Raw genomic sequence first — 57671 nt, forward strand, 5'->3', positions numbered from 1 at the left:
TCCTGCCGCTGCGAATTGGGGCCCGGCCGCGAACTGGGGTCCTGCCGCTGCGAATTGGGGCCCGGCCGCGAACTGGGGTCCTGCCGCTGCGAATTGGGGCCCGGCTGCGAACTGGGGTCCTGCCGCTGCGAACTCGGCGCCGGCCGCCCACTCGGCCCACGCTGCGAATTGGGATCCGGCGGCGAATTGGGCTCCTGCCGCTGCGAATTGGGGTCCTGCCGCCGCTTCGAACTGGGCTCAGGCTGCCAATTGGGGCCCCGCTGCGAGCTAAGGGTTCGGACAACTGCTACGAACGGGGCCCGCTTTTAACTGGCAATTGGGGCTCCGATGCAAATCGGAGCCCACCCCCGTCCCGTGATTGATAGGCAATCGCTGCTAGGAGCCGGCCAGTCCAAACGTGCTTGCTTGCGAACGAACGACGAGGATGCGTGATGACAACGCGGCTCTTCCATTACATCAGGATATCTGACGATGCTGATGAACTATGATGTTGTGGTTATCGGTGGAGGCCCGGCCGGGAGCACGGTCGCCGCGCTCGTCAAAAAATATTCTCCGCAGCTGAGTGTGCTGGTGCTCGAAAAAGCTCACTTTCCCCGGCACCACGTCGGCGAATCTCTGCTGGCCGCGGCGAGCCCTGTTTTGCATGAGATGGGTGCGTACGACAGGATTAATCAATACGGCTTCATCGAGAAGCTCGGTGCCAGCTACGTCTGGGGACAAAATCGCCAGCCATGGGGGTTTGAATTCTCAAAGCTGATTGCCGACTTGGTCAAACAGGGACAACGGCTTCCCGAGATGTACACAAAAGGCTGGCACGTCCGAAGAGCCGAATACGATCATCTTTTGCTAATGACAGCCGCCGATGCCGGAGCCGAAGTACGCTTTGGTGCGCGGGTCAGCGACGTGGTGATCGACGAAGCTAGTCAGCGTGTTGTTGGCGCCAAGTTCTCGCAAGATGGACGCGACTATGTCGTGAAGAGCTCCTGGGTCATCGACGCGTCGGGCCAGGACGGGCTGCTCAGCCGAAAGTTTCAGTTACGTCAATACGATGAACGCATGAACAATTTCGCGCTTTGGGGCTATTGGCAAGGCGCGAAGTGGGAAATGAAATATCTCGGCCATCCCAACCTAGCCCGCATCTTCGTCGCGACGACTCCCCGAGGATGGATTTGGTACATTCCTGTACGTCATGATGTGATAAGCGTTGGCTTGGTCACGCACCGGGATATTTTGAAGGACAGCGCGGTCGATCCGGAAGCGCTATACCGGGAAGAGGTCGCAGTCTGTCCGGAAATTCACGGCCTGCTTGGCGGCGCAAAGCTCATCCGCCTCTCGGACGATCAGAAACGCGATATCTGTGTCATTCGGGATTGGTCGTATGACAGCCGGAAGATGGCGGGATTAGGCTGGGCATTGGTTGGCGACGCTGCGGGATTTGTTGATCCGATCCTCTCTTCCGGCGTGATGCTTGCCCATGAACTTGGACAGAAAGCGGCATGTGCCATCAACAGTTCGTTTCGCGCGGCCAATGACGAAGAAGTGCAAAGATACTGGACCTTCTACGAAGACACCTACAGGACCTATCTGGACGCCTATCGCAGCATGGCGTCGTTCTGGTACAACAATAACTTTTCTATGGAATCGTGGTGGTGGCAGGCGCGGCGCGGCCTCGCGAAAGCGCAAAGCAAAGTAGACCTGTCCAGTGCCGAGTCTTTTATGCGCGTCGCGTCCGGATACGCGAATCGTGCCGAGTCATTAAGTCTCTTTGGAAGCTATCCGCTCCACGAAGCTCAGAGTCTGGTAAATGGGCTGTTCGGAAAGGCGGCCGTTCAGGAGCGCACGGTCGAGAAATATGCCAGCGGACCCGTGCGTTTGCAGGCCCGTGCTGTCTTGACCAATGGGCAATATTTTTATCGCGGGTTCGTCCGCGAGGCCCCTCGCATTGTAAACCAGGAGAACGACCAGTATTTGGACTTGCATCCGGGAGAAGACGTCCTCGTTGATTTGCTGGACGGATCGCACTCGCTCTCGGATCTCAACCGCATGGCCACAGGAATCCGGCACGCAAATCCGCGGCTGCCTATCCGCACGGGGACTGAGTTGCTCGTTCAATTGGACAGCATCGGCGCCATTAGTTTTGGCTGAGTACCGCCGTTTCGTTCGAGGATCAGGGGCTCCGTCCGTAACGGAACGCCGCGCATCATTGATCGTGAAGGCTAGATCAGCTTCAGCCCCTTCAGGCTCGCATGCCGCTTCGGCTGACGATGATGTGGTCGTCCACGGCAATGTCGAGTGGCGCGGCGGTCGCGATGATCGCTTTCGTTGAAATGCCTCGGCTCGTCGGCCCCGCCGGGCGTATCACCCCGGCCACCGTTCCATGCGTGTACACGCTCTCGGATATTTCGCAAATCCATCGCTGTTAATGGCGGTGCCATAGGTTATCCGTCTGTCCTCGTGTGCGTCTACGACATTCAGCGGCTGGCTAAGAAGCCAAGATGTTTCGCCCGGAACTGAGATACGCGTGAAATGCAATCAGAAAGATAGGTGCGATAATCAACAAGCAGCCCTTCAAGATCCCGTCGTCCGTCCGTGGGCACGGGCCGTTTTTCGCTCATGTTGCTCCGCGTTGCCGTGTCGAACTTAAGGTCTGCCTGCCCTCGCCAGCCGCCGGAATGTGATGCGCTGCATCGCGACCCGGATGGCTCTCGTTTCGTTGCTAAATGCCTCGCCAGTTTGCTATGATTGATTTTAACCGTTGTGGGTTGAGGAAACCGTGATGCGCATGGCGAACGGATTGGTCGCGCTCGTACTCGGATTTTCCGTTACATGCGCAGGCTCCGCGGGCGCACAGACCTTGCGGATTGGGCTGCAGGAAGATCCTGATCGGCTTGACCCCGCGCAGAGCGCAACCTTTGTCGGCCGCATCGTTTTTGCAGCCGTTTGCGATAAGCTTATCGATATTGATGCCAAGCTTAACTACATTCCGCAGCTTGCGACGGAGTGGTCCTGGGGTGCTGACGGCAAGTCGCTGACCTTGAAGCTGCGCCCTGATGTCGTCTTTCACGATGGCACGCCGATGGATGGGGAGGCGGTGAAGGTCAACCTGGATCGCTACAGGACGGCGGACTATTCGAGCCGCAAGGGCGAGATGAAATCAGTCGCCAACGTCGTCGTGGTCGATCCGCTGACGGTTCGGCTCGAACTGTCGCGGGTGGATGCGCCGCTCTTGAGTGTGCTCGCCGACCGTGCGGGTATGATGCTGTCGCCGAAGGCGCTCGCGGAAGCAGGTCCGAATATCGCCAACCGGCCGGTGTGTGCGGGGCCGTTCAAGTTTGTCGAGCGCGTCGCCCAGCAGAAGATCGTGTTCGAGCGCTTTGAGCAGTACTGGAACAAGAGCCAGATTCATCTCCAGCAGGTCGTGTTCGAGCCGATGCCGGACACGACGACGCGGACGGCTAACCTGCTGTCGGGCGGTCTTGAGATAGTCGAGCGGCTGCAGCCGAGCGACTTGAAACAGCTGAAGGCGGACAAGCGTGTTAAGGTCGCTTCGACGACGGCGCTCGCCTACAATACCATCTCGATAAACCTCGCCAACGGCCCGAAGGCCGCCGCGTCCGTGCTCGCCAAGGACCCGCGGGTGCGCGAGGCGCTTGAGCTGTCACTCGACCGGGATGCAATAGTCCAGGTGGTGTTCGATGGCGAGTTCGTTGCGACCAACCAGCCGCAGTCGGTCGCGAGCCCTTGGTACGTCAAAGAGCTGCCGGTACCGCGACGGGATGTGGCGCGCGCGAAGGCGCTGCTTGCGGAAGCGGGGATATCGAAGCCCGCTTTCACATTGTCGGTCACTACCAATCCGATTGAAAGCCAACTCGCGCAAGTGATTCAGGCTATGGCGGCAGAGGCGGGCTTCGAGGTGAAGATCGAGGTGATTGAGCAGAATGCGTTAATCGCCAAGACAACAAAGGGCGACTACGAGGCGGCGATCGTCATCTGGTCCGGGCGCGCCGATCCCGACGGCAATATCAGCATTTGGCTCACCTGCGATGGCTTCCTCAACTGGGGCAAGTACTGCAGCAAGGATCTGGATCGGATACTTGCCGACGCACGCGCGAAGACCGATCCCGTCGCGCGGCTCGCGGACTATACGGCTGCCGCCAAGATATACCTTAGGGATCGCGGTCACATCTTCCTCTATAATCATAAATGGCTGTGGGGGCTCAGTGAGAAGGTCGACGGATTCAACACGCATCCCGACGGCATCATTCGCCTGCAGGGCGTGACGCTACGGCAGTAGGAACGCCCGGGCGGCAGGGTCGGTTGACCTCTCCGCCTTCGGCCGCGGTCCTGTCGGCGATCACCCGATCTTACTTCCGCGCCTCGAGTTGTCCCCTGGCCCAGGTGGCGATCTCGCCGGTAGTGGCCTGCCATAGGCCATCGATCGCGCGCAGGCGTGTCAATGCCTCGTCGAGAAAGCGAATGCGGTGGGCCATGCCGAACAGCCAGGGGTGGATCGACACGCCGAAGTTGCGTCCGGAAATCATGCCCTCCTCAACAAGCGTTCGCGCCGCCTCCTCGATGAGATCCGGATAGCGCCACGTCTCTACGCGGCGCAGCCAGAACAGGAAGATATCGTCCCACTCGATCTGGTGCGGGATCGACACAAGTCCCGGTTCCATCAAATAGGCCTGGTCATCGTTTGACCAGTCGACGAGGTAGTGGATACCGGCGTCGGCCAACAGTGCCGGCGTATTTGGTGCCTCGCCCTGGTCCTGACTTAGCCAACCCCTGGGCGCAGAACCGGTTGCGCTCGCGACGGCCGCAATCGATGCGGCGATGTAGGCGCGCTGCTCGGCGTCGGTCATGTTGCTTGAGATGATTCGCGTTGCGTGCGTTCCGTGCGCCAGCACTTCCCAGCCGCGGCGTGTCACCTCCGCGACCAGCGCGGGATAGCGCTCGCAGGCCGATGCGCCTATGGCTACGCTCGCCTTGATGGCGTGCCGGTCGAGCACGTCGAGGACACGGAAGATGCCAACACGATTGCCGTATTCGCGTTGCGTCCAGGTGCGATAATCCGGCGCTTGTGGACCGAACTCGCTGATGAAACGCTGGTCCTTGACGGATCCCGGCGGGGGCGCGAGTTCCCAGTGCTCGATGAAGAGTGTGACGTGGAACGCGACGTACGCGCCGTTTGGCCATTGGAAGCGCGGCCGTAACGGCAGCGCTGAATATTGGTACAGTTTGTGATCCACAGGCGTTTGCTCTCCTGACTAAGCAATCTGGCCCAGATGCGCCTGAAAGGTCGGCAACGCGTTGGCGATGTACCAGTCGGCGATCTCGGCTCCGGTCGCCTGCCAGACGCCCTCGCGGGCCATGATCTGGCCGAGCGCACGGTCGAGATGGCGGATGCGATGGGGCTGACCCATCATGTAGGGATGCAAGGCGATGCACATGACACGCGGAATCTCGGCGCCTTCCCGCCACACCGTCTCGAAATGATCGAGGATCATGCGGGCGAGCTCCTCGCCTTCGGTATCATAGCGGTAGAGCACGGCGTCGTTGAGATCCATCGTGTAGGGCACGGTGACGAGTGAGCCAGAACGCACCTTCAAGGGGGTCGGTTGATCGTCGTGATAGAGATCGGCCGAATAGGTGAAACCGGATTCGGCGACGAGGTCGAGCGTGCGTGGCGTATAGGAGACGCCTGGCGAGAACCACCCCCTGAGCTGCCGCCCAGTCAACTTGCGAAAGCGCGCCACGCATTCGGCGATGTAAGCCCGCTCCTCATCCTCGGGCATCTCCCAGAGATACGACGTGTTAAAGATGCCGTGGCAAAGCGTGTCATATCCGCGCGCTTCGCAGGCATGCATGATTTCGGGATGCATCTCGAAGTTCGCGAGATTGAGTGAGACGGTGCAGCGGATCTTGTGTTTGTCCATCACGTCGAGCATGCGCCAGACGCCAACGCGGTTGCCGTACTCGCGCAGCGAGTAGCCGAGAACGTCGGGATGCGGCATACGCGGCCACGGATTGCGCACGCGGACGGGTCCGGGGAGATACTCATAGTGTTCGATGTTCGGCACCACCCAAAGTGCGATCCGCGCGCCGCCGGGCCATTTGAACAATGGGCGCGCCTTGATCGGCGAAAAAGTGAAGAACTCGCGATCCATCGGGATGGCTCCGCCGTCGGCCGGCTAACGTCCAATTGGAAGTTCAATGCGGCGGCTTGGCGCGATCAGAAAATTTCTCGCCCGCGGCCACAATACCACATCCTTAACCGTTCCGGCCACGGCCAGTTCATCATAGCTGTCGTCGGCGTCCGAAAGAGCCCGCCAAACTCCGCCATCAGGCCAAGCGCGGCAGCGGGCCGGTGTCCACGTGGCTCGATCATCGGAGCTTGAAGCATAGTCCACCCGACAAGCGCGAACGTGATGCGCCCCCTCGTTTGCATGGCAATGTCCTCGATGGATGGCTCGCCAGCCAGACCCGGTATGTTGTACATATCAAATTGCGTTGCGTTGAAACGCGATTTTGATCCTGCTGCCCGTCAGTATATCGGCGGCGAATGCAACGACCGTCCTGCGCGATCAGGGAACCCGGAGATCAAATGGGTGCCAACAATCTGTCCAAGGCTTTCGGCCGGATCTTCGCGCCGCGTGAAGATTGGCTGGCTCAGGCACAACCGGAGGAAATTCTGGAGCCGGAACTCGCCATCATCGATAGCCATCATCACCTCTGGGAAGCAGCAGGGCGCTATCTCCTCGAGGACTATCTCGCCGACCTCGGAAGCGGCCACAACGTTGTGGCAACCGTGGTGATCGAAAGCGGCTCTCATCAGCGAACCAAAGGACCGGTCGAATTCCGTCCCGTCGGCGAGGTCGAATTCGCTGCAAGGGTTGCGGCGCAATGTGAGACCGATTTGGGGATCAAGACCCGCGTCGCAGCCGGCATCGTGGGATTCGCGGACCTCACGCTTGGCGATCGGGTGGAACAAGTACTCGCCGCCCTGATCGAGGCGGGCGCCGGGCGATTGCGCGGCATTCGCCACTCGGCCGGCTGGCACGATGATCCTGTCATCGGAAACAATCACCATGGCGCCGGTCCCGGACTCTATTTGCGCGGGGATTTTCGAGTCGGCCTCGCGCGACTGACCGCCGTGGGACTGCCGTTGGATGCGCTGGTCTACCATCCACAACACGGCGACCTGATCGATCTGGCGCGTTCGTGTCCCGATGCGACGATCATCGTGAACCACACCGGCATGCCGCTGGGCTATGGTCCGTTCGCCGGCCGGCAGCAGGAGGTTCAAGCGCAATGGCAGGCTACCATGCCTGAGATAGCCGCCTGTCCGAACGTCGTCATGAAGCTCGGTGGAATGATGATGCGGCTTGCGGCGTTCGACTACCACATGGCACCAGGCCCGGTGTCTTCTGAGCAATTGGCGGCCTGTTGGCGCCCCTACATCGAGCCGTGCATCGAATGGTTTGGCGCGAGGCGCTGCATGTTCGAGAGCAATTTCCCGGTAGACAAGATGGGGATCGGCTACGGGGCGCTTTGGAACGCGTTCAAGCGCATCGCTGCGACAGCGTCGTTCGATGAAAAGGCCGCGTTGTTCGGCGGCACCGCGCGAAGAGTTTATAGTCTTGACTGAGGCAGGCTTGCCGACTCAAAGCCGGTGGCTTGGTCCAGGAACGAGGCGCGCCGCTCGCCAAGGAGTTTGACAAAAATAATCAGGAGAAGCTTTTACGGGGCCACGTTTGGCGAAGAAGCCGCGCCTCAACAGTATCCTGCGGTCCGACCTGGGGGAGCCTCATCGGGGCCGAGAGTTTGGTCTCGACCATCAAAACATATACTCACCGCCGTTGAGGTGTAGCGCCTGACCGTTCATGAAGCTGCCCGTGGTACAGAGATAGAGACAGGCATAGGCCAGGTCGTCAACATGTCCCCATCGGCGTACCGGGATGATCTCCTCCACGGCCTTGCGGGTGGTCTTCGGGTACTGGCTCCAGTCCCGTTCGGTGTCGATTGCGCCGGGCACCACCGTGTTGGCAGTGATGCCGAAGGGACCAAATTCGCGGCCCAAGGCCTTCGAGAAGCCGTGCATGCCCGCTTTGGCGGCGATGTTGTAAGCGCGATTGACCATGTGGCCAGTGAAGCCATCATAGCCGGACACGTGTATCACGCGCCCCCAGCCCCGTTTCTTCATCCCCGGGATCACGTGGTGGGCCAGATAGAAGCACGAAGAAAGGTTCGTGCGAATCGCCCCGTCCCAATCCTCGATCGTGATCGTCTCGAAAGGCTTGTGGAGGCGGCGGCCTACGTTGGAGATAGCAATATCGATCGGACCGAAGGCGGAGGTCGCCGTTTCGACCATGCGGGCCACCTCCTTGGGGTCGCCCACGTCAGCCATGACACCGATGGCGCGGCCGCCCGCCGCCTGAATCTCCGCAACGGTTCGATCGACGTTGGCTTGGGACGTGTGTCCGTTGACCACCACCGCCGCGCCGGCTTCCGCGAGCCGTCGCGCGATGGCAGCACCGATGTTTTGGCCCGATCCCGTGACGATCGCCACGCGATCTTCAAGGCTGGCGTTGTGAAATCCCGACATCCGCAATTCCGCTCCCTCTTAAAGTTAAACTCCGCTTGAGGAGTGCGCCAGCATCTTATCACAATGCCTTCGTCATCAGCGCGATACTGTCAGTGACGCACGAAGATATCCAACGTGATCTTCGTAATTATTTTGGCAGCCTTAGGTGCGGCCTCGTTCGGGTCAAGCAAGCCTGCAATGTCGCTTTGCTTTTCTGCAATCTGGATGCGCGGCAACGAGTTTCACTATCCCGAGCGGCCTCCCAATTGTTCCGCCCTTGAAACCGCTCGAGAACTGGCCGAAGTTCAATCCGCGCGACACGCGGTGACAGATCGCATCGCTTGTAACTTAGCGTTTCATTACGGAGGCCTAAGGCACAGATGACGAAAATGATTGCTGAATTGATCGAACAACGGTTTGGGCTTCCGAGCAGAGCTGGACACGACACTCCGGCGGAGGGGGAGCTAGCGGCGATCCTTAGTCATCGAACCCACCGGCGCTATACGGACACGCCGATCTCCGAAGATTTAATGCAGCAAGTGCTCGCCGCTGGCCTATCGGCGCCGGCTAAATCGGATCTGCAGCAAGTGGCGATCCTTCGCGTAGAGAACGCCGGCCTCCGCCAGGCGATCGCCGAGTTACTTCCATCCATGCCGTGGGTCGCCCAGGCGGCGCGGTTCCTGGTGGTGTGCGGCGATTCTCGCCGCATCCGTCGTATCTGCGAGCTGCGTGACATTCCCTTCGCGAACGATCACCTGGATGCATTCTTGAATGCCACGACCGATGCCGCCCTGGTACTGCAAAATCTAATCCGCGCGGCAAGCGCGGAAGGGCTTGGCGCTTGCCCTATTAGCGTGATCCGTAACCATGCGACACGTATTGCCGAACTGCTAGCGCTCCCCGATTATGTATTTCCGTTGGCGGGCCTCTGCCTCGGCTGGCCATCACGCGAGGGATTTGTCAACCTGCGCTTGCCCATGGCACTGACGGTGCATGTCGATCGCTACAACGACACAAACCTTGCCGTCGAGATCGACGGCTACGACCGTCGCCGCGACGCGCGTCACAACATCCCAGAGAGTGATTGGCGTCAGGTCGAGCGTTTCGGAAAACCATCGCTCTATGGTTGGTCGGAGGACAAAGCCCGTCAGGTCTCCGTACCCGAGCGGCAGGATTTTGGAGCGTTCGTTCGCCGTCAGGGTTTCAAACTGGACTAGGAATGAAGGAGTGACCCTTCGCAAATGCGTCTTTCTGGCCAAAGCAACTCGCAAAGCGACCGCCGGCAGTAGCGAGAAGAGTGAGTTGCTCTGTCACGATGCGCGCATGTAATATCGTTGCGATTGATCACCGCGAATGCGCCAATAGCCGGCGTCCTGAAGTCCGGATCAAAGGATTGCTCTCCGTTCGCCAATCATTGCATAATGCAAGCCGCGAACAGAACGTCGAGGAGGAACGAGTGGCTTATACCCTAGAGCAATTGAGCACTGACATCCGTGAGATCCTTAAGGCGGATTCCGGGGCCGCCGGCAAGCAATCGGTTTGCAAACTCGTGTCCAAGGTGCTGCTGGACCAGGAGTTTGTCGCCAGGCACCTGACCGCCGAGCAGTGCCGGCCACGCAAGGTCTTGTACGAGGATCCGGATCTGGGATTCTGCGTTTGCGGCCATGTTTACGAGAATGCCGCCCAGGGCGCGCCGCATGATCACGGCTCCAGTTGGGCGATTTACGGCTTGGCGATTGGTGATACGGAGATGACCGACTGGCGCGTTGTCAAGAAAGGTGAGGGTGATGCGCCGACTCTGGTCGCGCCGATCAAAACCTATGTCCTCAAGCCGGGCGATAGCCACTTCTATGATGTCGGTGTGGTTCACTCGCCGAAGCGGAACGGACTGACCAAGCTGGTGCGTATTGAGGGCAGGAATCTGGATCACGTGCAGCGTTCGAATATCAAGGCGGCCTGATACCGTGAAGCTCGACTGTGTGACGATCAATGGTATCTCCAGTGCGAGGGGTCGAGGACATGTCGGGCAATAGGACCAAACGCATCGATGCACGAGAATTGAAGGCCCAACTTCACGATGGCGGCGAGTTGGCTCTGCTCGACGCGCGCGAGGAGTTGCCGTTTGGCAGGCGCCACCTTCTGATGGCGTCTTGCGTTCCGCTCAGCCGACTGGAATTGTTGGTCGACGATCTGGTGCCGAGACGCGGTGCACGCGTTGTCTGGTGCGATGATGGCGAGGGGCTGGCGGCGCGCGCCGCGGAACGGATGTCCGCGCTCGGCTATCAGGACGTCGCTTCGCTGGATGGCGGAATCGCTGCGTGGGAGGCGGCGGGCTTCCGCGTCTACAGTGGCGTGCATGTGCCCAGCAAGGCATTTGCCGAGGTCGTCGAGCACGAGGCGGGCACGCCGTGGATATCCGCCCAGGATCTTCGGGCGTTGATTGATTGCAAGGCCAACATCGCGATCTACGACAGCCGCTCTTACGAGGAATACCACAACAACAGCATTCCGACGGCTATTAGCGTGCCCGGCGCGGAGCTGGTGTATCGCTTCGCGGATCTCATGCCGTCGCCCGAAACTACGATTGTCGTCAATTGCGGCGGCCGCACGCGCAGTATCATCGGCGCGCAATCGCTGATCAGCGCCGGCGTGCCCAACAAGGTTGTGTCTCTGAAGGACGGAACGATGGCCTGGCACCTCGCGGGCCTCGAGGTGGTGCACGGGGCGGCGCGAAAGCCACCCGAAGTCAGCAGGCATGGAATACAGTCCGCGGGCGAGGCCGCTTCAAGGGTTGCGGCGCGCTGCGGCATTCAGCGGATCGACATGCGCATGCTCCAGTCATGGCGTGCCGAGGCGGCGCGACGCAGCCTGTATGTTCTGGATGTGCGCTCGCCTGAGGAATACGAAGCCGGCCATTTGCGCGGTGCGCGCTCTGCGCCTGGCGGCCAACTCGTGCAGGAAACCGACTCGCATGTTGCCACTTGGGGCGCCCGCGTCTTACTGGTCGACGATAACGGCGTCCGCGCAACCATGACAGCGTCGTGGCTGAAACAAATGGGCTGGCTGGATATTGCGGTTCTGACCGCTGGCCCGGCTGATGGCGATTGGGAAACCGGACCGCATGTGCCGCGCACTCTCGGCCTCGAAGCGGCCTCAGCGCCGTATATCGATGCGGAGAATTTGCACGATCGATTGGCCGCGGGCAACGTGGCAGTGATTGATCTCGACCTGAGCAAGCGCTATGCGCAGGGGCATATACCGGGTGCCTGGTTTGCGATCCGATCGCGCCTTGGCGCTGCGCTGGCGAAACTTCCATCCCATCAGGCGATTGTGCTGACGTCGCCGGATGGCATGCTGGCGGCACTGGCGGCGGCTGAGTTGCAGGCCGTCTCGTCCGCACCGGTGATGCCCCTTGTCGGCGGCACGCAGGCCTGGGTTCAGGCCGGATTGCCTCTTGAGACGGGGGCAACCCGCATGGCCGACCAGGCGGACGATGTGTTCCTGTCGCCACGAGAGCGTGGCCAGAACCGCGAAGATGCGATGCGCGAGTACCTGACCTGGGAGATCAATCTGGTCAACGACATGGCGAAAGACGACGATCATCGCTTCCGCATCATTGCATGAACTGAAACTGCTGTTGGCTTCCGACAGAGATCGGTTGGCGATTTAAAGAATACGGGCCTCAAGGAGGGCAGCGCTGACGGCTAGCGACGGGTTACGCATCAATATTTCATAACCTTCGACCGGCGGTTGAGCACTGTTGGCGCAGAGCGGAGCCACTAGGCTTGCCGCGACGTGTCAGTGTCCGTAGGACGAGCGGACGCCGAAGAGGTGGGCTACCCCACCTGATCGCCGGCCGCGAGTGCATCTCATGGATGCTTTCGCAAGAATCTCATCAGATCCTCGATGCAACGGGAGGCGTAGCCGTCGCAGATATTGTGGGCCGCCGTGTCGTAGTAAACGAGTTCGGAACTCGCGATTCTCCGGTTCATCTCCTCGTAGGCGCTGGCGTGTCCGATTTTTTCCTTACCCGCCGCAACGATGAGCGTGGGAGCCTTGATCGTCGAGACCTCGTTCATGAAATCGTGCGTGCACATGTGGAGGACAAAGCGGGCGATGAAGGCAGGATTATTCGAACCCGCCTGTTCAATGAACCATTTGACCAGATCGGGATCGGCTGAGGAATCAAACCGCTCGTCAATGGTATCGGCGAGGAATTGCTTCAAGCCGATTTCCTTGATCTTCGGTATCCATGTCGGAGCATGGCTATTCTTGAGGCCCGGCGTCGACCCGAAGAGAGCGAGTGACTTGACCCTGTTCGGATGGTTGATCGCCAATTGCTGCGATACATATCCGCCGGCCGAATTGCCGACGACGTGCGCGCGATCGGCTCCGACCAGGTCGAGCAGGGTCAAGGCATCGGACACCAGCAATGAGAGTGAAAAATCATCCGCAGGCTTCGGGATCTGGGAATTGCCGTGACCTCGCAGGTCAAGTCTCACGACCCGATAGCGACGCGACAGCGGCGGCACCCACTGGAACCAGCGTTGGGAATTGCCCATCGCAGCGTGGAGGAGAAGGACCGTGTCGGGCTTGCGCCACGGATCGGTAAAGTCGTCGACGTAATAGGCAAGCCGGAGTCCGTCCGCCGTGCTGAAAGTGCCATTCATTTGTTTCTGGTCCCTGGCATGATTGTCATGCGTCATTCGACCTTGATGTTGGCCTTGTCGATCACCGTCGTCCATTGTTGAACGAGCGCGTGCCATTGCGCATCGGCCTCTTGCGGCGAGTTCGCGATCGGGGAGAATCCCAGGTTGGCAAGTTTCTTTTCGTTTTCCGGATCATGAAGCGACTGCGTGAAGGCGCGGTTCAGCTGATCGATAATTGAATCGGGAACGCCCACGGGTGCGTAGATTCCCCAGTAGGAATTGCCGTCCAGGTCCAGATGGCTCTCCGCGAAGGTTGGAACGTCGGGAAGACTCGGCTGGCGCTTCGCTCCCGTCAGGGCGATCGCGCGAAGCTGACCCGTCGCGATGTACGACGCGGCGCTGCTGATGCCCACGAACGCCATATCGATTTCGCCTGACAATACGGCGGTCAACGCCGGTGCAGTACCTTTATAGGGAATGTGCGTCAGATCGATCCCGGCAGCGAGCTTCAGCAGTTCTCCCGCCAGATGGGGGCCGGTCCCGACTCCGCCCGACCCGTAGTTGAGTTTTCCGGGCTTTGATTTTGCCAACGCGATGAGTTCGTCCAGCGTTTTGACCGGAAGATTCGGATTTACAACTAACAACGCGGGCGAGGTTGCCATCATCGTTACGCCCTTGAATTCCTTCAAAGTGTCATAAGGCAACTTGTCCTTGAAAAGGCCGGGATTGATCACGAACGCCGAATCCGATGCAAGCAATGTATAACCGTCGGGCGTCGCGCGGCTGACGGTGCCGGTGCCGATCATTGTCGAAGCGCCAGGTCGATTGTCGACGATGATAGTCTCGTTCAGGATATTGCCGGCCTGGGGCGCTATTATTCGAAAGGCGATATCGGTACCGCCGCCGGGGGCGTAGGGTATGATGACGCGGACCGGATGATCGGGATAGTTCTGTGCCGATGCGGCATTCGTCGTCATCATGATCACGGCGATACAGACGAACTCCGACAGAAGCGACTTGAAATTCATGAAAGCTTTCCTGCTCTCGATGGATGTGACGAACTCCCTGACTGTTGTTCCTGCAATCAGCTCGCCTTCGCATCTTGGGCTTCGGAACGTCGTCGGCTCACGGCATCGTCGCGAGCCGTATGGCGAGCGAACACGCTCGGTCGTACTCGTCGAGATTGATCCACTCGTCGATGGTGTGCGCTTCGTTCTGGCCTGCGCCGAAGGTTACGGTCGGAACACCGTGGCGGACCATCCAGTTCGCGTCGAGCCCGCCATTCGCGGCGCGGATGGTCGGTGTTCCACCGATGCTGGACACCGCAGCAACGGCGCGCTTGACCACGGGCAGGCTATCTTTCATGCGGAACGGATAGTAGTCGGTCTCGGCCTTGAACTTGACGCGGCCTGACTTGCCGTCGCTGTTCTTGACGCGCTTTGCAGCCTTCTCGAACGCCGCCTTGTAGGCCTTGGTGATCTCCTTGAAGAATTTGGGGTCGTGGCTGCGGCTTTCGCCGCGCACGTGCACATAGTCGGTGACGACGTTGGTGGCGTCTCCAGCTGGCCGGCCGTCGCCGCCGGTGACGGGGCCGACATTGCTCGTGCCCTGCCGCTTGCCTTTCACAACCTTGCCAAACCAGCCACCGGCCCTCACGTCGGCGAGCGCAAGCGCAAGGATCATGGTCGAACTGATCCCGCGCTCCGGTGCGACGCCGGCATGCGAGGCGCGGCCGAAAATTTCGACCTGCCAGCGATCCGCGCCGACGGCGCCGATGGTGACATTGGAGGCAGAGCTGCCGTCGTAGTTGAAGGCCATGACCGGCGAGCCGAGGTCAGCGGTGTTGACGTGGCGCGCGCCCCATAGCCCGCTCTCCTCCCGCACGCAGAACAACAGCGTGATCGGCGGATGATCATGCTTCTGCTTCGCAAGCTCGGCGGCCAGCGTGACGAGAACGCCGCAGCCGGCGCGGTTGTCGCCGCCAAGCGCGGTCTTCGCTGAATTGACGATCTTCCGGCCGGCGAGCTGCGGTTTCGCTCCGGCGCACAGCGGCACGGTGTCCATGTGGGTCATGAACATGATCCGCGGCTGGTTGTGCATCCCGCCGCGGCCAGGCAGATCGACAATGAGGTTGCCGGTTTCGGTCGGCACAGGAATGCGTGTGTTCGCGTCGTCGAGGCGGATGGCGTCCGCCGGCACACCGCCTTCTTTCAGCGCCGCGGCGAGCTCGCGCCCTATCGCTGCCTCCTTTCCGGTCACGCCCTCGACGGCGAGGAAGCGCATGAGGCGGTCAGTGGCGGCTTGAGTGTCGACAGGCATGACAAATCCCTTGATCAGCAAGTTTGTCAGCATCCTTCGCGGCGCCTAGCTTCGCAAGGCTCCTCAACGCGGTCTGCCGAGATAATTTCATGGTAAGCTTTGCGAGGCGTCCTGGCCTATCGGTGCAGCGAAACCTCTTTAAGGATGGTCAGCTTCCTGTCCGCGATGCCTTCGATCAGCACCAGCTTGCCGGCCTGATTGTGGTCGTCGAACTTGACCGGCGCGCCCATCACGTTGGTGAACTGGATTTTCTTGATCGCGTCGCGGATGGCGGTCGGATCGGTGGAACCGGCCTCGGCGATGGCCTTGAGCAGTAGCCTCATGGCGTCGTAGCCGGCCCAGGTCTGCAGCACCGGCGTGGTATTGTGGCGCTTCTCGACTTCGGCGACGAAGGCCTTGTTGGCGGGAGCATCGACCAGATAGCTGTAGGTCCAGGCGGTGATCGAGCCGTCCATGCCGCCGGCCTGGGCGATCTGAAGATTGTTTCCGCCGGGGTCGAAGCGGCCGATATAGGGAATCCGAACTCCGAGCTGCATCGCGTTGCGCAGGAAATTAAGCTGGTCGCCGGCGAGCTGGAACAGCGCGATCGCATCCGGGCGGCTTTGCTGGATCCTGGTCAGCAGCGAAGTGAAATCAGGATAGCCTTGGGGGTGAAAGTCGGTGGAGATCACCTCGAGGCCGTCCTTCTTGGCGACAGCCGCGAAAGCGGCGGCGCCGCCGCGGCCAAAATCGGTGTCCTCGCCGAGCACGGCAACGCGCCGGATCTTCGAGCTTTGGCTGAGATAGAGGCCAAGCGCCTCCATCATGTCGTCATCGGAAGGGTTGATGCGGAACGTCCATTCGTTGCCGCCGACCCCCGACAGTTCGGTGATCTTGGGACTGGAAGCGATGCCTTCGACCATCGGGACCTTTGCTGCGGCGATCAGCGGCATGGTAGCCAGCGTCGCCGAGCTGCAGTGAGCGCCGAGGATGGCCACCACCTTGGCCTCGATCAGCTTGTTGGCGGCGTTGACGGCTTCCGACGGATTGCATCGGTTGTCGTAGGCCAACAACTCGACTTTCTTGCCGAGCACCCCGCCGGCCGCGTTGACCTCGTCGAGCGCGATCTGGAAACCCCAACGCTGCCAGAGGGCAGGGGCCGCCGCGGGACCGGTATCGGGCACGCTGGCGCCGATCACGATGGTCTGAGCGTTGGCCGCGACCGGCAACGCCAGCACGAACCAGACCGCCGCTGCAAATATTCCTCTCGACATACCGATATCCCTTCTCACATGTCTGATGCCGGCAAAGACGCGAAATGCCTGCCGCTGATGCGGCTTATTGGCCCGAACCCGAAGAATTCCAGACAGCTGAATGTTTTCGACGTGATGTTCCGATTATCGAAACGACGTTCCGAAAATGATTAGAAGAAAATCCCGCTGCCCTGTCAAGCAACGGCGGTCGGCCGGCACTTGGTGCGACCAAGCCTCCTGCTGCCGTACCATCCGCTCCAAGGCTTGCCAATATTGACGCCCGTCCTCCGGTCGCTTACCTCTCTTCAACAAGAACACTGTTCCTCTTATCGGAATGTGGCCATGGGTGCCGAAAGCCAGTCGGTTGCGCGAGCGGTCGATATCCTGGAACTGCTCGCCGAGAACGGCACGCTGGGGGTGCGAGAGATCGCCCGTCGCATGCGGCTTTCTCCGACCATCGTGCACAGGCTGGTCAGCACGCTGGCGTCCACCGGCTACGCCGAGCAGGCGCCGGACACCCATAAATACCGCATCGGCTATCGCGCTTTCCGGATCGGCTGCGGCTTCCTGTCGCAAAGCGATCTCGATCGCGCCAGCACCCCGGAACTCGTCGCCCTCGCCGAGCAGCATCAGGTCAACAGCTTTCTCGGGGTGTTGCGCGATCACGCGGTGGTCTATCTCAAGGTGGTGAAGAGCAACGGTCCGATCGTGATCAACAATGCGCCGGGATCGCTGGCACCGCCGCATTCGACGGCGTTCGGCAAGGTGCTGCTGGCGGCGCTGCCGGACAAGCAGGTGGCCGAGGTGATGGGGCACGAGCCCTACAAGCGGTTGACTCGTAAGACCAAGACCTCGCTGCGCGCGCTGCTGGCCGAGCTGCGCGAGGTCCGACAGACCGGCATCGCGATCTCCGACGAGGAAAACCTCAACAATGTCTACTCGGTGGGCGCGGCGGTGCGCGACGCCAGCGGCACCGTCGTCGCCTCGCTGAGCGGGGCGGTACCGCGTCAGGGATTGACCAAACGCGAGATCGATCATCTGTGTAGCCTGGTCCGCGATGCCGCCGACAGCGTGTCGCGCAAGATGGGCGCGCCGCCGACGTCGTCCGCACTGGGACGGTAGTCCAGAGCGGGGCAGTGACGATAAGAGTGCTCGAGCATAATTCATCCCGCTCTACCCAGCTTCAGCGCATCGAACACTTTTTGAAGGTGCACCGGGTCCTTGACGCCCGAAGCAACGATTTCGTCGAGCCCGACGCTTTCATAGGCGGCGAGCGCCGCCTTGACCTGGGCCGGCGTTCCGCTGGCGCTGTGATGCGTCACTACCTCGTCGTCAATCAGGCGATCCACAGTCGCCCAGTCCTCGCGGGCGAACGCGCCGGCGAGCGCGGCCTGGTCGAGTGACGTGCCGGCCAGCGCCAGGTTCTGCGCATGGTGCTGACCGCGCAGGATGAAGCCGAGGGTGCGGCGGAGCCGGTTGCGGGCGGCCGTTTGATCGTCGTCGCTCGACACGTAAACCAGCGCGGTCTTCCTGATGCGGCGCCCGGCCTTGTCCTCGCCTTTGCGCACGAGGCCGAGGGTCCAGCGGATGAAGGCGGGGGAGGTGGCGGCGCTGATCAGGACGCCGTCGGCGGCGGCGCCGGCCAGTTCCAGCATCCGCGGTCCCGACGCCGCAAGGAATATCGGAATGTCGCGTGTGCCGTTGGCGAGGCGACGGCCCGACACGCTGAAGCGCTCGCCCTTGAATTCGCAGGTCTCGCCGCTGAGCAGGGCCCGCGCCACGGCGATGGCCTCCCGCAAGGTGCGCAGCGGATGTTCCGCCGCAAGGCCCGCCGCCTCGAGGTCGCGCGGCGCACCGACGCCGAAGCAAAGCTTGACCCGACCCGGGAAGTGCTCGTCCAGCGTCGCGGCGGCCATGGTCGCGTACAGCGGATGCACGGAATAGGGACTCATCGCCATCAGCGCGATGGAGATGTTGCGGGTGGCGGCGAGGGCCAGCGCGGCGGTCGCAATCGGTTCGCGCTGGAACAGATGCGACGCCAGCCACAGCGTCGACGCGCCGCCTTGTTCGGCGATCGCCACCATCGTACGCAGGTCCGCCGGCGTTTCGCTGCCGTCCGAGGAGAGTCCGATTTCACTGGGCATGTCGGGCCTTGCACAAAAGAAGCGGGTGCCGCGTCACACGATCCGGGGCGTGATTTCCTCGGCAAAGAGCTGCATCTGGTCGAGTAGTTCCTGCACGTCGTTGGCGGCGAAATACAGTCCCAGCAAATGCGTGACACCGGCATCCTTGAACCGGTGGATCTTCTCGACGATGGTGTCGGGCTCGCCGATCAGGTTGATGTCTTCCATCGACAGGCCTGCCTGGCCCTTCAGGGTCGATTTCGACAGCGACAGAAGGTGCTTGTGCATCTGGCTTTGCTTATAGCGCGCGACCGCCGCCTCGTGGGTCTTGCCGACGTGCGCGACGTATTGTGGCGCCACGGCGATGGTCGAGGGATCGCGCCCTGCGGCAGCCGCCATGTCCATCATCTGCGTGACCATGCCCTTGAGCTTTTCCGCGGGCATCCCGGCCGGAATCCAGCCGTCGGCGCCCTCGGCGACGCGCCGGATGTGGTTTTCATTGTTGCCGCCGAAATAGATCGGCAGCTTCCGCTGTTTCGGCTTCGGGAAGAACTCGACGTCCTTGTAACTGTAATACTTGCCCTCGAACGTCGCATTGCGCTCCTCGAACAGCAATTTTAGCGCCCGGACGCCTTCTTCCGCCATATCGCCGCGATGCACGCCGCCTTCCGGACGCAACGCATCGAATTCCTCGCGATAGGCCCCGACGCCGACGCCGATTTCGAGACGGCCGCCGCTGAAATGGTCGAGGGTGGCGATCTGCTTGGCGAGCACGACGATGTCGCGCCGCATCGGCAGCACCAGGACGCCGGTGCCGAAGCGCAGCGTCGTCGTGTTGGCGGCGATGAACGCGTAGGTCATCAGCGGCTCCCAGAACCGCGGCGGCACCGGGAATTCCTCGCGAACGTAATGCTGCGTGGTCATGTGGTCGTTGCCCCACACCGAGTGATAGCCCAGCTTCTCGGCGTGCTGCGCGATCCTGATCAGCGTTTCCGGGCTGGAAAACGGGATCGGATAGGTCAGGCCCTCCATTCCGGTGGGCAGCCCGGCGCTCACGATCAGACTCATGGTTCGCTCCTCTCCGGGCCTTTCGCCCACTGCGTGTGTCGAAAGGGTCAGTTGTGACCGCGGCGGCGGGACGCCGTGGCATCGTGGTCGACGGTGTAGTCGTCGCGCAGCACGACGCCGTAGTCGCGCTCCGCCGCCTGGCACGAGACCAGGCCGAAATCGACATCCTCGGCGACCTTCATCGGATCGCGCTCGAACGGATCGCCGAGCCCGCCGCCGCCGGGCATTTCGATGATGACGGCCTCGGTCTTGGGAATGGTCTGCTGGCCCTTGCTCTTGAGCATGGCGCCCGAGCCGAGCGACAGAACACCGGGCTTGCCGTCCTTGCCGCCATTGCGGCCGCGCGGCGGATACACGACGCGGTCGTAGTTGGCGCTGATCGCGAACGCGGCGTCATCGAGGGTGACGACCTCCATCACTTGTCCGAGACCGCCGCGGTAGCGTCCTGCGCCCCCGGAATCGATGCGGTATTCCTTGCGCCGTATCAGGAGCGGCGACATCGCTTCGGTGACCTCGACGGGAACGTTGCGAACGCCGCTGGGAAACGCGGTAGCGGACAGGCCATCCTTGCCGGGCCGCGCGCCGGTGCCGCCGGAATGGAACGACATCACGTTGAAGACCCGGGCCTTCATCATTTCTGCGGAATCCGCATCAATCTGGCTCGAGCCGCCGAAGGCGAACAGATTCCACAGGCAGGAGGTGCCTTCGGCCGGCACCTGGTCGTCGAGCGCCTGGCTGAGGCACCCGATCACCAGATCGGGCAGCATCTGCCCGACGACGTGACGGGTTGCGACCGGAAACGGATGCAGCGCGTTGAGGATGCAGTTCTCCGGCGCGTGCATGCGCAACAGCGCCAACGAACCCTCGTTGTTCGGCACCTTCGGCGCGATGATGCACTTCACGCCGAAGCTGGCATAGGCCTCGGTGTAGCAGAACGGAACGTTGATGCCGAAAGAGGAGGGCGGCGAGGTGCCGGAGAAATCCACATCGATGCCGTCGTCGCCGATGGTCATTGTCGCGACCAGGTCGAGCGGCTTGTCGTAACCGTCGACCCGCATGGTGTTGCGAAAGGTGCCCTTCGGCAGCTTGCGGATCGCCTCCAGCGTGGCGCTGCGCGAGCGCTCGAGAATATGTTCGCCCAGCCGGTCGAGGCTGTCGATGCCGAACTCGTTCATCATCGCGAGCAGCTGCCGGCTGCCGACGTCGTTGCAGCCGGCCAGCGAATAGATGTCGCCGACCACCTGCACCGGCTCGCGGACATTGGCCTTGACGATCTCGATCAGGGTCTCGTTGACACCCGACGCGCTGGCAAAGCGCATGATCGGGACATACAGCCCTTCCTCAAAGACCTGGCGGGCGTCCGGGCCCATGCCGCGGCCGCCGATGTCGATCACGTGGCAGGTCGAGGCGAACAGCGCGACCAGCCGGTCGCCCCTGAATACCGGGGTCACCACCGTGAAGTCGTGGAGATGCCCGGTGCCTTTCCACGGGTCGTTGGTGATGAAGATCTCGCCGGGCCTCATGGTGGTCGTCGGGAACGCTGCCAGGAAGTGCACCACCGCGCGCGCCATCGAGTTGACGTGGCCGGGGGTTCCTGTGATCGCCTGCGCCAGCATCCGGCCGGCGGTGTCGAACACGCCGGCGGAGACGTCGCCGGCCTCGCGGGTAGAGGTGCTGAAGCCGATGCGGATCAGGGTCTGCGCCTGCTCCTCCACCACGGCGATCAGCCGATCCCACATGATCTGCTGGTGGATCACCAGGATCGGATCTTCAATCGGGGCCAAAGTGGTATCCATGATCATGTCCTCGTCAAGACGATGCTGCCGAGTGCGTCGATGCGGGCGCTGAAGCGTCGAGTCACCATGGTGGTCGTTTCGTCTTCGACAATCAATGCGGGGCCGGCGATGGTCGCGCCCGGCGCCAGATCGCCGCGGTTATAGAGCGCGACAGCTTCGAACCTGCCGCTGCCGGGGTCGACAACTTCGACATGAGCCGCGGGCTCGACAAGGTGCTGCGCCGGCGTCGCGGGGCATGGCACGATGGGATCGCCGACGGTGGCAAGCCGCAGCGACCAGCTCAGCACTTCGGTGTCGAGGTTCGGGATGCAGCGACCGAACTGTTGCTCGTAATCTGCAACGAACAGCCGCTCCAGTTCGGCAGCGGAGCTCGCGTCCATCTCGCCTGGCGGAATCCTGACCGTGACCTCGTGGCCCTGGCCGCGATACCGCATGTTAGCGGTCCAGCCCTCGGTCAGCTCTGCTGTGGGCGCGCCGAGCCGGACCACCGCCTCGGCCTCGCTGCGCATGCCGGTACGTAGTGCATTGAGAGCGGCGACGTCGAGGGTCGCGTCGAGGCGGCCGAAGCGGGTGCGCACCACCTCATAGGCGATCGGCGCGAGCAGAAAACCGAACGCCGATCCGACGCCGGCACCGGCAGGCACGATCACGGTGGCGATATCGAGTTTTTCAGCCAGCCGCGCGGCATGGATCGGCGCCGCGCCGCCGAACGCGATCATCACCCGGTTCGAGAGCACGCGGCCGCGCTCCACGGCGTGGACCCGTGCCGCGTTCGCCATGTTTTCCTCGACCACCTCGCTGACGCCGAGCGCCGCGCCGGTGACGTCGAGGTTCAGCGCCTCGCCGATCGACCGGACCGCCGCAGCACTTGCCGCCTCGGGATCAAGCCGCATCTTGCCGCCGGCGAAGCGGTCGGGCTGAAGCCGTCCCAAGAGCAGGTTAGCGTCAGTGACCGTGCAGTCACGGCCGCCGCGGCCGTAACAGGCCGGTCCCGGCTCCGATCCGGCGCTGGCGGGGCCGACCTGGATGCGCGCCAGATTGTCGACGGCGGCGATCGAACCGCCGCCGGCGCCGATCTCCACCATCTCGATCACCGGAACCCGGATCGGAATGCCGCTGCCCTTGAGAAATCGATATTCCCGTGCCACCTCGAACGACCGCGAGAAGTGCGGTTGTCCGTCATCGATCAGGCAGATCTTCGCGGTGGTGCCGCCCATGTCGAACGACACGATATGATCATGGCCGCGCTGCTGCGCGATATGGCTGGCGAGAATGGCGCCGCCGGCGGGGCCGGACTCGACCAGCCGAATCGGAAAGCGCCGGGCGATCTCGACCGTGGTCAATCCGCCGGCGGAGGTGATGAGATAGATCGGACAGGAGAAGCCGCGTCCGGCCAGCGTGTCCTCCAGCAGCTTGAGGTAACGGTCCATCACCGGCTGCACATAGGCGTTCGCGCAGGCCGTCGACCAGCGCTCGTATTCGCGCATTTCCGGGCACACCTCGCTCGACATTGTCACCGCGATATCGGGCGCCAGTTCGCGCAGGATATCGCGGCTGCGCAGCTCATGGGCCGGATTGACGTAGGAATGCAGATAGCCGAGCGCGACGCTGGTCACGCGCTCTGCGCGCAGAACCGGAACGAGGCCGGCGAGTGTCTGCTCATCCAGCGGCTCAATGATCCGGCCGGAGGCATCGATCCGCTCGGGCACCGCCAGCCGCAGCTTGCGCGGCACCAGCGGCGCCGGCTTGTCCATGAAAATGTCGTACTGTTCGAAGCGATGCTCATACGCCATCTCAATGGAGTCGCGAAAGCCGCGCGTCACCAGCAGCGCTGTCCGTGCGCCCTTGCGCTCGATGATGGCATTAGTGGCCAGGGTGGTGCCATGTATGATCAGGCCGAGATCGGCGGGTTCGAGCGTCGCATCGGCGAGGATCACGCCGATGCCGGCGAGTACCCCCTTTTCAGGTTCCGCGGCAGTCGTCAGGACCTTGCGGCTGAACGTCCGTCCGCCGATGTCGAGCGCGAAATCCGTGAAAGTGCCGCCGATATCGACAGCCAGGCGAGCGGACGTCATTGATCGATCGTCTCCTTGATATTGCCACCGAGATAAGCCTCGCGGATGCGCGGATCCTGCCGGACCTCGGCGGCGGGACCCTCGAGAAACTTGCGGCCGAGCTCCATCACGATCGCGGTGTCGGAGACCAGCAGCGCGCCATGAACGTTCTGCTCGACAACCAGCACTGTAACGCCGGCCGCCGCGATCTGCCGGGCGACGTCGAACATCTCCGCCTGCATCTTCGGGGACAGGCCGAGCGAGGGCTCGTCGAGCAGCAGCAGTTCGGGACTCGTGAGCAACACCATCGCGGTCTCCAGCACCTGCTGCTCGCCGCCGGAGAGATTGCCGGCCATCTCCGACCATTTGCTGCGCAACAACGGGAACTGCGACGTGACACGATCGATCGCCGCGCGATGGGCTCGGCCAGGCAGAGTGTAGCAGCCCATTTTGATGTTCTCGGCTACCGTCATGCGCGGAAAATTGCAGCGCCCCTGCGGCACGAATCCGATGCCGCGCTTCAGACGTTCCGCCGGACCGAGATGCTCGATCGCCTCGCCGTTGAGGATGATCTGTCCGGAGAATCGCCGAACGGTGCCGAACACCGCCCGAAGCAAGGTCGATTTGCCGGCGCCATTGCCGCCGATCAGGGTGGTGATCGAAGCCGGCGGCAGCCGGGTGGAGAAGTCGTGAACAATCGGCACCTCGCCATATCCGGCATACAGATTGATCAGTTCCAGCTTGGGATACGGCGTCATGTCGCCTCCGCCGGGCTGGCTCCAGAGGCCGGCGCGATGCCGAGATAGGCGTCCAGCACGCGCGGATCGTTGCGCACCGTGTCGGGCGGGCCTTCCATCAGCTTGCGGCCCTGCTCGAATACGATCACCTTGTGGCAAAGGCTGTTGATGAATTCGACGTTGTGCTCGACGATCAAAAAGGAGATACCCCCCGCATTGGCCTTGCGCAGGATATCGGCGAGTTCGTTGATCCGAGTCGGGTTGACGCCGGCGACCGGCTCATCGAGCACGATCAGGCGCGGCCGCGCCATCATCGCCGCGGCGAAGGCCAGCAGTTTCTTCTGTCCGTAGGACAATACGGTGGCGGGAGCGTGGATCAGCCGACTGAGGCCCACCAGGTCGAGCAGAGCGCTCGCCCGCGCCTCCGCCGCGGCGCTGACACTGCGGAATGAGCGTGTCCGCATCAACGCATCGTACCAGTGCAGACCGCCCAGCGCAGCATCGGCGACCAGCAGATTGTCGAGCAGGTCGAAGGAATCGTAGACCCGGACGTTCTGGAAGGTACGGATCAGGCCGGCGTGCGCCACGTCCGGCGCAGCGAGATTGGTGATGTCGTCGCCGTCGAGTTCGACGCGGCCGGCATCGATCCGCTGGAAGCCGCTGATGCAGTCGATGGTGGTGCTCTTGCCGGAACCGTTAGGGCCGATCAGGCCGGTGATGCTGCCTTGTTCGACTTCGAAGGAGGCCTCGCGCACGGCGCGGACGCCGCTGAAGGCCTTTGAAAGGTTTTCGACCTTGAGGATGGCGCTCATCGCAGCGCCTTTCGCAGGGCGGCGATGCGCCGGTCCTCGAGCCAGCCCGCGATGCCGCGCGGCATCAGCATCATCACCGCCACCAGCACCAGCCCATAGATCACCATGCGCAGCTCGTCGGAGAAGCGCAATGCCTCCGGCAGCACCACCATGGCGGCGCCCGCGAGCACCACGGCCCAGAAGCTGCCGGCACCTCCGATGATCACGATGATCAGGAAGGTCTGCATGTAGTAGAAATCGAGAAAGCTGGGATCGATGATCTTGAGGTGAAACGCGTAGATGGCGCCGGCCATCCCAGTGATGACGGCGGCGATCACGAAGGCGGCGAGTTTGTAGGGCGCCGGCGAGATGCCCTGGGATTCGACCAGCGGATCGTTCTGCCGGATGGCTTTCAGCACCATGCCGATCCGGCTCGATTTAAGGGCATACAGGAACGTCAGCGCCAGCAAAGCGTAGACCAGCGCGATGTAGTAGAAGCGCGCACTGGTGTCGAAGGTGAAATCCAGCAGCCGAGGTGGTGGCAGGCCGGGTATGCCAAGCGGTCCGCGCGTCACGTCGACCCAGTCGCGTGCCACCAGCGCGGCAAGCAAGGCGAAGGTCAGGGTGACGACCACGAAAGCATGACGCGTGGTCCGGGTGATGGCGATACCGATGGCGGTCGCCAGCACGGCGTTGATCACGCCGGCCAGCAGCACGCCCTCCCAGAAGCTGCGCTTGAGATCCATCACGGTGAGCGCCGAGCAATAGCCGCCGACGCCCCAGAACCCGAGCTGGGCGAACGACAGCAGACCGGCATAGCCGTAGACCAGATTCAGCGCCGCCGCCGCGGTCAGGAAGATCAGCCCCGATATCGCGATGCCGATGAAATAATTCGAGCCGGTCAGCAGCGGCAGGCTGAACAGCAGCGCCACGGCCGCCAGCACGGCAATCGGGGTCCATCGCGGCTCGGTCATCCGACGCGCATTCCGGGGCGTTGGAAGATTCCGTCGGGACGCAGCAGCACTGCCACGATCATGATGGTGAAGACCGCGCCTTCCTGCCAGACGATGCCGAAGAAGCCGCCGACCCAGCTTTCGATCATGCCGAGCGCGATGGCCACGATCAGCGCACCGGTCATGTTGCCGAGGCCGCCGATGACGACCAGCGCGAACGCCTTGAAGATCACGGCCTGTCCCATCGCCGGATACAACAGCTGGATCGGGGCGAGCGCCGCACCCGCAAGCCCGCACAGCGCCGCCGCCAGCACTACGGCGTTACGGGCGACGCGGCGCGGCGGGATGCCGACCATCATCGCCGCCTCGCGGTTCTGGGCGATGGCCCGCATCGCGCGACCGAACTGGGTGAATCGCAATAAACCGTAAAGCGCGGCAAAGGCCACGATGGCAAGCGCTCCCGCAATCACGCGGGTGAGGGTGATGCGGATCGAGCCGATCTCGATGCCGTCGAAGCCGTAGGCGGTGTCGACCATCCGTGGCGTGGCGCTGAACAAATACTGCATCCCGTAAAGCAGGATCATGGAAATGCCGAGCGTAGTCAGAATGCTGCGCTCGAACTCCTTCTGGTCGATGCGACGCAGGAAGCCTTCGTAGAGAACGAGGCCGACCAGCGCCGTCGCCACCACGGCAATGGCCAGCGCCGGCCAATACGACAACCCGAACGCCGGCAGCGCGAAAGCCATGGCGTAACCGCCCAGCATCAACAGTTCACCGTGCGCGAAATTGATCACCTCGAGCACGCCGAAGATCAGCGCCAGGCCGACCGCAATCAGCGCATAGATCAGCCCGAGCATCAGGCCGTTGAGCATGAGCTGCAGCAGGTAGGTGGCGCTGACGTCCATGAACCCTCGATTCGGGGCTTGAGGTTGCGGGCTTTTCGTTTCGGGCTTATGGCGGCGGGTGTGGATTCGGCATGCCGCGCCGCGTCCTTTCGGTGTTCCGGATACCAGAACGGCGTTCCGGACAATCTAGACAATCAATGCTGGCTCGTCAATTTCCCGGCGCCGCGCCGATTTTGCTCAGGATCGCAGCAGCGGGCTATGCTTTTGGTGCGCATTGTTTCCGGCGATGCATGGTGCCCGGTGCCGATGCTTGACTTGCGCCGCGGGCGCCGATTACATCGGCTCGTCCCCTCGAGGAACGGTGTTCCGATTAAAGGTACGCGTCGTCTTTGTGCCCGTTCGCCTGCCGCAGAGAGTCTCCCGGCCATGCTGATGAATTCGATGCGGTTGTTCACCGGCATGCAGGAGCGCCGGCTCGACGCCCTCGTCGCGACGATGCCGGAGAACGTAACCTATGCCAGCGGCTTCTGGGCCATGAGCCAGTGGATCCGCCGCGGTCCGCAAGCCTATGTGCTGACGCCGGTGCCGGCTTTGGGTGAGCCGGTGGTGATCGCGAGTTCGGGCCTCATCGACCTCGCCGCCGATCCCAACGTGTGGGTGAAGGACATCCTGCGGTTCGGAAAATTTGTCATCGAACGGACGCCGGACGTGCCGCTCGACGCCCACGACAGCCGCATCGCGGAACTGATGGCGCAGGACGACGAGGGCGAGGCGGTCGGCGCGCTGGTCAAGGCGATCAAGATGCGCGGACTGCAGCGGGCGCGGATCGGTGTCGATGAAATCGGCATCCTGCCGCAATACTGGGACCGGCTGGCCGAGGCACTTCCGGACGCGACACTGGTCCGCGCGGCCGACGTTTTTCGCTACGCCCGCGCGATCAAAACCGCGGAAGAGATTCGGCGGTTGCGGCGGTCCGCGGAGATCGCCGACTTGTCGATCCAGTCGGCGCTGGCGGCGGCGCGCGAAGGCGCAACCGAAATGGATCTGGCGCGCGCCTTCCATGGCAGGACCATCGCCGAAGGAGGCCTGCCGGTGCTGGGCTGCATCGGGGTTGGGGCGCGCAGCGCGATGACCAACGTGCAGCCCTCGGAGCGGAAGCTTGCGCGTGGCGACGTGATCCGGTTCGACGTCGGCGGACGTTACCGGCACTACCGCGCCGATATTGCGCGCAACGGCGTGCTCGGCGAGCCAAACCACAAGCTGGCGCACTATCATCGCGCGATCCGCGTCGGGCTCGAACGCGCCATCGCCATGATCCGGCCCGGAGTACGCGCCGCCGATGTGTTCGAGGCCTGCGTCGAAACGGTGCGGCGCGAGGGGATCGGACATTACCAGCGCAGTCATGTCGGTCATGGTATCGGCCTCGACGGCTATGACGCGCCCAACATCGCGCCATCGAGCACGGACGTTTTCGAGGAAGGCATGGTGATCTGTGTCGAGACTCCATATTACGAAATGGGGTTCGCCGGCCTCCAGGTCGAGGACACCCTCGTCGTCACCCGCGATGGAGTCGAATCCTTCATGGTAAGCGGCACGGAGTTGCGGGTCGTCTGATGGCGCAGGTGCGAGGCCTTCAATGCGTCCGGTGCGGCGCCAGCTATCCGGCGGATCACTATGCGCGGGATTGCCCGGCGTGCCGGCCGGTGGCGCGCAGCAATCTGATGCTGGCCTATGATCCGGCCATGCTGGCGCCGCGTCCGCGCCCAGCTGCAGATGCCGGAAGCGGCCTGTGGCGGTACGGCGACCTGTTGCCGGTAAGCGCGGCCGAGGCCGTCAGCCTCGGCGAGGGTGGTTCACCGCTGCATCGGTTTGATCGCGCCGGCGGCCTAGTTGGTCTCGCCAACTGGCTCGGCAAGGACGAGACGCGCAATCCGACGTGGTCGTTCAAGGACCGGCTGGCCTGCCTCGCGGTGTCGTCGGCCAAGCGGATGGGAGCGCGGGTGATCGTGTCGAGCTCCTCCGGCAACGCCGGCGCGGCGGCGGCCGCCTATGCCGCGAAGGCCGGATTGCGCTGCGTGATCTTCACTTTCAAGGGCACCAGCGGTCCGATGCTGACGCAAATGCGCGCCTACGGCGCGACCGTGGTTGCCTGCGAAAACAAGGACGACCGCTGGAAGCTGATGGAGCACGCGGTGCGCCATTACGGCTGGTTTCCAACCTCGCCGTTCTTTGGCCCGGTGGTCGGCAGCAATCCCTACGGCATCGAGGGCTACAAGACGCTGGCCTACGAAATCGCCGAACAGCTGCAATGGATGGTGCCCGACTGGTGCGTGCTGCCGGTCTGTTACGGCGACGCGCTGCTCGGCATGTGGCGCGGTTTCGAGGACATGATGGCGCTGGGCTGGACCGACCGGATGCCGCGCATGGTGGCGGCCGAGACCTACGGGTCGATCGGCGCCGCGCTGGCCGAGGGCGGAGACGCTCTGCCTGACATGCGAAAGAATTATGAAACCGTTGCGGTGTCGATCGGCGCGACCCGCGGCACCTATCAGGCGCTGGATATCGTGCGGCGGTCCGGAGGGACGGCGCTGACCGTCGGCAATGCAGAGATGATGCGCTGGCAGCAGATCCTGGCGGAGCAGGAGGGCTTGTTCGTCGAGCCGGCCTCCGCCGCCAGCCTTGCTGCGGTCGAGCGGTTGGCGCTGGACGGCCGGATCGCTCCCTCGCAGACGGTGGTCTCATTGTTGACGGCCAGCGGCTTGAAGGACCCGGCGACCACGGCGGCGCAGCAGCAGGATCTGCTGCCGGTTCCCGCGAATTTCGAAGCTGCGGTGGCGCTGCTGACGGCGTCGAAGATCTTCCCCGATCAGCCGCGGACGGCGCAAGGGACGTGCGCATGAAATTCAGCGTGTGCTTGTCGACCGGGTTCGAAGGCGTGATGGTTCCGATTCCGTTCGCCGGACCCGAGGATTTCATCGCCCAGGGCCAGTTGTGCGAACGGCTCGGCTACGATTCGGTGTGGGGCAACGATCACGTCACCACCCAGGACTATGTGCGCGCGCTTTATCCCGGCAAGCCGCCGAATTTCTACGAACCGATGATGGTGCTGGCGGCGATCGGGGCGGTCACCACAAAGCTCAAGCTCGGTACCGCGCTGACCGTGCTGCCGATGCGCGATCCGGTCTACCTGGTGAAACAGGCGATCACGCTCGACCAGATGACCGGCGGACGCTTCATCATGGGCGTTGGGCTCGGCGCCTATCGCGAGGAATTTCTGGCATGGGGCGGATCGCGCGTGGCCAAGGCGCGCCGCGGCGACATGATGGACGAGGGCCTGCAGGCCTTGAAGCTGTTGTTCGAGGAGCCCCGAAGCAGCTATGAGGGTCGCTACTACAGTTTCAAGAACCTCGAAATGTTTCCAAAAAGCCGGGCGCAGCCTTTCCCGCTCTATGTCGGCGGCCACAACCTCGAAATGGTCGAGCGTGCCGCGCACTACGGACAGGGCTGGCTGCCCGGTTGGCGGCCGCTGAAGGAAATGAAGGACCGGATTGCCCGGCTGAAGGCGCGCGCCGGCGAACTTGGCCGCGATCCCGGCGAAATCGAGATCGCGCCGCAATTTTCCGTCACCGTGGACAAAACCCTCGAGGCTGCGGAACAGCGCTACATGGCAAGCGGCCTGGTGGCGCATCGGCGGTCGCTGGCCTATACCGGCCGCGATCTCAGTCATCAGGTGGTTGCCAATCTGGTCGGGTCGCCCGAAATCATCCTGGAGAAGATCGACAAGTTGCGGGCGATCGGCGTCGACCATTGCTGCGCCCTGATGTTTCCGGCGAGCTCCGTCGCCGAAATGAACGACCAGGTCGAGTGGTTCGCCAGCGGCGTGATGGCCAAAGTCAATGCCGGCGTGGCCTGACATGGATGATGCGAAGGCGAGGAGAGCAGCAATGGAGCGCATGGCATTCGGGGGCTTGGCGCCTCGCTGGCGGCACCGCCGCTGAGCGATTTGTTGAAACAGGCCACCGCGATGCGCCGAACTGACCATGGGCTGCCTTGAGCGTTGAGCGGCCTCCCGCGCCTTGCCTGAGCGTGACCATCGTGCGTGTCACTTAAGGGCCACCACCAGATTCCATTTTCAGAAGCGGCCGCACGGGGTGATGACGTTGATTGCCGTGTCTGCGGCTGCTCACCGGATCTTGAGTTTTGGCATCAAGTTGATCACGGCTGCTTGTTGGCTGGTGACCCTTGTTGAAGCGACGCGTCGTGCTTTCATCAAACGCGCGCATCAGGAAAAGAGCATTCGGAATTCTAAATCGGTTTTTAATTGAGAACGCGGCGACCGGGCGCCATGTTCGCGTGGAACCCGAGCCGCGCTTGCGTGCCGGGTGTTTTATTGGGCGACCCATCAAGAAACAAGGAAACGCAAGGTGGGATCGCAGGGCCATCCCGCAGGCAATGGCTGATGGTGTCCGGAGGTAACGATGGTTTTGTTCTCGCGCTCCTTCATCCGAAAGCGTGTGGTTTCTTCCACAGATTGGATGATGCGATGACGCCCTGCGGCGCAGTCATTTTGCGGAACCCGGCGGACCGGCGCGCGAATAGAGGATAGGCCATGGGCATTGTTCGTTTCGCGCTCCGATTTCCTCACACATTCTATGTGGTGGCGGCGCTGATCCTGTTTCTCGGCGTCGCCGCCATCCGGACGATGCCGACGGATATTTTCCCCGTCATCCGCATTCCGGTCGTGACCGTGATCTGGAGCTACACCGGCCTCACCACGCCGGAAATGGAACAGCGCGTCACCACCTACAGCCAATACTCCATCAGCTCCAGCGTCAACGGCATCAAGAACATGGAAGCCCAGACCCTGAACGGTCTGTCGATCCAGAAGATCTACTTCCAGCCGGACGTCAATGTCGACCTCGCCATCGCGCAAATCGTCTCCGCCACCAATTCCATTCGCGCGCTGATGCCGCCCGGCATCCAGCCGCCGATCGTCGTGCAGTTCAATGCATCCAGCGTTCCGGTGCTGCAGCTCAGCCTCAATTCGGACAGCCTGAACGAGCAGCAACTCTATGACTTCGGCATCTATCGCGTCCGGCAGCAATTGGCCCCGGTTCCGGGCGTCACGCTGCCGACGCCGGCCGGCGGCAAGTATCGCCAGATCATGGTGGACATCGATCCGGACAAGCTGCTGTCGCGCGGATTGACCCCGCTCGACATCGTCAACGCCGTCAATACGCAGAACCTGACGCTGCCGTCGGGGACCGCGAAGATCGGAAACATCCAATATACGGTGCGAACCAACGCGACGCCGACCACGATCGACGACCTCAACAAGATCCCGGTCAAGTTCGCCAACGGCGCCACCATTTTCCTGAAGGACGTGGCGCAGGTCCGTGACGGCTCGCTGGTGCAGCAGAACATCGTGCGTGAGGATGGCCGCCGCTCCGTTTTGCTCAGCGTGATCAAGAACGGCAATGCCTCCACGCTCGCAGTCGTCAACGGCGTGAAGCAGGCGCTCGGGGCCATCCGCGCCGCAGCGCCCGCCGGCCTCAAGATCAACGAGCTGTTCGACCAGTCGGTCTTCGTTACGAGCTCGGTCAATGGCGTGCTGCGCGAAGGCGCCATCGCAGCGGGCTTGACCGCGCTGATGATTCTGGTCTTCCTCGGATCCTGGCGCTCGACGCTGGTGGTGATGATTTCGATCCCGCTGGCGATCCTGTCGTCGCTGGTCGTGCTGTATTTCCTGGGCGAGACGCTCAACACCATGACGCTCGGCGGTCTGGCGCTGGCGGTCGGCATATTGGTCGACGATTCCACCGTGACCATCGAGAACACCCACCGCCTGTGGACCGAAGAGGGCATGCCGCTTGCCGAGGCGACGCTGCATGGCGCCGCTGAAATCGCGGTGCCGACCCTGGTTTCGACGCTTGCGATCAGCTGCGTATTCACCTCGGTGGTGTTTCTGGACGGACCGGCCAAGTATTTGTTCACGCCGCTTGGACTCGCGGTGGTATTTGCAATGCTGGCCTCCTACGGATTATCGCGGACCCTGACCCCGATCACCATTGGCCTGTTGCTCAAAAGTGAGCGCCGTCACGCCGGCGACGGCGTCCCCCCGGGCCGGTTCGCACGGCTTTCCGCCGCATTCGACCGCGGCTTCGAACGCATGCGCGACGGATATTCGGCATTTCTTACCGTGTTGCTTCGGCGACGGTTCATTGTACCCGTCGTTGCCGTTTTTATTCTCGGTCTCGGCGCCGTGATGCTGTTGTCCGTCGGCCGCGACTTTTTCCCGCAGATCGATGCCGGCCAGATCCAGCTCCACGTTCGCGCGCCTGCCGGAACGCGCATCGAATCCACCGAGCGGATATTCCAGGCAGTCGAGGACAAGATCCGCGAGGTCATTCCCGAGAAAGACCGCGCGCTGATCGTCGACGATATCGGATTACCGGCGCGAGCCTACAATCTGGCCTTCTCCGACGGTTCGACGATCGGGATCAATGACGGCGTGATCCAGGTCGCGCTCAAGGAGGGTCACAAGCCCACCGCCGGTTACATCAAGAAATTGCGTGAGGTGCTGCCGGTCGCCTTCCCGGAAGATGTATTTTATTTCCAGGCGGCCGATATCGTGACGCAGATTCTTAATTTCGGACTGCCGGCGCAGATCGACGTCCGAACGGTGGGCTACGACAAGAACAACCTTTCGGTTGCAAGGGAGCTCGAGCGCCGGCTTGCCGGGATTCCCGGCATCGTCGATGCGCATCTGCAGCAGGAAGTCGACGCTCCGGCTTTCTACGCCCAGATCGACCGGACCCGCGCCGCTCAACTCGGCCTCAACGCCAGCACGGTGGCCACCAACATCAATGTTAGCCTCAGCTCTTCGGAGCAGGTGTCGCCCAACTTCTGGACCGATCCGACTTCAGGGATTCCATATTATCTGGCGGTGCAAACGCCGGAGTACAGAGTCAATTCGCTGAACGCGCTCGCGGATACGCCGGTTTCCACCTCGCTGGCGGTCAGCGGTCAAATCGTCCCGGGCATGCTGAGCAATGTGGCGACGTTCAAGCGGGATACGGTGCCGACCAACTCCAACCAGACCAATATCCAGCCGGTCTTTGACATCTATGCCAGCGTGCAGGGCCGCGATCTCGGCGGCGTCGCGGCCGACATCAACAAGGTCACGACGCAACTGCAAAAAAAGATGAAGCCCGGCAATTCAATCCAGGTGGTGGGCCAGATCCAGAGCATGAATAGCTCCTTCCGTGATCTGGGCATCGGCCTGCTATTCGCCGCGGTCTTCGTCTATCTGCTGATGGTCGTGAACTACCAGACCTTCGGCGATCCCTTCGTCGTGATCCTGGCGCTGCCGGCGACGCTGTGCGGCATCGTGACGATGCTGTTCATCACCGGCACCACGCTGAACGTACCGTCGCTGATGGGAGCGATCATGGCGGTCGGCGTGGCTTCGGCGAACTCGATTCTACTGGTTACTTTCGCCCGCGAGCAGCAGCTCAAGGGACATTCGGCCTTCGAGGCCGCGCTCAGTGCCGGCCATACCCGAATCCGTCCCGTGCTGATGACCGCCGCCGCGATGATCGTCGGCATGATCCCGATGGCGATCGGCGGCGCCGGCGAGGAACAGAATGCGGCGCTTGCGCGCGCCGTCATCGGCGGCCTGCTGTTCGCGACGCCGACAACGTTGCTGATCGTGCCTTACCTGTTTGCCATGCTGCGTAAGGGCAACGACGGAAAACCTCACCATGGCGTATTCGAGGAAATTCCGGAATGAGCGAGATCCTTGAACGGCCCAGAAATGCAGATGTCCAGGACCGATTCGATCCTGAAACCGATCGGGTTATTGCGCAACCGAGCGTTGCGCCCAAGCGGCGAGGTTACGGAGGCGCCCTGTTCGGGGCAAGTGCGCTGCTGTTGCTCGCGGGCAGCCTGGCGCTGGGAGGCTGGCGCCACTACCAGGGCCGGCTTGAGGTCGCGGCTACCGGGCAGGAAAGCCGCACCCTTGTCCCCGACGTTCGCGTGGCGACCGTCCGCGCCGGCGCGAGCAAGATCAACGTCACCTTGCCGGCCACGACGACCGCCTTCGAGGCGGCCAACATCTTCGCGCGCACCAATGGCTATATTGAAAAGCGCTACGTCGACATCGGCGATCGGGTCAAGGCCGGAGCCCTTCTGGCTGATATCACCGCCCCGGAATTGGACCACCAGATTGTGCAGGCCAAGGCGACACTGACTCAGGACCAGGCCACCTTGCAGCAAACACAGGCAAGCCAGGAACTCGCGCAGGTCACCAATGCGCGCGACAGCAAGCTGGTCACGCAGGGGTGGCTGACGCTCCAGCAGGGCGACAATGATCGTCTGACCCTGCGGGCGCAGCAAGCCGCGGTGGCGGTGGCGCAGTCCAATATTGCCGCGCAGGAGGCCGCAATTCGAGTTCTCGAGCAGGAGAAGGCCTACCAGCGGGTGGTGGCACCGTTCGATGGTGTGATCACCCAGCGCAACATCGACAATGGCAGCCTGGTGACGTCGGGATCGACCTTCATGTTCACGCTGATGCACCCGAACGTGATCCGCACCCAGGTGTTCGTCCCCCAGGATGAAGCATTCGGGCTTGGACCCGGCGTCGATGCGGTGGTCCGTGTCCCGGAGATTCCGGATCGGACCTTTCCCGGCAAGGTGACGCGGATCGCCAGCGCGTTGCAGCCCGGCAGCCGAACGCTGCTGACCGAGATCGACGTGCCCAACCCGGACGGCGCGCTCAGCCCTGGCATCTATTGCACGGTCGAGCTGTTCATCCCGCGCAAGACACCATCCATGATCATACCGGCCGATGCGGTGGTGTTCGACGAGAACGGGCTTCACGTCGCGGTCGTCGAGAACGGCGTCGCCCACATGCAGAAGATCACGATCGCGCGCGACTTCGGCAAGGAAGTCGAAGTGCATGACGGCGTCAAGCCGGGCGATCAGGTCATCCTCAATCCGATGGTGAACCTCGCGGAAGGCAGCAGGGTCGCCGTGCGCAAGACGCAGACAAGCTAGATCGGCGCGGAGGCAGCCATGGCGATGCGACGCTTGTTGTTCACTGCAGCCGTCCTGTTGTCGGGCTGCCACGCCGGTCTGGCGCAGGTCTCCACCATGGGCAGCACGGCCATGGGCCTTCCATCGACGCCGGGGACAATCGTCACTTCCCCGCTCAACGGCCCGAGTCCGTTCTCGGCGGCAACCCCAGCCGGGCGCTCCCGATACGACGCTGGCACCCGTGCCGCTGGCTTCCGATCCCACAACGCCGGGGACGGTCGTGACCTGCGCCACGCCGACAACGCAAATCGCGGCTGGCACGCCTGCCGTGCCGGCTGCTTCCATGTCAGCGATGGCTGGCACGACCGGAACGATGCCACCGGTTTCCGCGACACCTACGACCGCATCGCCGACGACCGCAAGCGCGACCGCGCCATTCCTGACGCTATCCGCGCAGCCAGCTACATCATTCATGACCGATTTTCCCGGCTCGAGCATCCCGGCGCCGCAGCCGCCCGCGGTGCCGCCCCTGCCGTCGCCTTCCCTGGCTCCAGCGCCCGTACCGACGCCATCGACGGTGCCGAGCAATACGTCAATGCCCGGCACAACCACGATGACAACGTCGTCGACGATGACGCCGGCGGCCGCGATGGCACCAGGTTCTCCGTTGGGGACTATCCCCTCGCCGATCGCCATCACGACGACCGGAAACATTGCGCCGCTAGCCCCGATCGGCAGCTCCTCGAGCACCGTATGCAGCTCTACGCCGGGGGGCCCATCCGCCAATGGCGCGGCTTTGCCGCTCTCAACGCCGCAAATTCCGGCGAGCCCTCCGCTTGGCACGATACAACCGGCCATCACTGAGCTTGGCGGCACCAGTATCGATCCGACCATGACAGTGGTGCCCACGCCGAACACGCCGGCCTGCGCCGAGAGCACGACGATGAATCTGGCGACCCCCGGGATGATGCCAGCGGCTAATGCCACCGGCGCCGCGGCAACGCCCGGCGTGTCGTCCCCATCCGGCTGCTGATGCGGGAATGCCGCGGTGCCTGCAAGGCTAAACAACGATTTGGTTGAAGACCTCGTGAAGCGCCTGGTCCGGACCATCGCTCGATCGCCCGGGAGTTCTTTACGGGTGATGGAAGCCTGTTGGGATCAGGTTCGCCCGGGAGGCCGGTTAGACGGCTGCCGGCTTCGACGGAATCTCGATCGCGCCGGCCCTGGAAATCGCCGCGGCGGTGACCATCCTCGCCGTGCGGCTATCCTGCGGAGCGCTGCTCGGGCCGAAGTCGTTGAAGAGGATTCCTGCCGTAGCCCCGATTGCGACAATCGCGCTGATGATGACAGGTCTCAAGCCGCGGTGCAGCCTCTTGCTTTGCGTATCCATCGTTATCTCGCCAATCCGTTGCGCACCATGCTCTTGGAACGATGTGCCGTTTAAACCGGAGATAGGTTGGTCATCAGGCCGTGCCACTAAATTGAATTTCATTCGGCGTGGCTGCCTCGCCGAGTACATCCATTTCTTTGGCGGTCGCGCACGCCCGCCGGCGGCATGAAGCGGCATGAAAAAGAGGTCGGGCCGATGGAATTTCAGCTCGACCTCTTCGCGGTCCGGGCGGATCAGTAAGCCGTCATCGGTTCGCAAGGCGGGCCATTGTCCCAGGGTTGCGTCGCGAACGCGCCCACGGCCGGAGCCGGAACGCAGGCACGCCCGTCAACATAGCGCTCGGTGGTCGCATTGCTCGCATTGGCGCCCTTGACGTGGCTCTCGCGAGCCATGGCGGGAGTTGCGAGCATGGCTGCGGCGATCAACGTGGTCGACAGAAGTTTGGTCATTTCGAGTTCTCCATTTTTCCATTAGAAAGCCAATAGTGCTGGCTCCCTGACGGAAGTGGCGAACGGATCGATCGATCAAAGCAACGTTTCCTTCACAGGGTTTCAACACGGCGCGAGGCAACGCTCGAGCAGCTTCCGGCTATTTGGCTGATTCTAAAATGCTATTTAATGGCACGGCACCCTCGGCAAGCCTATTATCCTTATGAGCGGCCGCACCGCGCTTGCCCCCGGAGGCGGTGCTCATATGGCCGCAGAGCGGGCGGCGTACGCCGTGCCACCTCCTTTAGCATAGCGGGCGACGCCGTCCGGCTCTTTTTGGACGAAACCTATGGCAATCGCAGGTCGTTGACATGGCATTGGTCTCAGGCAAGCCTAACACTTCGGGGCCGACAGGCTCCAGCCCTGCGAATGCTTTGACCGCAGCCGGGGATCGATCGATGGCAAAAGTACTCCTGATCGAGGATGACAGCGAGACGGCCGAGGAAATCACAGCCGAACTGGCCGATCGCGGCTTTGAAGTCGAATGGTCGGCCGATGGCATCGAAGGCCTCGACAAAGCGCGATCACTGCGGCCCGACGCCATGATCGTCGACCGGCTGTTGCCGGGAATGGACGGTCTCACCGTTATCGAGGCGCTGAGAAAGGAACAGGTGCACACCCCGGTGCTGGTGCTGAGCGCGCTCGGCGCCGTCGATGACCGCGTACGCGGCTTGCGGATGGGGGGCGACGACTACCTCACCAAGCCCTTCGCGATCGTGGAACTCATTGCCAGGGTAGAGGCGTTGCTGCGCAGGCCAGCGGAATCGCGCGAGACGATATTGCGGGTGGGGCCGCTGGAACTCGATTTGATCGAGCGCACCGCCAAGCGCGGAGATCGCGTGATCGATCTCTTGCCGCGGGAGTTTCGCCTGCTCGAGTACATGATGCAGCGGAGCGATCAGTTGCTGACCCGCGCCATGCTTCTCGAGGAAGTCTGGAATTACAAGTTCATTCCGGCGACGAATCTCGTGGACGTTCATATGGGTCGGCTGCGTCACAAGGTGGACGGACCCGGCGAAACCCCTATGATCCACAATGTTCGCGGCTCCGGTTTCATTCTACGCACGGGACCATAAGGTTCGGATGTCCGGCCTCAATGTACCCTCGTTGACGTGGAGCAGGATGTCCGGGCAGCGAGATCCGATGCGTCAACCCCAATTCATGCGCTCCACCACCTTTCGCTGGGCACTTGCAGTGGCCGGCGTGCTCGCGGTTTTCGTCATCGTGCTGTTTGGATTCATCTATTGGAAGACGGACGACTACCTGATCGCCCGATCCGATATCATGGTTGCGAAGCAACTGGACTATCTCGCCGGCCTGTCCGGCGAACGCCAGCGGATGGCGATCGATGCGCATCTGGAGGAGGATTCCCGCGGCGTTCAATATGCCGGTTTGTTTGGCCCTGGCGGCCGCAAGCTGGCGGGCAACCTCGAGCAGCTTCCGCCCGGATTGAGAATCGACGATTCCGTCCAGGGCGTCACCGTCGTTCGAACGCTTGCCGCGGGGCCGCAAACTCACGCGATACGCGCGATTGCCCGCCGCTTGCCGGATGGCAACGCGCTGGTGATCGGACGCGAGGTCGACGAAACCAGGGAGATTTCTCATGTCGTTGGCCAGGCACTGGCGCTCGGCCTGTTGCCGGCGCTTTGCCTGTGCCTGCTGGCCGGCGCCTTGCTGAGCATGCGCGCGCAGAGGCGCGTGGAAGAGGTCAATCAACGGGTTCGTCGCATCATCGCCGGCGATCTGCGCGAGCGGCTTCCATACCGCAATATCGACGAGCCGTTTTCGAAGCTGGCCGTCATTGTCAACGGTATGCTCGATGAAATGGAGGCGATGATCCACGCGCTTGCCGGCGTCGGCAACGACATCGCGCACGACTTGCGGACGCCGCTGACGCGAGCCCGGCTCACCCTCGAGCGCGGCCGCACCAACGCAACCAGCCTGGAGCAGCTTCAGGACGTCGTGGACAAGGCGATCGCGAACGTCGATCAGTCGCTGGTGATCATCACGGCGCTGCTGCGTCTGGCGGAAATCGAAAACAGCCGACGATCGGCGGCCTTCGGCAGCGTCCCGTTGCAGGAGATGCTGAGGGAGATCTGCGATATCTACGAACCGATCGCCGAAAACAAGAACATCGACTTGCGGGTTGAGGCGCGAGATCAGCTGAACGTGCGCGCCGACCGCGATCTGTTGTTTGAGGCGGTCGCCAACCTTGTCGATAACGCCATCAAGTTTACGCCGGAGGGTGGCAAGGTGACCATCGAACTGCTGCGTGGTGACAGTGAAACAATTGTTCGCGTTGCCGACACCGGCTCCGGCATCAGCGAGCAGGAGCGCGATGCGGTGCTGCGGCGCTTCTATCGTTCCGACAAGATACGAAACACGCCGGGCGTGGGCCTTGGCCTCAGCCTCGTGGCGGCGATCGTGAAGCTGCACGGCTTCCGGCTCGCGATCCACTCCGGCGCCGGCGGTCGGCTCGAGATCATCTGTCCCGACCCGCAACCGGTGTGAGACCGGGCAGCAAATCCTAAAATGGAATTTAGTGTTGCGCCGGGGCAGTTCATCCTAAATCCTGCCGGGCCACGGTGCTGCACGTGCTGCGTGGCGCCGGCCTGCAGGGTTCCAACGTGAAATCACGGCGCACATTCTTGCCGATCGCAGCGGCGATCTTTGTCTCCACGCTCGGCGCGGATGCGCCGAAAGCCGACGAGGTCCCTGCAAAACTCTCGCCCCAGGCACTGCAGGAAATCGCGCAGGTCGAGGCCGAAATCGACCGCATCGAAGCGCAGACGATCGAACGCCTTGCAGCACCGCCGGACAATCAGACCCAGCAAATCGAGCTGCTCGGCAAGGCGATGCTGTACGACAAGAACTTGTCGGTAAACCGCAATGAGGCTTGCGCCTTCTGCCACATGCCCGAGACGGGCTTCACCGGTCCGGTGTCGGAGTTGAACCGCACGACCGGCGCCTATCCCGGGTCGGTGCGGACGCGGTTCAGCGATCGCAAGCCGCAATCGCACGCCTATGCGCCTCTCTCGCCCGTGCTGCACTATAATCCCGGGCAGGGCGATCTCGTCGGTGGAAATTTCTGGGATATGCGTGCGACGGGACGCCGGCTGGGCAATCCGGCCGCGGAGCAGGCGCAGGGTCCACCGACCAATCCGGTGGAGATGGGCCTGCCCGATATCGCCTGCGCGGTCTATCGCGCCTCGCAGCGGCCGTATCGCGGCCTGTTCGAAAACGTCTGGGGCGTACAGAGTTTTGCGATCGCATGGCCGAGCGACGTGACGGCGGTCTGTGATCGGCCGGGGCCGGCCAGCGCCAATCAGCCGTTGCCGATTCATCTCAGCCCGATTGATCGCGGCCGGGCCGGCGCCACCTTCGACCAGATGGCGCAATCCATCGCCGGTTATGAGGCCTCCGCAGAGGTGACGTCGTTCACCTCGAAATTCGACGCAGTCCTCGCGAAGAAGGTGCAGTTCACGCCGCCGGAGCAGCAGGGATACGACCTGTTCCGCGGCAAGGGGCGATGCAACGAGTGTCACCGCGACGGCGGCCCCGGCGAAGATCCGCTGTTCACCGATTTCACCGCCAGCAATATCGGCACGCCGGCCAATCCGAGGCTTCCTTACTACGCGGAAAATCAGCCCGATGCATTGGGATATACCGCCAATCCGCAAGGGACGTCGTTTGTCGATGGCGGTGTCGGCACGTTTCTCAATCAGGGACATATGCTGAGTCAGCCCTCCGCGGTGGATCAACGGTGGCTCAGGCTGGCGCCGGACAATCAGGCGCGAATGCAGGTGCCGACACTGCGCAATGTCGACAAGCGACCCTCTCCGGCCTTTGTAAAGGCCTACGGGCATAACGGGTACTTCACCAGCCTGAAGGAGATCGTGCATTTCTACAACACGCGTGACGTCCTGCCGCGATGCGAGCCGCATGATCCCGGCGAAGGCACGACGTGCTGGCCCGCGCCGGAATCGACCGACAACATGAACACCAGCAAGGTTGGGCACCTCGGGCTGTCCGACGCGGAAGAGGACGCGCTGGTCGCCTTCATGCAGACGTTGACGGATGGCTTTATGTCCCGCGATTAGCCAGTAGCGGATGAGGCTTGCGGATCGCCGGGCGTCACTCCAGCCGTGATCAATGCGTGACTTCGAACGGATTTTGCGACGACTCCAGATTTTGTGACGACTCCAGATAAAGAACCGCCTCGGCTTCGAAGGCGCAAGCCCAGGCGAATAAAACCGCGGCAAGAAGTCCCACCTTGATGTGCGGGCCGGCGACCTTTGCGAGAATAGCGAAGGTTCTCCTGGCCCTGGATCGCAAGACTCTTTCAAGTCGTTTCATAATTTTCTTCATTGCGCGATCCTCTGGCGTGCCTCAATCGACCAACTCGGGCTGTTTGAGCCCGAGGGCCTTCGCTACCCCCGCGCCATAAGCGGGGTCGGCGCGAGTGCAATTATCGACGTGGCGCTGCTTTATGTGGGCGCTGGCGTCGCCCATCGCCCGCGCCGTATTCTCGAACAGCACCTTTCGCTGTTGCGGGCTCATCTTTCGGAACAGGTTGCCGGGCTGCTCCCAATGATCATCGTCGACGCGGTGGTCCCAGTGCGCCGCCTCTCCTTCGATCGGCATCGGCGGCTCGGCGAAGGCGGGTTGGTTATCCCAGAGCCCCGCGCTGTTGGGGTTGAAGGTCAGCGTCCCGCCCAGATTGCCGTCGGTCCGCATCTTGCCGTCGCGATGGTAGCTTTGGAACGGGCATTTGGGGGCGTTGACCGGGATATGGTTGAAGTTGATGCCGAGCCGGTAGCGTTGGGCATCGCCATAGGAGAACAGCCGGCCCTGAAGCATCTTGTCGGGGGAGAAGCCGATGCCGGGCACGATATTGGCTGGCGAGAAGGCTGCCTGCTCGACTTCCGCGAAATAGTTTTCCGGGTAGCGGTTGAGCTCCATTACGCCGACCTCGATTAGCGGGTATTCCGCCTTCGGCCAGACCTTGGTCAGGTCGAAGGGACTGTGCCTATGAGTCCGGGCCTGCGATTCGGTCATGACCTGGATGAAAAGCGTCCAGCGCGGAAAGTCATCCGCCTCGATCGCGTTGAGCAGGTCGCGGCCGTGGCTTTCGCGATCGCCGGCGACCAGCGCTGCGGCCTCGGCATCGCCGAGGTTCTGGATGCCTTGCCGGGTGCGGAAATGGAACTTGACCCAAACGCGCTCGTTCGCGGCGTTGATCATCGAGAAGGTGTGGCTGCCGAAGCCGTGCATGTGGCGGAAGCTCTTCGGAATGCCGCGGTCGGACATCACGATGGTCACCTGATGCAACGCCTCCGGCAGCAGCGTCCAGAAATCCCAGTTATTGTCGGCGCTGCGCAGTCCGGTACGCGGGTCGCGCTTGATCGCATGGTTGAGGTCGGGAAAGCGCAGCGGGTCGCGGAAGAAGAACACAGGGGTGTTGTTGCCGACGATGTCCCAGTTGCCGTCTTCGGTGTAGAATTTTAGCGCAAAGCCACGGATGTCGCGTTCCGCGTCCGCCGCGCCCCTTTCGCCGGCGACGGTGGAAAACCGCGCGAACATCGGCGTCTGCTTGCCGATCTTCGAGAAGATCCCGGCCTTGGTGTAGCGGCTGATGTCGTGCGTCACCGTGAAGGTGCCATGGGCTCCCCAGCCCTTGGCGTGCATGCGCCGCTCCGGGATCACTTCCCGGTCAAAATGCGCGAGCTTCTCGATCAGCCAGATATCCTGCAGCAGCGCCGGGCCGCGCGGACCAGCGGTCATGATGTTGGTATTGTCGGCGACCGGCGCGCCGATGGCATTGGTAAATCGCTCGGTTTTGGACATCGCTGGCTCCTGGGTGTTGGACATGATGGGCTTGTGAACGTGGGAAACCCTGCACGCGGCCGCCGGCGGCGCGATTTCCTGGATTGAAAGAAGGTGGAGCGCCTTACCCGCGCCAGGCGGAAGCGCGGATCACGCTACAGAAGTTGCCGCGGGCAAAATGCGGATCCTTGTCCGCGAGCACGTCGGCCTTGACATTGCCGAATGTGGTTTCCGGCTTGTGTTTGATGCCGTTGTAGAAGGCGCGGATGATGTCTTCCTTGAAATGCGCACTGCGCGGGTGCGTCTGCACCACCGCCTCGCGCTCGGCGTCGCTGTACCCGTCATAGCTTAACCCGAGCACATCCATTTCGACGCCGGCCGTCACCAGGGCGACGACCGGGTGCATGTGCTTGGGAATGCCCGGGGTCGTGTGCAAAGCGATCGCGGTCCAAACCGTGTCGATATCCTGTCGCGCGATGCCGTGGCTGCGCAGGAAGGCACCGGCGGCGTTCGCGCCGTCAACTTCGAAGCGCTCTTTCGCGCTGCTGTGCTGGTGGGTCAAGCCCATGTCGTGAAACATCGCGCCCGCATAGAGCAGTTCGGGATCGTATCTCAGTCCCTGACGCTTGCCCGCCAGTGCACCCCAGTAATAGACGCGGCTCGAATGGTGAAACAGGAGCGGCGTCTCGGCGTCCCGCACCAGTTCGGTTATTTCGCAAGCGAGCTTGCTGTCGGGAATTCTCACGCCTGCAAGATCGGAATTCACTTTCACGTCGATATTCATTGCGCGTTTCCCTGCCGATTGACCGGCTCTCTGGTGGATCATGTCAGCCTGGCGCGGCTGCGGACGGGGCGTCTGGCGATGAAGCGGACGGCTGCCGCCTGCCGTGGTGAGGGAGGGGCACAAGGCAAACGCGAAGCCGTCCGCTTTCGCAGCCATTGATCGACGCGCCAGAGAGAAAGACGCGGCGGGGCTGCTAGCGTAGAGGTAGTCCCGGCCAGCCAGCGGCTCCATTAAACACACGTTTAATCGGAGCCAATTTAGATTTAGCGGGATCACCATCGATGGCGACCTGCCGCGGCGACTGGTTATTTATGGGTAGGAAGCGACCGTGAGATTTGCTCGTGCGAGCTTGCGGTGGGTGGTTGGATTTTGCGCTGATTTAACCGGTCTTGTGAGTGGCCGCGGTTCCCCGGCAGAGCCTGCGCACCCCGGTCCGCAGCCTGGCCGCGGCCCGGATCGATTGCCGGATTTCGTCGAAATGCTGTAATCTATGCGCCCGGGAACCCCGGGACGCTCCGCAAATGGCGCGTAGCGAGATCACGGGGTTTTAGCCGCGTTGTTCTCCGGCAGCATTGCAGTCTCATCACCTTGGAACGAGACGAGCAGAGAAGATGGCCAGACTCAATCTGCCGCAGCAGCAAACAAAACCGCTTGCGATCTCGCACTATGCGGTGGCCGTGCTGTCGGTCGTCCTGGCGATAATTACCGCAGAACTCATGAGACGGTTAGTGCACGCAGAGCCCACCGCATTGCTGCTGCTGCTTTGCGCGGTAATCGTTGCCGCGTGGTTTGGCGGCTTCGGCCCGGCGCTGTTGACCGTCGCGCTCGCTCTGCTGGCTTTCTATTATTATTTGTTGCCGCCCATCAATACCTTTACCTGGAAGAACAATCTGCTCTCCGTGCCGGTTGCGGAGGCACCGCGCCTGGTCCTGTTTTCCATGGCATACCTCTTCGTTGCCTTCGTGATCTCGATGCAGCGGAATGCAACGGAAGGCTTTCGGCGTTCTCGCGATGAACTGCAGGGAGCGATCGAGAATCAAAAGCGGATTGAAAATGCGCTGCTACACAGCGAAATGTATTTGAATGAAGCACAGAGATTGAGCGGTACCGGAAGCTTTGGCTGGAATCTCGCCAGCGGAGAGATTGTCTGGTCGGACGAGACGTTCCGGATCTTTGGATGTGACAGGGCAACGAAGCCGACCCTGGAATTGGTTGTCCAGCGCACGCACCCCGATGATCGGACGGCCGTGCAAGACACCATCGATCGAGCGTCGCGCGAGGGAAGCGACTTCGACCATGAATATCGATTGCTGATGCCGGATGGCTCGGTGAAGAATGTCCATGCAGTGGCTCATGCCGTGAGGAACGCGTCGGGTAGTATCGAATTTGCAGGCGCGGTCACGGATGTCACGGCGTTGCAGGAAGCGATTGGCGAAATCAGGAAGTCCGAGGATCGACTTCGACTGGTGATCGACACGATCCCGACCCTGGTGTGGCGCTCGGAGCCGAACGGGCGGCCCGAATTCTTCAATCAGCCAACCCTCGATTACGCGGGCCTCTCGCTGGATAGCGCCGTGGAGGGATGGGCTCGCACGGTTCATCCGGACGATCTGGAAAACCTGTCGACGATGTGGCGCAGGATTCGGGATTCCGGCGCGCGGGGCGAGACGGAAGGAAGGCTCCTGCGCTTCGACGGCAAATATCGCTGGTTTTTATTCCGCGTTGACCCACTGCGCGATGAAGTCGGCAATATCGTCAATTGGTACGGGTCGGCGACCGACATCGAGGACCGCAGACAAACCGAAAATGCTCTGCGCCAGAGCGAAGCGTATTTGGCCCAGGCCCAGCGATTGAGCCTTACCGGCACCTTCGGCTGGCGTGTCGCCACCGGCGAGAGTACCTGGTCGACGGAGACCTACAGGATTTTCGGATACGATGAGGCGACCCCTGTCCACGTCAACATGGTTCTTGCTCGCGCACATCCGGAAGATCGCGCCGCCGTGCAAAGAGGCATCGACCGCGCCTCCGTCGAGGGAAATGATTATGATCAGGAGTTTCGACTGCTGATGCCGGACGGCTCGGTGAAATTTGTCCATGCCATCGCTCGGGCGCAGAAAGATGGGTCGGGCGACCTCGTATACACGGGGGCGGTGACCGATGTGACGGTTGCGAAGGAGACCGAACGTAAGCTGCGGCGCAGCGAATCCTATCTGGCCGAGGCCCAGCGTTTGAGTCGCACGAGTAGCTGGGCCTGGGACGCGCGGGGGCGAGAGTTCGTGTATCGATCCCCGGAAGCGTACCACTTGTTGGGACTCGATCCGGATAAGGACGCTGCATCCGAGCAACCCATGTGGGATCGTGTTCACCACGAAGACAGGGACCGGGTCATCGAAATGGTGCGGCGAGCTGCCCGAGAAAAGACGGACTTCGAAGGCGACTATCGCATCGTTGTTCCGGACGGGTCGACAAGATACGTGCATACCGTCGGACATACCGTGGTCGGTGAGGACGGGGAAGCGACCGAATTGGTCGGTACCCACGTCGATGTCACCGAGCAGCACCTTGCAAAGGACGCGCTGCAAAAGGCTTTTGACGAGATCAAGAAATCCGAAGATCGCCTTCGACTTGTCATCGATACGATCCCGACGCTGGTGTGGCGCGCCGGACCGGATGGGGTTCCCGACTTCCTCAATCAACCGGCTCTCGACTATACCGGCCTCTCGTCGGATCAAGTCGAAACCGGCTGGCCACGCGCCTTTCACCCCGACGACAAGAAGGCCATGCTGGTGAAGTGGTCGAGAATTCGGCAATCAGGCCTGCCGGGCGAGCTTGAAGCGCGGCTCCGGCGCTTCGATGGCGAGTACCGCTGGTTTTTATTCCGTGCCGACCCGCTGCGCGATGACCTGGGCAACATTGTCAAATGGTATGGATCATCCACCGACATCGAGGACCGCAAGCGGGCCGAAGAGGCACTTCGCGAGAGCGAGCAGCGCTTTCGCGATTATGCCGAAACCGGCTCGGATTGGCTGTGGGAGACCATGCCTGACCATCGGGTCGTCAGCATATCCGAGCACGTCAATACTGTTGGCTTCAAGCCGTCAGGCCTGGCCGGCGTTTTTCGCTGGGATATCGCGGCCGACGTCGAATCCGAGCCGGAAAAATGGCGACAACATCGGGCAATGCTCGACGCGCATCTGCCGTTTCGCGACTTCGAGTACACCCTCAACGGGACTGGATCTCCGATATATGTGCGGACGAGCGGCAAGCCGTTTTTTGATGCGAAAGGAAAATTTCTCGGCTATCGGGGAACCGGAACAGATATCACTGCGACGATCCGCGCAGATCAGGCCGAACGGGCGCTGCGCGAAGCGCAGGCGGAACTTGCGCACGTTACACGCGTGACCATGCTGGGCGAACTGACCGCCTCCATCGCCCATGAAATAAACCAGCCGCTCGCCGCCGCGGTCGCCAACGCCGAGGCCTGTCTGCGCTGGCTCGACCGCGACACTCCCGACCTCACCGCCGCGCGCCGCTCGGTGGAATGGGTCATCGACGACAGCTGTCGGGCGAGCGAAGTGATCAAGCGTGTCCGGGCGCTGGCAAAAAAATCCGACATCGAAAGGCTGCCGCTCGACGTCAATGACGTCATCAATGAGGCCATCGTGCTGGTCAAGCGCGAGTTGAGCAGCCATCTTGTCTCGTTGCACACCGAGCTGGCGCCGTCCCTTCCCACGATCCTCGGTGATCGCGTCCAGCTGCAACAAGTGATCATCAACCTGCTGATGAACGGTATCGAGGCAATGCTGCCGATCACGGATCGGTCCCGCGTAATGGTGATCCGATCATCCCGGGACGAGACGTCCCGCGTGGTCATCAGCGTGACCGATTGCGGCGTCGGGATTTCCGCCGGGAATGCAAACCGGCTGTTCAACGCCTTCTTCACCACCAAATCCAGCGGCATGGGCATGGGCCTCTCGATCTGCCGTTCGATCGTGGAGGCGCACGGGGGGCGTTTGTCGGCGTCAGGCAATGAGGGGCCGGGCGCGATGTTTCAATTCGTCCTGCCATCGCAACAGGAGGAGGTGTCGTGACCGAACGGCCCAAGCCATCGCGTCAGCCTGCCGGCGCCAGGGAACCGCTCGTCTTCATTGTCGAAGACGAAGAATCGGTACGAAGAGCGCTGAGCAATCTCTTTCAATCGGTAGGATTGGAGGTCGAGGTGTTCGGGTCGGCCCCCGAGATGCTGCAGAGCAAGCTTCCGGACGTCGCCAGCTGCCTGGTCCTCGATGTCAGGCTGCCTGGACTGAGCGGACTGGACTTCCAGGCCGAACTGGGGAAGGCGAACATCCATATTCCCATCATCTTCATGACCGGCCATGGCGACATTCCGATGACCGTCAGGGCCATGAAGGGCGGCGCAGTCGATTTCCTGACCAAGCCGTTTCGCGACCAGGACATGCTGGATGCCGTGACGGTGGCGATTGAACGCGATCGCAAGCGGCGCGACGCCGAGCGGGTCGTTGCCGGCTTGCGGGCCTTGTTTGAGACCCTGACCCCCCGCGAGCGAGACATCCTGGCATTGGTCGCTTCCGGTCTCATGAACAAACAGGTAGCCGGCGAGCTTGGCCTGGCCGAGATCACCGTGAAGATCTATCGGGGACAGATCATGAAAAAAATGGGCGCAAGGTCGCTGGCCGATTTGGTCAGAATGGCCGAGACGCTCGGAATTCGTCGCGCCAAACCGTAACCTTATCCTTGAGCCAGGTTATTTCATTAACCGGCGGATTCGCCGCGAGTTTCACCACGACTAAACCAAGGTATAGGCGCCGCAAACCAATGCGACACTCGAATCAACCATCGTAGGAGCAGGCCGTTGGCCTCGATCAGGTTAGGCTGGCCCAAGTCGCAAAGATTGCACGACCGGTTGTGGTCGATGCGGCGACTGCCTGACCGCACTCAAGGGCGCGAAATAGACGGCGGCTTTCGTCGCCCGCCTGCCGAAAAGTCCGCCATCCACAAGGTCCTTTTGCGAATAAACCTATGTATGATTTCACAATCTTGATTGGTTGTTCACTTTTTGGCTGGGGCAGTTTCGAGGCCAGCGCCTTGCACCCAACTCTGGAAGGTCGTCGCGTCAATGCTTTCGGTAATTTCAGTTATTGACGACGATGCTTCCGTTCGGGCCGCGACCGACAATCTTCTCAGTTCGCACGGCTATCTGGTCCAGACCTTTGCGTCGGCCGAGGAGTTCCTGCAGTCCACCCAGTTGCACTCATCATCGTGCGTCATTGCGGATGTGCAGATGCCGGGCATGAGCGGGTTGGACCTGCTGATCCATCTGCGTGCGCGCGGCCACAACGCGCCATTTATCTTTATCACCGCCTTTCCCGAAGACAGCGTCCGCGCCCGCGCGCTGAGGGCCGGAGCCATTGGTTTCCTGGCCAAGCCCTTTGCCGCGCCCGACTTGATCAAGCACGTCGAGACTGCGGTCCGTCACGCCGGCCTCGGGAGTTGAAACGAAAGCCTGGCGACCGACCTCGTACCCGGCCTGCGATGGCGTTTTGACCGGCCAAACCAAGGTATGGATGGGTTAAACCAACACGACCTTCGAGCCAACCTCCGTAGGATCGAGCGATTGGCATTGATTGGGCTAGGCTTGCGCTCGGAGCCAGGGAGATGCCTGGCAGGTGCGAGCCGGACAAGTGAAACGCGAAGGGTTGAGCTCATGTCGACGGACTCATGCATGCTTCGTTCCAAACCTTCCAGCTATTCCGCAGAAAAATGGAGCGCCCCTGCGCTCGTTCGACGGAGCAGTCTGATGGGATTGCCTGCGTTCACGCACTCGACCACCCTTCGATGGACCGTGCTGGTGGTCGGCCTATTTGCGGCTTTTACCGTCACATTGCTCGGGTTCGTTTATCTGAAGGCGAAGCATGACCTGACCATACAATTCGACCGTGTGATCTCCTTGCAGATGGGCATGCTTGCGAACCTGCCACCCGGGCAAATGCTCGACGCGATCAACGAGGGCCTGAGGCAGGATTCGGCTCGTGCTCGGCTCGTAGGGTTGTTTGGCGTAAATGGCGAGAGGATCGCAGGCAATGTGGAACGGCGACCGCCCGGTCTCACGGCAGACAACACGGTGCAGAACGCCGTGGTCGAGCGGATAGACGGAAGCGGCCCGGAAAAGCAAAGGGTTCGCCTGATCGCGCAGAGTTTGCCTGACGGCAACGTGCTGGTGATCGGACGAAATGCCGATGAAATCGAAGAAGTTGCCCGCGTCGTCGGGCGGGCACTCGCGCTCGGCCTGCTTCCCGCGGTGTTCCTTTGCATTGCCGTGGGTGTGGCGCTGAACGCGCGTGCCCAAAGGCGCATCATGGAGGTCAATGAGCGGGCGCAGCGCATTGTCGCCGGCAATCTGCGTGAAAGACTTCCGCGTGGCGACACTGACGATCCGTTCTCAAAACTTGCGATGATCGTCAACGGCATGCTCGACGAGATGGAAACCCTCATCCACTCTCTCGCCGGCGTCGGCCACGACATCGCGCATGACCTGCGCACGCCGCTTACCCGGGCCAGGCTGATGCTCGAGCGCGGCCGCACCGGCGCCGAAACGCTGGAGCAGCTGCAGGCAGTCGCGGACAAAACGATCGAGGCGCTCGACCAGTCGCTTTCGATCATCACCGCGATCCTGCGGCTTGCGGAGATCGAAAAGAGCGAGCGATCGGCCGGCTTCGGCAAGGTCTCGCTGGCGGACCTCGTGCGCGAGGTCGGCGACATGTACGAGCCGATTGCCGAAGACAAGGGGGTCAGCCTGGTGGTCCAGTCGCCACGGGAACTGGATGTCTATGGTGACCGGGATCTGCTGGTCGAGGCGGTCGCTAACCTCGTCGACAACGCCGTCAAGTACACGCCGGCCGGCGGGCAGGTGGAGATCGGACTGGTTCGCGGCGATGGCGAGATCATCGTGCGCGTCAAGGACACCGGTTCAGGCATCAGCGAACACGAGCGCGACGCCGTGCTGAGGCGGTTCTACCGGTCGGACAAGACGAGGCACATGTCGGGTTTGGGTCTCGGCCTGAACCTGGTTGCGGCCATCGTAAAGCTGCACGGCTTCCGATTCACCATTCGCCCCGGCGCTGGATGTGTCGTCGAGATTGCATGCCCGTATGCACCGACGCCAGTGTTGACGATTGGAACCGATCCAGGGGGCGCGGCGCAGCGTCAGCCAACGGTCGCCTGCTCGTAGGCGTCCAGCGCGCGGGACGAATAAACCGCTCGCCCATGACGCGTCTGCGGCTGCTTCAGAAGCGGAAGCGCAGCCCAACCGTGGGGTCGATCGTATTGTGATTGAGGTAGCCGTTCGCGAGACCGCCATTGACCTGCGAGTACATGAATCCGGCGTAGGCATCGAATTTCTTCGCGAACTGCCAATCGAGGGCGAAGGAGACGGCGTCGAACGTCCCGTGGCAGGTTGCCGCCGGTACGGCAACGGCGCAGTTGACGAACGCGCCATAGGTGGGCTGGAAGTAGTGATAATAGGCGCCGATCAGGTCCAGGTTGGGAGTGACGCTGTATTTCACCCCGGTCCAGAAAATATTGAGCGGCTTGTCGCCGGCGCTGAACGCGGTGTTGTTGATGTTGGTGTTGTTGATCGCGGCGCAGCCGGCGCAGACGAAGTTCCCCGAAATATCGTTGAAACCGGTACCGGCGGCGAAAGGATTGCTGGGCGGCGCATATTGAATGTATTCGTATCCGGCAAACAGCTTGACCGGCCCGTGAGTGTATCTTGCAAGCAGCATTACGCTCGTATCGTCGGAGAGCGTAGCGGTGAGCACCTGAGGCAGCACCGCCGGCAGCACATTGCCGGCCAGCGTTACCGCCACGGCGTTCTGGACGTAGCTACCGATGGCGTCGAGCGAGAGCGTGCCGCCCGCCAGATTGTTGATGTCCCCGCCGATTTGGAACTGGTAGGAACCGGTCGCCGCATTGTTCAGGCTGTAGCCACCGAATTGCCAGAGCGCCGCAACCCTGAATTGGCCGATGTCGACACGATACTTTACCGATGTGCTGAATCGGCAGTCTTCGGTATCGCCCACGCCGCAGGTAATTCCCTGCCAGCCGATCGGCGAGAAAGCGTATGAGCCGCCCATCGGATCGTAGGCGAGAACGCCGTCCATCGTCAGCGCGTTTTGCCGGAAAACGGTCAAGGTGCCATAGGTTGGCGAACTGACGCCCAGATACCCAACGGAATTGTAAAATTGCCCGGCACGGCTGGAGTCGGCGTTCGAGTTTTGAAGGGTGAGCGGCACGCCGGCGTTCTGGGCGACCGCTCCCGGCCCGTTGGCGAGCTGCAAGGAATAGGGATCGAACCCGGCCTCCAGATCGAAGATAAAAGCCCATCCGGGAGCGAACGGCTCATTGCCCTTGATTCCGATGTTGGACTGGCTCAGAGCGCTGGGCGCGAGGCCCCACAACGCGCGATTGCTGTTCTTCTGGAGGAGATATTCTTCGCCGGTGACGGTCGTCCCGTTGAACGGCGTGCCATGGCTTTGCCACGTCACGCCACCGTCGATCGTGCCGTAGACCGTGATGCCGTTCCAGGTCAGTGGGCAGTTTGTGACGACAAAGTCCTCAAGGCTGCTACAGCTCGCCGGTTGCAATGAAGCTTTCGTGCTTGTAGCGGGGACAGCCTTCGTCACCAGGGTGTCGTCGGCTGACGCACCCGTCGCGCAAGCGAAAAACAGCAGCAGACCTGATATTGCCGTATGCCAAGTCATGCGAGCCATCGTGCCCTCCGACGTTCTCTCGCCTAACCTTCCAACCCGAGCCGCTCCATATTTGCGTCAATTGCTTTCGTATTCAAGCTGGATTTGACGCCCCGGAAGGGTTCCATCGGATGTCGGCAAGCCGACTTTTGCCGCGAGACGGGCCGAACGCTCAGTCCCGCGATGCAACTAGGGCTGCATAGGTCGCGGTCGCATGTCTTTCGAGAGCCTGGACGGCGCCCTCGCAGTGATCGGCGTAGCAATCGGGATCGCAATAGGGCAACCGCGTCGCGATCTCCCGCAGATAATTCGCGCCGATCGGCTTGCCGCACAATACGCAGGCAGACTGCCGAAACGGCGTCCTGCCATTCACCAGGATGTATCTCATGTGTCACCTCCTAAAGCCGTTTGCGTGGCCCGTTTCGCCACTTCGGAATCCCATGGTCGCAATCGCAATCGTTTGTTGGGCGGTCTGAAGGCGCAGCAACCATCTGCGGTCGCTCTCCTCGCGCGATCTAAGGCGATCGAGGCACCCCCGCGAGCAGAGGGCTGTTCGCCAGGAGTAATGCCGGACGAGACCAAATTTTCCGTCACAGATGGCGCAGCGCTTCGCCGCGTCGTGTCCACGATATCGAAGATGATTGCGCAATCTTGCCTCCTCTGGGTTTGGCGAGATCAATCGTCTCGCTGATGCCGATATTCGGTCGGCGTAAGTCCGGTGAATCGGCGGAACGCCTTCGTGAATGAACTCGCTTCGCGAAAGCCGATCTGGATGCCGATGTTCGTCACCGGGAGCGACGGCCTCTGCAGCAGGCTCCTGGCGCGTTCCATCCGGCGAGCCATATGGTAGCGGTGCGGGGGAACGCCGAAGGACTGCCTGAAGACGCGCGCAAAGTGATAGAGGCTCAAATCGACGAGCTCCGCGAGAGCGGCCAGCGAAATCTTCTCCGCAAGATGCTCTTCGATGAAGTCGATCAGGCGCTTGCGTTGCCATGCCGGCAGGCCGCCGCGAAGCGGCGTCGTCGCGACGCACGCCGCTCGCTCCAGCCGGATCAGTTCGTGCATGAGCACCTGGCTCAGGGCCTCCGCATACTGGCGGCTGCCGGGGTCCGAATTGCCGACCTCGGCCCTGAGCTTGAGTGCCGTGTCCCAGATGGCCTGATCGAAGAAGAACAAGCGGGGGCTGATCGTCGGGCAGGTGGTGCCGAATTCCTGATCGAGCGGCCGATTGTGCGGGTCGATATAGAAATAAGTGACGCGCGTCAGCACCCGCGGCGTCTGCCATCCGTAAAACCGATGTCCGGCGGGCACGAAGCTGAGCTTGCAATTGAACTCGCGCAGCGTCGACTTCGGCAGACCCTCGATCACCGTCTCGCCATCATCGCGTTCCGCGCGCTCGTAGGCGATCAGCAAATGGCGTCGAGCCTGAAAGCCGTATTCGAAAGTCTCGCGCCGGGTAACCCTCACCGCGTCTGCCTGTATCGTGCCCCAATTCGCCAGTCGACGACGGGCAATATCGGGCGGCGAAATCTCGACAATCGATGGAGCGGACGAAGCAACATCTGCCGGATGGATGCCGATGTCACTCATTCTGGTTCTCCTGACGACGTTGCGGCCCCCCGGCTCGCCTCGATGACGACTACCAGTGAGAGTAAGCGAACCGATTTTCGGCACCATTAAATTGCTGTTCAGACTACTAAATTCGATTTTATTCGCAGGCGCGCGCCAAACCCGCACGGAGGTTTTTTGCGGGATTCCGCGCAAGAATGCTCAACAGCGCGGCAAGCCGAGACAAGCGCGAAACACGTTCGTCACCAGATAGCGGATGTGTCCTCCGCAAGATGCGCATCAGGTGCGGTTGCGTCGGCACCGGAGCCGCCAATGTCCAAACACCAGTCTCGTTCCCCTGTTGCCAGCAGAAGCGCGTCCGATGCTCTGACCCCTGAGCGGCGTACCGCCGAATTGGCCGGCCGCGCGCCGGTCGCGGGCGAAATCGGTTTTATCGGCCTTGGCCACATGGGAGCGGCGATGGCTGCGAACCTCCTGGCTGCCGGGCGACGGGTGATCGGCTACATCCGACGCAAGGATCAGATCAGCAGGCTCGAGGCACTAGGTCTCAGGGCGACGACGGATATCGGCGACCTGCTCGATTGCGAACTCGTCATCAGCATGTTGCCGGACGACGACGCCGTGCGTGACGTCGTGTTCGGCCGCCGCGATGATGATCTCGACGGTCTGGCCGCGGGGCTGATGCCAGGCGCGGTCCACCTGTCAATGAGCACGATCAGCACCGCGGCAGCTCTGCAGTTGTCGAGCGAGCACGCGCGGCATGGACAAGGCTATGTCGCAGCACCCGTGTTCGGCAATCCGGATGCAGCCAGGGCACGCCAGTTGTTTATCGTCGCCGCCGGCGCCCCGGTCGATGTCGAGCGCTGCCGGCCGATCCTCGACATTCTCGGACAACGGACCTTTGTGATCGGAGCCGATCCGCAGGAAGCCAACCTTGTCAAGTTGCTCGGCAACATGATGAGCGCGACGGCGCTGGAGATGCTTGGCGAGGTCGCAGCCGTCGTCCGCAAGCGCGGGCTCGATCCGCAGCCCTTCATTGATCTCATGACCAGCACGATGTTCGGCGGACGCGTGCACAAGATTTACGGCGACAAGATTGCCAGGCAGAACTACGCGCCGGGCTTCGTCCTGCCGCTCGTGCTGAAGGATGTGCGTCTGGCGCTTGCGGAAGCGGAGCAGGCGGGCGTGCCGATGCCGTCGGTAAGCGTGGTCCGGGACCGGCTGATCAGCGGAATTGCGCGCGGCTACGGCGAACTCGACTGGACGGCGCTGGGGCTTGTCGCCGCGGAAGATGCCGGGCTTCACGCCGTACCCTCGGTGACGACCAACTGAAGCCAGTCATTCACACGCCCCCAGGGCGATCGCATTCAAGAAAGGAACAGGATCATGACCGATCAGGCAGAAGCACTCAAAACGAAAATGGAACTTACCGACATTCCCGGGACGTCGCTCAAGGTATCGCCGGTCGCGATCGGGACCTGGGCCATCGGCGGATGGATGTGGGGCGGCACCGACGAGCGCGAATCCGTTGCCACCATCCAGGCCGCGTTCGAGCATGGCGTCAACATTGTCGACACCGCCCCGGTCTATGGATTCGGTCGCTCCGAGGAGATCGTGGGCAAGGCGATCGCCGAGCGCCGGCTGCGCTCGGAGGTGTTGATTGCCACCAAGACTGGACTGCAATGGGACGGCGGCAACGTATCGCGCAATGCCAGCCGCGCCCGCATCATGCGGGAGGTGGAGGATTCCTTGCGCAGGCTTCGAACCGATTACATCGATGTCTACCAGGTTCATTGGCCCGATCCCCTCGTGACCATCGAGGAAACCGCGGAAGCGATGCGGACGCTGTTTGAGCAGGGGAAGATCCGAGCCATCGGCGTGAGCAATTTTTCGGTTGACCAGATGGAGCGGTTTCGCCGCGTTGCGCCGCTGCATGTGCTGCAGCCGCCGTACAATCTGTTCGAACGCGATGTCGAGGCCGACCTTCTGCCCTATTGCCGCAAAAACAAGATAGCGACGCTCGGATATGGCGCACTGTGCCGGGGTCTGCTGTCGGGGCGAATGCGGCCGGACACCACCTTCGATGGGGATGATTTGAGGCGCACCGATCCAAAATTCCGCAAACCCAGGTTTGCACAATATGTGGCAGCGGTACAAAAGCTCGATCGGCTGGCCCAGGAACGTTTCGGCAAGCGCGTCATTCACCTGGCGGTGCGCTGGATGTTCGACCAGGGCATTACCACGGCGCTATGGGGAGCGCGCCGACCCGGTCAGTTGCAGCCGGTCGACGATGTGGCCGGTTGGTCGCTGGATGCGTCTGCCAAGGCCGAGATCGACCGGATCCTGCGCGAAACCATCACCGATCCCGTCGGTCCGGAATTCATGGCGCCGCCGGCGCGCAGCATGGCATGAAGCGGCGAGAGCGTTGAGTGTCCTTCGGCGGGCGGGCGGCAATGGCCGAGCCCGCCGCCATTTCCATGGGCAGGATCATCATCGGGTGGCACAGACCTGCGGCGCCTGCGCCACGAGATGAGCGACCCGTCATCTCGCGACGTCACCGTCACGATCCCTTTGGGCCGTCATGGCGATCGTGAACGTTGTCGCGCTCGCCCATCTGGCTTGACCGTGGGAATCTACGCCTTCGGCATGATGCCGGGGG

47 protein-coding genes and 1 pseudogene (1 of these 48 running past the window's edge) are annotated in these 57671 nt (G+C 62.2%); 23 read left to right on the top strand and 25 right to left on the bottom strand.

Features of this window, described 5'->3' with window-relative positions; genetic code table 11:
• The first annotated feature begins 471 nt into the window (after positions 1-471).
• Positions 472-2145: an NAD(P)/FAD-dependent oxidoreductase gene (locus VK804_RS08595; RefSeq protein WP_325369895.1), complete on the top strand. Its 1674-nt coding sequence runs from the start codon at positions 472-474 to the stop codon at positions 2143-2145.
• Positions 2146-2776: 631 nt separating this feature from the next.
• Complete coding sequence (locus tag VK804_RS08600; protein WP_325369897.1) at positions 2777-4294, top strand: ABC transporter substrate-binding protein; 1518 nt, start codon at positions 2777-2779, stop codon at positions 4292-4294.
• Between the two features lie 70 nt (positions 4295-4364).
• Here VK804_RS08600 and VK804_RS08605 read toward each other — a convergent pair whose 3' ends face one another.
• Positions 4365-5249: a polysaccharide deacetylase family protein gene (locus VK804_RS08605; RefSeq protein ID WP_325369899.1), complete on the bottom strand. Its 885-nt coding sequence runs from the start codon at positions 5247-5249 to the stop codon at positions 4365-4367.
• A gap of 18 nt (positions 5250-5267) precedes the next feature.
• Positions 5268-6167: a polysaccharide deacetylase family protein gene (locus tag VK804_RS08610; protein ID WP_325369901.1), complete on the bottom strand. Its 900-nt coding sequence runs from the start codon at positions 6165-6167 to the stop codon at positions 5268-5270.
• A gap of 437 nt (positions 6168-6604) precedes the next feature.
• Between VK804_RS08610 and VK804_RS08615 the strand changes: the two genes are divergently transcribed.
• The gene (locus tag VK804_RS08615) at positions 6605-7648 is read left to right on the top strand and encodes an amidohydrolase family protein (protein ID WP_325369903.1); all 1044 of its coding nucleotides are present in this window, start codon (positions 6605-6607) and stop codon (positions 7646-7648) included.
• Positions 7649-7837: 189 nt separating this feature from the next.
• Here VK804_RS08615 and VK804_RS08620 read toward each other — a convergent pair whose 3' ends face one another.
• Both VK804_RS08620 and VK804_RS08625 read right to left on the bottom strand, forming a co-directional pair.
• Positions 7838-8605, bottom strand: a complete 768-nt coding sequence (locus VK804_RS08620) for an SDR family NAD(P)-dependent oxidoreductase (RefSeq protein WP_325369905.1) — start codon at positions 8603-8605, stop codon at positions 7838-7840.
• A gap of 89 nt (positions 8606-8694) precedes the next feature.
• Positions 8695-8820: a hypothetical protein gene (locus tag VK804_RS08625; protein WP_325369907.1), complete on the bottom strand. Its 126-nt coding sequence runs from the start codon at positions 8818-8820 to the stop codon at positions 8695-8697.
• Positions 8821-8964: 144 nt separating this feature from the next.
• On the opposite strand from VK804_RS08625, the gene VK804_RS08630 reads away from it, so the two are divergent.
• The 3 genes from VK804_RS08630 (at position 8965) to VK804_RS08640 (ending at position 12208) form a co-directional block, all read left to right on the top strand.
• On the top strand, positions 8965-9801 hold the full coding sequence (locus VK804_RS08630) for a nitroreductase family protein (protein WP_325369909.1): 837 nt from the start codon (positions 8965-8967) through the stop codon (positions 9799-9801).
• Between the two features lie 176 nt (positions 9802-9977).
• The gene (locus tag VK804_RS08635) at positions 9978-10544 is read left to right on the top strand and encodes a hypothetical protein (protein ID WP_325369911.1); all 567 of its coding nucleotides are present in this window, start codon (positions 9978-9980) and stop codon (positions 10542-10544) included.
• Positions 10545-10603: 59 nt separating this feature from the next.
• Complete coding sequence (locus VK804_RS08640) at positions 10604-12208, top strand: rhodanese-like domain-containing protein (protein ID WP_325369913.1); 1605 nt, start codon at positions 10604-10606, stop codon at positions 12206-12208.
• Positions 12209-12453: 245 nt separating this feature from the next.
• Here VK804_RS08640 and VK804_RS08645 read toward each other — a convergent pair whose 3' ends face one another.
• From VK804_RS08645 to VK804_RS08660, 4 genes are all read right to left on the bottom strand, one after another.
• Positions 12454-13254, bottom strand: a complete 801-nt coding sequence (locus VK804_RS08645; RefSeq protein ID WP_325369915.1) for an alpha/beta hydrolase — start codon at positions 13252-13254, stop codon at positions 12454-12456.
• A 32-nt stretch (positions 13255-13286) separates the two neighbouring features.
• Positions 13287-14261: a tripartite tricarboxylate transporter substrate binding protein gene (locus tag VK804_RS08650; protein ID WP_325369917.1), complete on the bottom strand. Its 975-nt coding sequence runs from the start codon at positions 14259-14261 to the stop codon at positions 13287-13289.
• A 97-nt stretch (positions 14262-14358) separates the two neighbouring features.
• The gene (locus VK804_RS08655; protein ID WP_325369919.1) at positions 14359-15552 is read right to left on the bottom strand and encodes a M20/M25/M40 family metallo-hydrolase; all 1194 of its coding nucleotides are present in this window, start codon (positions 15550-15552) and stop codon (positions 14359-14361) included.
• A 116-nt stretch (positions 15553-15668) separates the two neighbouring features.
• Positions 15669-16805: an ABC transporter substrate-binding protein gene (locus VK804_RS08660; protein WP_325369921.1), complete on the bottom strand. Its 1137-nt coding sequence runs from the start codon at positions 16803-16805 to the stop codon at positions 15669-15671.
• A 321-nt stretch (positions 16806-17126) separates the two neighbouring features.
• On the opposite strand from VK804_RS08660, the gene VK804_RS08665 reads away from it, so the two are divergent.
• Positions 17127-17906 carry an IclR family transcriptional regulator gene (locus VK804_RS08665; protein WP_325369923.1) on the top strand — a complete coding sequence of 260 codons (780 nt, stop codon included), beginning with the start codon at positions 17127-17129 and terminating at the stop codon, positions 17904-17906.
• 41 nt (positions 17907-17947) lie between these two features.
• Here the strand turns inward: VK804_RS08665 and VK804_RS08670 are convergent, their stop codons facing one another.
• The 8 genes from VK804_RS08670 to VK804_RS08705 are packed head-to-tail and all read right to left on the bottom strand — an operon-like array spanning position 17948 to position 27211.
• Entirely contained in the window at positions 17948-18928 is a 981-nt protein-coding gene (locus VK804_RS08670) for an LLM class flavin-dependent oxidoreductase (protein WP_325369925.1), read from the bottom strand.
• A 33-nt stretch (positions 18929-18961) separates the two neighbouring features.
• Positions 18962-19975 carry a TIGR03619 family F420-dependent LLM class oxidoreductase gene (locus VK804_RS08675; protein ID WP_325369927.1) on the bottom strand — a complete coding sequence of 338 codons (1014 nt, stop codon included), beginning with the start codon at positions 19973-19975 and terminating at the stop codon, positions 18962-18964.
• 47 nt (positions 19976-20022) lie between these two features.
• Positions 20023-21771 (bottom strand): hydantoinase B/oxoprolinase family protein, encoded by a 1749-nt coding sequence (locus tag VK804_RS08680; RefSeq protein WP_325369929.1) that lies wholly within the window; start codon positions 21769-21771, stop codon positions 20023-20025.
• Between the two features lie 2 nt (positions 21772-21773).
• Positions 21774-23846, bottom strand: a complete 2073-nt coding sequence (locus tag VK804_RS08685; RefSeq protein WP_325369932.1) for a hydantoinase/oxoprolinase family protein — start codon at positions 23844-23846, stop codon at positions 21774-21776.
• Complete coding sequence (locus VK804_RS08690) at positions 23843-24583, bottom strand: ABC transporter ATP-binding protein (protein ID WP_325369933.1); 741 nt, start codon at positions 24581-24583, stop codon at positions 23843-23845. Before VK804_RS08690 ends, VK804_RS08685 begins: the two co-directional genes overlap by 4 nt.
• Positions 24580-25374: an ABC transporter ATP-binding protein gene (locus VK804_RS08695; RefSeq protein ID WP_325369935.1), complete on the bottom strand. Its 795-nt coding sequence runs from the start codon at positions 25372-25374 to the stop codon at positions 24580-24582. The genes VK804_RS08690 and VK804_RS08695 overlap by 4 nt, the downstream gene beginning before the upstream one ends.
• On the bottom strand, positions 25371-26327 hold the full coding sequence (locus tag VK804_RS08700) for a branched-chain amino acid ABC transporter permease (RefSeq protein WP_325369937.1): 957 nt from the start codon (positions 26325-26327) through the stop codon (positions 25371-25373). Before VK804_RS08700 ends, VK804_RS08695 begins: the two co-directional genes overlap by 4 nt.
• Positions 26324-27211, bottom strand: a complete 888-nt coding sequence (locus VK804_RS08705) for a branched-chain amino acid ABC transporter permease (protein WP_325369939.1) — start codon at positions 27209-27211, stop codon at positions 26324-26326. Before VK804_RS08705 ends, VK804_RS08700 begins: the two co-directional genes overlap by 4 nt.
• Before the next feature lie 366 nt (positions 27212-27577).
• On the opposite strand from VK804_RS08705, the gene VK804_RS08710 reads away from it, so the two are divergent.
• From VK804_RS08710 to VK804_RS08735, 6 genes are all read left to right on the top strand, one after another.
• On the top strand, positions 27578-28765 hold the full coding sequence (locus tag VK804_RS08710; protein ID WP_325369941.1) for a Xaa-Pro peptidase family protein: 1188 nt from the start codon (positions 27578-27580) through the stop codon (positions 28763-28765).
• Positions 28765-30051, top strand: coding sequence for a threonine synthase (locus VK804_RS08715; RefSeq protein ID WP_325369943.1), 1287 nt, complete (start codon positions 28765-28767; stop codon positions 30049-30051). Before VK804_RS08710 ends, VK804_RS08715 begins: the two co-directional genes overlap by 1 nt.
• A complete protein-coding gene (locus tag VK804_RS08720) occupies positions 30048-31064 on the top strand; it encodes an LLM class flavin-dependent oxidoreductase (RefSeq protein WP_325369945.1) in 1017 nt (338 codons plus the stop codon). The genes VK804_RS08715 and VK804_RS08720 overlap by 4 nt, the downstream gene beginning before the upstream one ends.
• 696 nt (positions 31065-31760) lie before the next feature.
• On the top strand, positions 31761-34943 hold the full coding sequence (locus VK804_RS08725) for an efflux RND transporter permease subunit (protein ID WP_325369947.1): 3183 nt from the start codon (positions 31761-31763) through the stop codon (positions 34941-34943).
• Positions 34940-36208, top strand: a complete 1269-nt coding sequence (locus tag VK804_RS08730) for an efflux RND transporter periplasmic adaptor subunit (protein ID WP_325369949.1) — start codon at positions 34940-34942, stop codon at positions 36206-36208. Before VK804_RS08725 ends, VK804_RS08730 begins: the two co-directional genes overlap by 4 nt.
• Before the next feature lie 18 nt (positions 36209-36226).
• Positions 36227-37051, top strand: coding sequence for a hypothetical protein (locus VK804_RS08735; protein ID WP_325369951.1), 825 nt, complete (start codon positions 36227-36229; stop codon positions 37049-37051).
• A gap of 316 nt (positions 37052-37367) precedes the next feature.
• Here VK804_RS08735 and VK804_RS08740 read toward each other — a convergent pair whose 3' ends face one another.
• Both VK804_RS08740 and VK804_RS08745 read right to left on the bottom strand, forming a co-directional pair.
• Positions 37368-37835, bottom strand: a complete 468-nt coding sequence (locus tag VK804_RS08740; protein ID WP_325369952.1) for a hypothetical protein — start codon at positions 37833-37835, stop codon at positions 37368-37370.
• Positions 37811-38026, bottom strand: a complete 216-nt coding sequence (locus tag VK804_RS08745) for a hypothetical protein (protein WP_325369954.1) — start codon at positions 38024-38026, stop codon at positions 37811-37813. Before VK804_RS08745 ends, VK804_RS08740 begins: the two co-directional genes overlap by 25 nt.
• Before the next feature lie 437 nt (positions 38027-38463).
• Between VK804_RS08745 and VK804_RS08750 the strand changes: the two genes are divergently transcribed.
• The 3 genes from VK804_RS08750 (at position 38464) to VK804_RS08760 (ending at position 42165) form a co-directional block, all read left to right on the top strand.
• A complete protein-coding gene (locus VK804_RS08750) occupies positions 38464-39141 on the top strand; it encodes a response regulator transcription factor (protein ID WP_325369956.1) in 678 nt (225 codons plus the stop codon).
• Positions 39142-39208: 67 nt separating this feature from the next.
• The gene (locus VK804_RS08755; RefSeq protein ID WP_325369958.1) at positions 39209-40576 is read left to right on the top strand and encodes a sensor histidine kinase; all 1368 of its coding nucleotides are present in this window, start codon (positions 39209-39211) and stop codon (positions 40574-40576) included.
• Positions 40577-40713: 137 nt separating this feature from the next.
• Positions 40714-42165: a cytochrome-c peroxidase gene (locus tag VK804_RS08760; RefSeq protein WP_325369960.1), complete on the top strand. Its 1452-nt coding sequence runs from the start codon at positions 40714-40716 to the stop codon at positions 42163-42165.
• Positions 42166-42214: 49 nt separating this feature from the next.
• On the opposite strand, the gene VK804_RS08765 is transcribed toward VK804_RS08760, so the two are convergent.
• The 3 genes from VK804_RS08765 to VK804_RS08775 all read right to left on the bottom strand — a co-directional run bounded on the left by VK804_RS08765 (position 42215) and on the right by VK804_RS08775 (position 44675).
• Positions 42215-42433, bottom strand: coding sequence for a hypothetical protein (locus VK804_RS08765; RefSeq protein ID WP_325369962.1), 219 nt, complete (start codon positions 42431-42433; stop codon positions 42215-42217).
• Positions 42434-42454: 21 nt separating this feature from the next.
• Positions 42455-43912: a catalase gene (locus VK804_RS08770; protein WP_325369964.1), complete on the bottom strand. Its 1458-nt coding sequence runs from the start codon at positions 43910-43912 to the stop codon at positions 42455-42457.
• A 103-nt stretch (positions 43913-44015) separates the two neighbouring features.
• On the bottom strand, positions 44016-44675 hold the full coding sequence (locus VK804_RS08775) for an HD domain-containing protein (RefSeq protein WP_325369998.1): 660 nt from the start codon (positions 44673-44675) through the stop codon (positions 44016-44018).
• A gap of 611 nt (positions 44676-45286) precedes the next feature.
• Here VK804_RS08775 and VK804_RS32970 point away from each other — a divergent pair.
• The 5 genes and pseudogenes from VK804_RS32970 to VK804_RS08795 all read left to right on the top strand — a co-directional run.
• Positions 45287-47239: pseudogene (locus tag VK804_RS32970) on the top strand (PAS domain-containing protein); the annotation flags it as partial.
• Positions 47240-47272: 33 nt separating this feature from the next.
• A complete protein-coding gene (locus VK804_RS32975) occupies positions 47273-48766 on the top strand; it encodes a PAS domain-containing sensor histidine kinase (protein WP_414642739.1) in 1494 nt (497 codons plus the stop codon).
• On the top strand, positions 48763-49422 hold the full coding sequence (locus tag VK804_RS08785; protein ID WP_325369968.1) for a response regulator transcription factor: 660 nt from the start codon (positions 48763-48765) through the stop codon (positions 49420-49422). Before VK804_RS32975 ends, VK804_RS08785 begins: the two co-directional genes overlap by 4 nt.
• A 390-nt stretch (positions 49423-49812) precedes the next feature.
• A complete protein-coding gene (locus VK804_RS08790; protein WP_325369970.1) occupies positions 49813-50190 on the top strand; it encodes a response regulator transcription factor in 378 nt (125 codons plus the stop codon).
• Between the two features lie 303 nt (positions 50191-50493).
• Positions 50494-51924, top strand: coding sequence for a sensor histidine kinase (locus tag VK804_RS08795; RefSeq protein ID WP_325369972.1), 1431 nt, complete (start codon positions 50494-50496; stop codon positions 51922-51924).
• A gap of 55 nt (positions 51925-51979) precedes the next feature.
• Here VK804_RS08795 and VK804_RS08800 read toward each other — a convergent pair whose 3' ends face one another.
• The 3 genes from VK804_RS08800 to VK804_RS08810 form a co-directional block, all read right to left on the bottom strand.
• Positions 51980-53464 (bottom strand): porin, encoded by a 1485-nt coding sequence (locus VK804_RS08800; RefSeq protein ID WP_325369974.1) that lies wholly within the window; start codon positions 53462-53464, stop codon positions 51980-51982.
• A gap of 151 nt (positions 53465-53615) precedes the next feature.
• Entirely contained in the window at positions 53616-53831 is a 216-nt protein-coding gene (locus tag VK804_RS08805; protein ID WP_325369976.1) for a hypothetical protein, read from the bottom strand.
• A gap of 287 nt (positions 53832-54118) precedes the next feature.
• Entirely contained in the window at positions 54119-55207 is a 1089-nt protein-coding gene (locus VK804_RS08810) for an AraC family transcriptional regulator (RefSeq protein WP_325369980.1), read from the bottom strand.
• A 198-nt stretch (positions 55208-55405) separates the two neighbouring features.
• On the opposite strand from VK804_RS08810, the gene VK804_RS08815 reads away from it, so the two are divergent.
• Together VK804_RS08815 and VK804_RS08820 are read left to right on the top strand one after the other, a co-directional pair.
• Entirely contained in the window at positions 55406-56344 is a 939-nt protein-coding gene (locus tag VK804_RS08815; protein ID WP_325369982.1) for an NAD(P)-dependent oxidoreductase, read from the top strand.
• 54 nt (positions 56345-56398) lie between these two features.
• Positions 56399-57424 carry an aldo/keto reductase gene (locus VK804_RS08820; protein ID WP_325369984.1) on the top strand — a complete coding sequence of 342 codons (1026 nt, stop codon included), beginning with the start codon at positions 56399-56401 and terminating at the stop codon, positions 57422-57424.
• Positions 57425-57645: 221 nt separating this feature from the next.
• Here the strand turns inward: VK804_RS08820 and VK804_RS08825 are convergent, their stop codons facing one another.
• Positions 57646-57671, bottom strand: the end of a protein-coding gene (locus VK804_RS08825; RefSeq protein WP_325369986.1) for an oxalate decarboxylase family bicupin. Its footprint extends 1222 nt past the window's final position; the window shows 26 of its 1248 coding nt (coding positions 1223-1248); its start codon lies beyond the right edge, outside the window; its stop codon occupies positions 57646-57648.

This window comes from Bradyrhizobium sp., assembly GCF_035484855.1.
GTDB lineage: Bacteria > Pseudomonadota > Alphaproteobacteria > Rhizobiales > Xanthobacteraceae > Bradyrhizobium.

Bases quoted from the DNA above. Each gene is read 5' to 3' on its own strand.
- VK804_RS08710 (WP_325369941.1), top strand. From the start codon at position 27,578: ATGCTGATGAATTCGATGCGGTTGTTCACCGGCATGCAGGAGCGCCGG.
- VK804_RS08645 (WP_325369915.1), bottom strand. From the start codon at position 13,254: ATGAATGGCACTTTCAGCACGGCGGACGGACTCCGGCTTGCCTATTAC.
- VK804_RS08660 (WP_325369921.1), bottom strand. From the start codon at position 16,805: ATGTCGAGAGGAATATTTGCAGCGGCGGTCTGGTTCGTGCTGGCGTTG.
- VK804_RS08675 (WP_325369927.1), bottom strand. From the start codon at position 19,975: ATGAGTCTGATCGTGAGCGCCGGGCTGCCCACCGGAATGGAGGGCCTG.
- VK804_RS08695 (WP_325369935.1), bottom strand. From the start codon at position 25,374: ATGAGCGCCATCCTCAAGGTCGAAAACCTTTCAAAGGCCTTCAGCGGC.
- VK804_RS08665 (WP_325369923.1), top strand. From the start codon at position 17,127: ATGGGTGCCGAAAGCCAGTCGGTTGCGCGAGCGGTCGATATCCTGGAA.
- VK804_RS08655 (WP_325369919.1), bottom strand. From the start codon at position 15,552: ATGCCTGTCGACACTCAAGCCGCCACTGACCGCCTCATGCGCTTCCTC.
- VK804_RS08705 (WP_325369939.1), bottom strand. From the start codon at position 27,211: ATGGACGTCAGCGCCACCTACCTGCTGCAGCTCATGCTCAACGGCCTG.
- VK804_RS08680 (WP_325369929.1), bottom strand. From the start codon at position 21,771: ATGGATACCACTTTGGCCCCGATTGAAGATCCGATCCTGGTGATCCAC.
- VK804_RS08700 (WP_325369937.1), bottom strand. From the start codon at position 26,327: ATGACCGAGCCGCGATGGACCCCGATTGCCGTGCTGGCGGCCGTGGCG.
- VK804_RS08790 (WP_325369970.1), top strand. From the start codon at position 49,813: ATGCTTTCGGTAATTTCAGTTATTGACGACGATGCTTCCGTTCGGGCC.
- VK804_RS08800 (WP_325369974.1), bottom strand. From the start codon at position 53,464: ATGGCTCGCATGACTTGGCATACGGCAATATCAGGTCTGCTGCTGTTT.
- VK804_RS08650 (WP_325369917.1), bottom strand. From the start codon at position 14,261: ATGAATTTCAAGTCGCTTCTGTCGGAGTTCGTCTGTATCGCCGTGATC.
- VK804_RS08620 (WP_325369905.1), bottom strand. From the start codon at position 8,605: ATGTCGGGATTTCACAACGCCAGCCTTGAAGATCGCGTGGCGATCGTC.
- VK804_RS08630 (WP_325369909.1), top strand. From the start codon at position 8,965: ATGACGAAAATGATTGCTGAATTGATCGAACAACGGTTTGGGCTTCCG.
- VK804_RS08750 (WP_325369956.1), top strand. From the start codon at position 38,464: ATGGCAAAAGTACTCCTGATCGAGGATGACAGCGAGACGGCCGAGGAA.
- VK804_RS08685 (WP_325369932.1), bottom strand. From the start codon at position 23,846: ATGACGTCCGCTCGCCTGGCTGTCGATATCGGCGGCACTTTCACGGAT.
- VK804_RS08820 (WP_325369984.1), top strand. From the start codon at position 56,399: ATGACCGATCAGGCAGAAGCACTCAAAACGAAAATGGAACTTACCGAC.
- VK804_RS08720 (WP_325369945.1), top strand. From the start codon at position 30,048: ATGAAATTCAGCGTGTGCTTGTCGACCGGGTTCGAAGGCGTGATGGTT.
- VK804_RS08600 (WP_325369897.1), top strand. From the start codon at position 2,777: ATGCGCATGGCGAACGGATTGGTCGCGCTCGTACTCGGATTTTCCGTT.
- VK804_RS08765 (WP_325369962.1), bottom strand. From the start codon at position 42,433: ATGAAGAAAATTATGAAACGACTTGAAAGAGTCTTGCGATCCAGGGCC.
- VK804_RS08640 (WP_325369913.1), top strand. From the start codon at position 10,604: ATGTCGGGCAATAGGACCAAACGCATCGATGCACGAGAATTGAAGGCC.
- VK804_RS08730 (WP_325369949.1), top strand. From the start codon at position 34,940: ATGAGCGAGATCCTTGAACGGCCCAGAAATGCAGATGTCCAGGACCGA.
- VK804_RS08745 (WP_325369954.1), bottom strand. From the start codon at position 38,026: ATGACCAAACTTCTGTCGACCACGTTGATCGCCGCAGCCATGCTCGCA.
- VK804_RS08735 (WP_325369951.1), top strand. From the start codon at position 36,227: ATGGCGATGCGACGCTTGTTGTTCACTGCAGCCGTCCTGTTGTCGGGC.
- VK804_RS08805 (WP_325369976.1), bottom strand. From the start codon at position 53,831: ATGAGATACATCCTGGTGAATGGCAGGACGCCGTTTCGGCAGTCTGCC.
- VK804_RS08770 (WP_325369964.1), bottom strand. From the start codon at position 43,912: ATGTCCAAAACCGAGCGATTTACCAATGCCATCGGCGCGCCGGTCGCC.
- VK804_RS08755 (WP_325369958.1), top strand. From the start codon at position 39,209: ATGCGTCAACCCCAATTCATGCGCTCCACCACCTTTCGCTGGGCACTT.
- VK804_RS08690 (WP_325369933.1), bottom strand. From the start codon at position 24,583: ATGACGCCGTATCCCAAGCTGGAACTGATCAATCTGTATGCCGGATAT.
- VK804_RS08610 (WP_325369901.1), bottom strand. From the start codon at position 6,167: ATGGATCGCGAGTTCTTCACTTTTTCGCCGATCAAGGCGCGCCCATTG.
- VK804_RS08795 (WP_325369972.1), top strand. From the start codon at position 50,494: ATGGGATTGCCTGCGTTCACGCACTCGACCACCCTTCGATGGACCGTG.
- VK804_RS08615 (WP_325369903.1), top strand. From the start codon at position 6,605: ATGGGTGCCAACAATCTGTCCAAGGCTTTCGGCCGGATCTTCGCGCCG.
- VK804_RS08715 (WP_325369943.1), top strand. From the start codon at position 28,765: ATGGCGCAGGTGCGAGGCCTTCAATGCGTCCGGTGCGGCGCCAGCTAT.
- VK804_RS08670 (WP_325369925.1), bottom strand. From the start codon at position 18,928: ATGCCCAGTGAAATCGGACTCTCCTCGGACGGCAGCGAAACGCCGGCG.
- VK804_RS08775 (WP_325369998.1), bottom strand. From the start codon at position 44,675: ATGAATATCGACGTGAAAGTGAATTCCGATCTTGCAGGCGTGAGAATT.
- VK804_RS08595 (WP_325369895.1), top strand. From the start codon at position 472: ATGCTGATGAACTATGATGTTGTGGTTATCGGTGGAGGCCCGGCCGGG.
- VK804_RS08725 (WP_325369947.1), top strand. From the start codon at position 31,761: ATGGGCATTGTTCGTTTCGCGCTCCGATTTCCTCACACATTCTATGTG.